Genomic DNA, 56,752 nt, shown 5'->3' on the forward strand with positions numbered 1-56,752 from the left:
TCCGGCCCTTTCGCCGGCAGCCGGCTCCCACAGGTTCGCCACCGGTCCTGAGTACTGCGGACACCCTGTGGGAGCCGGCTTGCCGGCGATGAGGCCCGACCAGACAACCTAGACCGTGGCGATCTCATCACCCGTCAATGCCCTGAACTCCCCCGGCGCCAACCGGGGGTCCAGCTGGATCGTCCCCATGCTTTCCCGATGCAACCCCACCACCTTGTTGTCGAAATGCCCGAACATGCGCTTGACCTGGTGATAACGTCCCTCGACGATCGCCAACCGCGCCTGGCGCGGGCCCAGGATGTCGAGTTGGGCGGGCAGGGTGGTGAGGTCTTCGAAGGCGAAGTAGAAGCCCTCGCGAAATTTGGCGACATAGTGAGCGCCGATTTCGTCCTCGGTTTCCACCAGGTAATGCTTGGGCAGCTTGGTGGTCGGTTGGGTCAGGCGCCGTGACCACTGGCCATCATTGGTCAGGATCAGCAGGCCGGTGGTGTTGTAGTCCAGCCGCCCGGCGATGTGCAGGTCGTCACGTAGCTCGGTGGGCAACAGGTCCAGCACCGTGCGGTGCTGCGGGTCGTGGGTGGCGCTCACGCAGCCGGCCGGTTTGTGCAACATCAGATAGCGCGCTGGACGGCCTGCCTGGAGCAGCTGATCGTCCACTTCGACACTGCTGAATTCGCGCACCTCGGCCTTTGGGTCGGTCACCACCTTGGCGTCCACGCGCACGCGGCGCTGCACCAGCAGCAGGCGCACTTGCTGGCGGTTATAGCAGGGCAGGTTGGCGAGGAAACGGTCGAGGCGCATGGTGGCAAGGCAGTTGGACGATGGGCGCGCAGTCTAGCGTTTTTTACCCTCGATCGCTGGATGTTTGCTGAAGTTGATCCAGCACCTGGGCACAGCGCGGGCACAGGCAGGCCTTGTCGCGCAGCTCGGCAGGCAGGGCCTGCAGGACGGCAGGGGCGATGGTCACGGCATAGCACCAGCACGCTTGCGTGGCGCTGCGCGGGTCGGCCAGGGCGCACTGGTTGAGGGCGCCACAGGCGGGGCAGTGCTGTTGGTCAATCATGGTCGTTTCCGGGCTGCAGTTATCAAGTGAGTGGAGCTGTTTCCAATTGTTGCAGAAATGGCACTGCACCTTGGCGCAACGGTCTTATTCAGTGTCGATGAACGCTTTTCAATCGACGCTCGCCAGCGCCGCTGTTCGGGCACCCCAGCGGTCCAGGAGGCCGCCATGTCCTATCGAATGCTGTTGGTAGCCCTCACGGGGCTGATGACTTGCGCGTGCGTACCCTACTACGAAGGCGGCAGCTATTATCGCTCGGACTACTACACCAGCGATCGCTACGTGTCGCCGGGTTACTACCGTTACGACCGGTACTATGTAACGCCACAACCGCGCTACTACTACCAGACGGCACCGCGTTACTACCAGCCCGCACCGCGTTACTACCGGCCGGCGCCCGTGCCGCATTACAGGCCCTATCCGCAGCCGGGCATGAACCAGTGGCACGGCAATCCGCGTTACGACTATGGCAATCGCCAGCGTTATGACTATGGGCGCGATCGCGATCGTCACGACTACCGCAATGGCAGCCAGCGTTATCCGAATGACCGCTGGCATTCCAACGGGCACGGAAGGGATCGCAACTGGCAGCGATGAGGGTTGAAGGGACCGTGTTGGCGGGACTGGCCTCATCGCCGGCAAGCCGGCTCCCACAGGAAAATCACCGCATTTAAAAGCTGTGCGGTCCCTGTGGGAGCCGGCTTGCCGGCGATGGGGCCCGTCACGTCAGGCCAGGTCTGCCAAGGGATGTCGCCCTTCCCACACTTTCACGAAATGCGCCTCGACCACCGCCGCCGGCACTTGCGCCACATCCGGCCAGTGCCAGTGTGGCTGGTTGTCCTTGTCGAGCAAGCGGGCGCGCACGCCTTCTCTGAACTCGGGATGACGGCAGCAATTGAGGCTCATGCTGTACTCCATCTGGAATACCTGCGCCAGTGACAGGTGCCGGGCCCGGTGTATCTGCTCCCAGACCAGGTGCGCGGTCAGCGGGCAGCCCTCGTGCAGGCGTTCGCCCGCGGCGGCAAGGAGTGGGTCACTGTGATGCTTCAAGCCTTCCAGTGCATGCCATGCAGCGGCTGGGTCGGCGACATCGAGCAGTTCGTCGATCACCCGACGCCGAGGTAGCCATTGCGCCTGCGGCAGCTCTTCACTGGCACGATGCTGCTCGGCCTTGAGCAGGCTGTTGAGCTGCAAGTCGGTCTGCTCCTGCCAGTTCAGTTGCAGCAGGTCGTCGATCAGGTCTTCCTGCTGGTGCTCGCCGAAGAATCGATCCGCCAGGTCGAGATCAAGCGCATCGCGGGCATTGATCGGCGCACCGGTCAGCCCGAAAAACAGCCCAAGCTTGCCCGGCAGGCGAGCGAGGAACCAGCTGGCGCCGACATCGGGGTAAAGGCCGATGCTGATTTCAGGCATCGCCAGCCGGCTGCTGGGCGTGACGATGCGCACGCTGGCCCCTTGCAACAGCCCCATGCCGCCTCCCAGCACATGTCCGTGCCCCCAGCACAGCAGCGGCTTGGGGTAGGTATGCAACAGATAGTCGAGGCGATACTCGGCGGCGAAAAAGGTGGCCGCCAGCGGCGGTACGCTGCCTGGGTGGTTACGGCAGGCTTGGGCCAGGGCCCGGACGTCGCCCCCGGCGCAGAACGCCTTCGCGCCGTTGCCACGCAGCAGCACGCAGACCACGCCGGGGTCGCGGGCCCATTCGTGCAGCTGTTCGCCGAGCACTTCGATCATCGGCAGGTTGAGGGCATTGAGTGCCTTGGGAGCATCCAGGGTAGCAACGCCGATGCGGGCGCCATCGACGCCGGTGAGTACCTCGCAATGAATGGACATGGACTACCTCGCACAAGTCATCACCCTAGTATGGCCTGCGTAGCCAATCATGCCGGTCGTCGGTCGGATCGATTGACAAGGGTGGATGGCTTACCTAGTGTCGCGCCATTGTTAACGGATGGCCCCATGACTGACGACGATCGCATCAAACTCGAACCCGGTTGGAAGGCTGCACTGCGCGCCGAGTTCGACCAGCCCTACATGCACAAGCTGCGCGAATTCCTGCGCGAGGAATACGCAGCCGGCAAAGAGATCTACCCGCCGGGGCCGATGATTTTCAACGCGCTCAACTCCACGCCGCTGCAGCAGGTGAAGGTGGTGATCCTCGGCCAGGACCCGTATCACGGCCCCGGCCAGGCCCATGGCCTGTGCTTCTCGGTGCAGCCGGGCGTAGCGACGCCGCCTTCGCTGGTGAACATCTACAAGGAGCTGCAGCGCGACCTGAACATTCCCATCGCCAGTCATGGCTACCTGCAGAGCTGGGCCGAGCAGGGCGTGTTGTTGCTGAACACGACCATGACCGTCGAGCGCGCCAATGCCGCTTCGCATGCCAAGAAGGGATGGGAGTTCTTTACCGACCGGGTTATCCAGGTGGTCAGCGAGCAGTGCCCGAACGTGGTGTTCCTGCTGTGGGGCGCGCATGCCCAGAGCAAGCAGAAGTTGATCGATGGCACCAAGCACCTGGTGCTGAAGTCGGTGCATCCTTCGCCGTTGTCGGCTTACCGCGGGTTCCTTGGCTGTGGGCACTTCAGCCGGGCCAATGGTTTCCTGGAGCAGCGTGGGCTGGCGCCGATCAACTGGGCGTTGCCGCCGCTTTAGTGGTGGCCCAATCGCCGGCAAGCCGGCTCCCACAGGAACCCCACTGCCCTTGAGAGCGGTGGGGTTGCTGTGGGAGCCGGCTTGCCGGCGATGAGGGCGCCACGATCACTGCTGATCAGCATTCCACAATCTGAACAGCGGCTCCGCCAGAAACAGCACGAACAACAGCCGCATCACCTGCAACGCCGTCACCAGCGGCACCGACAACTGCAAGGTCTCCGCCGTCAGGCTCATCTCGGCAATGCCGCCTGGCATCATGCCCAAGGTCAGCGAACGCAGATCCAGCCCTGTCATCACGCTCAATCCCCAGGCCGCAGCGCCAGCAATCAGCATGCACAACGCCGTGGCCACCAGCGTGCGCCCGAGGAACGACGGTGCCCGCCGAAAGAACGCGCGGTTGAAGTGGCAGGCCAGCCCGCTGCCGATCAACCATTGGCCGATCTGGCTGGCGCCATTGGGCAGGGCGATCTGCAGGTTGGCCGCCAGACTCACCGCAGCCGCCACCAGCAAGGGCCCGAACAGCCAGGGGTTGGGTTGACGCAAGCGTTGCCAGATGAAACCGACCGCCACACCCACGGGCACGATCAACGCCAGCCAACCCCAGCTGACACTGCCAGCGTGATTCAGGGCGACACCGTCACCGATCAGAAACTTGAACAGCGCCGGCACGCACAGCACCACTGCCAGCACGCGCAAGCTCTGCGCCGCCGCCACCTGGCTGAGCTCCGCGCCATTGCGCGCACCGAGGTTGACCATCTCCCCCGAACCGCCAGGCATGCTGGCGAAAAACGCCGTGGCCCGGTCTTCACCGGTGCGCCGCAGCAGCCACACGCCGATCACGCTGGAAAGGGTGGTGAACAGGGCCGCGCAGAAGATCAGCACGAGGTGGCTGGCCACCTGTTCGATCACTGCCGGGGTGAAGTGCAGGCCGATACCCAGGCCGATGATGCATTGCCCGCATTTGCGGCCATGGGGGATTTCCGACAGCTGCCAGGGCGTCAGGCAGCGTACCAGGATGATCGCCAGCAGCGAGCCGACCATCCACGGCAAAGGCCAGCCGACCTTGCTGGCGAGAAACCCGCCCGCAAGGCCGACCAGCCCGGTTGCCCAGAACAGCTGCAACGACCGATCAGGCATCGGCCAGCGCCCGGCGTTGCAGGCTGCGTTTACGCCAGATACGCAGCAGAGGCAGACCAAGCATGCACACCACCAGTGCCCACATGCCCATGCTGATCGGGCTCGACCAGAGAATGCCCAGCTCGCCGTTGGAGATCGACAGCGCGCGGCGCAGGTTCTGCTCCATCAGCCCGCCAAGAATGAAGCCCAGCAGGATCGGCGACAGCGGGAAGTCCAGCTTGCGCAGGATGTAGCCCATGATGCCGATGCCGACCATCAGGAACAGGTCGAAGGTGGTGGCATGCACGGCGTACACGCCGATTCCGGTGATGATCGCGATCACCGGCACCAGCGCCCAGTTCGGCACGGCAAGGATGCGGGTGAAGATACGGATCATCGGGATGTTCAGGATCACCAGCATGATGTTGGCGATGAACAGCGAGGCGATCAGGCCCCAGACGATGTCCGGTTGCTGCTCGAACAACATCGGCCCCGGGGTGATGTTGTACAAGGTGAGTGCGCCAATCATCACCGCGGTGGTGCCTGAACCCGGCACACCCAGGGTCAGCATCGGTACCAGGGCGCCGCAGCAGGAGGCGCCGATGGCGGTTTCCGGGGCGGCCAGGCCACGGGCATCGCCCTTGCCGAACTTGCCGCTCTCACCCGCGATGCGTTTCTCGGTCATGTAGGCCACGGCACTGGCCAAGGTAGCGCCGGCGCCCGGCAGCACGCCCATGATGAAACCGAGCAGGCCGCAGCGCAGGTTGACCACGAACACCGAGGCCGCTTCCTTGAAGTTGAACAGCATGCGCCCGGTGGCCTTGACCGCCTGGTGGCCATGGTGGGTCTTTTCCAGCAGCAGGAGGATTTCACTGATCGAGAACAGGCCCAGCACCAGCACCACGAACTGGATGCCGTCGGCCAGGTGCACGCTGTCACCGGTGAAGCGGTATACGCCGCTGTTGGCATCGATGCCGACCGCCGACAGGAACAGGCCAATCAGCGCCGCGATGAAGGTCTTCAGCGGTTTGTCGCCCGCCATGCCGCCCAGGGCGACGATGGCGAACACCATCAGCACGAAATACTCCGCCGGGCCAAAGGCGATCGCCCATTTCGCCAGCAGCGGGGCGAACAGCACCATGCCGCAGGTGGCGATGAAGGCGCCGATGAACGAACTCCAGGCCGACAGCGACAGGGCCACACCGGCCAGGCCATTGCGTGCCATCGGGTAGCCGTCGAGGGTGGTCATCACCGTCGAGGCCTCGCCCGGGATGTTCAGCAGGATCGAACTGATCCGCCCACCGTACTCACAGCCCAGGTATACCGCGGCCAGCAGGATCAGTGCCGATTCCGGCGGCAGGCCGAGGGCGAAGGCGATCGGGATCAGCAAGGCCACGCCGTTGATCGGGCCCAGGCCCGGCAGCAGGCCGACCACGGTGCCGATCAGGGTGCCCGAGAGGGCGGTAACCAGGTTGTACGGGCTCAGGGCGACGCCGAAGCCCTGGCCCAGGTAGCTCAAGGTATCCATGTGTCAGTTCTCCAGTACGCTCAGCAGGCCAAGGGGCAGGGGCACATCCATCACGCGGTCGAACAGCCAGTAGAGGAACAGGCTCATGCCCACCACCACGATGGCGCTGTGCAGCCAGCGGCCGCCGTACAGGCGGGCCATGGGGATGCCGACCAGGATGGCGCTGAGGATGAAGCCCAGGGCCTCGAACGTTGCAGCGAAGACGATCAGCAGGCCGATGCAGAAGCCGATCTTGGTCAGGGTTTCGCGGTCCAGCTCGGGCTCGTCGTCCTTGCGCACGATCGGCGTCGGGCGGATAGCGAGGTAGAGCAGCCCCAGGCTCATCAGGCCGAGCATCAGCAGCGGGTAGGCACGTGGGCCCACCGGTTCATAGGAAAACGCGGCCTGGTAGGGCCAGGCCATCACGGCCAGGGCGGCGCACACCGCCAGCAGGGCCAGGGCGAAGATACGTTGCAGGATCATTGGGGAATCCTCGTGGGGGCAGGTAGTGGCCATGCGGGCTTCATCGCCGGCAAAGCGGCTCCCACAGTGGGAGCACCGCTGTACCTGTGGGAGCCGGCTTGCCGGCGATGAGGCCAGTACAGGCAACCCGGGCTTACTGAATCAGGCCAAATTCCTTGGCCAGCGCCTTGTAGTCGGCCACTTGCTTCTTCACATAGCCGTCCAGCTCTGCACCGGTCATGGCGAACGGGAACAGCTCGCGCTGGTCACGCAGCGTGGCGAAGTCTTCGGAGGCGAGCATCTTGTCGAACGATTCCTTCCACCAGGCGTATTCTTCGTCGCTCACCTTCGGCCCGAGGTAGAAGCCACGCACCACCGGCCAGACGATGTCGTAGCCCTGCTCCTTGGCGGTCGGGATGTCCTTCATCTCCGGCTCGTCCAGGCGGTTTTCCGAGAACACCGCGAGGATGCGCATGTTGCCGCTCTGGATATGCGGCATGGAGTCGGAAATGTCGGTGGAGCCCACCTGGATATGGCCGCCGAGCAGCGCAGTGGCGATTTCGCCGCCGCCTTCCAGGGCCACGTAGCGCAGGTCGCGCGGGTTGATGCCGGCGGCCTTGGCGATCAGTGCGGTCTGCATCCAGTCCTGGCTGCCGACGGTGCCGCCGGAGCCGATCACCACTTTGCCCGGGTCTTTCTTCAGGGCCGCGACCAGGTCATCGAGGGTCTTGTAGGGCGAATCGCTCTTCACCGCGATGGCGCCGTAGCTGGTGCCGACCGCCGCCAGCCATTTCACTGCGTTTTCGTCGAAGCGGCCGAACTTGCCCTGGGCCAGGTTCAGCAGCGAGCCGCTGGACCAGGCCACCAGGGTGCCGGCATCGGCCGGGCGCTGGGCCACCACGGCGTTGTAGGCCACCGCGCCGACACCGCCAGGCATGTAGGTCACACGCATCGGCTTGCTGAGGATCTTCTCCTGCACCAGCGCGCTCTGCACCAGCTTGCAGGTCAGGTCGAAACCGCCGCCGGGCGAAGCCGGGGCGATGCATTCGGGGCGTTTCGGTTCGGCAGCGAGGGCATTGCCGGCCAACAGCAGGCAACCGGTAGCCAGAACGAGGCGGCGCAGTGAAAAGGTCATCGTCTATCTCCGTGAGCGTTGTTGTTATGGGTGACTGCTATTGGCTACCACAGCGCCACGCTGTAACTCACCAGCAGCCGCACTTCGTCGGCGTCGCGAGTGAAGTTGGAACGGAAGGTGGCGTTGCGAAGGCGCACGGCGACGTCTTTCAACGGGCCGCTTTGTACCACGTACTTGAACTCGGTGTTGCGTTCCCATTCCTTGCCCTCGCTGCCATCGGCACGGCTGACGTTGTCGCCGTTGATGTAGCGGGTCATGAAGGTCAGGCCGGGGATACCGAGCGCTGCGAAGTTGTAGTCGTAGCGTGCTTGCCAGGAGCGCTCGTCGGCACCGGCGAAGTCGTTGATCTGGACGAAGTTGACCAGGTACGGGTCGGCGCCATCGACGTAGGGGAAGGCGCTGTCGCCGGACAGATGCTGGTAGGCGGCGCTGACCTTGTGCCCGCCCAGGGCGTAGCTGAGCATGCCGTTGACGGTGGTGTTGTCGATGTTGCCGGCCTTGGCCGCGCCCTGGTCGTCGCTGACCGCCAGGCGCAGGTCGGCGCCAAAGGTGCCAGGGCCCCAGGGCTGGGTGGCGAGCAGGCCGATGAAGTGCTGGCGGTAGATGTCGTCGAGCTGGGCGAAGTGGTAGCTGCCGGTGATGCGGTCGGTGAACGTGTAGTCCAGGCCGGCCAGGTCGAGGTTGTCGGCGCTGAAGGTGCCGCCGAAGCGTCCGTTCTTGTTGTTGAGGGCCAGGTCTTCCCAGTTGGTGTCGTCGCGGTCCTTGGCCTTGTCCAGGCGCCCGCCGGTGAAGGTCAGGCCCTTGATCTCCTGGGAGGTGAGCAGGCCGCCCTCGAAGGTTTGCGGCAGGATGCGGCCGTCGTTGGGCTGCAGGGTCGGCAGTTCAGGGATGAGGGTGCCGATCTTCAGTTCGGTCTTCGACACTTTCACCTTGCCGGTCAGGCCTAGCTTGGCGTATTCGTCGGCGGCCTTGCCGTCGTCATGGGTCGGCAACAGGCCGGTGCCGGTGCGGTCGGGGCTGGAGTCGAGCTTGATGCCCAGCATGCCCAGCGCATCCAGGCCGAAGCCGACGTTGCCGTCGGTGTAGCCGGACTCGAAATTGAGCAGAAAGCCCTGGGCCCATTCGTCACGCTTGGATTGCTGCGCGCTGGTGCCATCGCGGAAGTCGCGGTTGAAGTACATGTTGCGGGTTTCGAAGGTCGCCGAGCTGTCTTCGAAGAAGGCGGCCTGGCTCATCGGGGCGACACCGGCAAGTGCCAGGGCACTGGCGATGGCCGAGGGGCGTGCGGACAGGGAACGGGCAGGTGCGAATGCCTGCAGCTGCGATGACAGCATCGGGGTGGCTCCGTTTATTGTTCTTATTCGTTGCACCTTGCTGGTGCTTTTTTTCGGCGCGCGGGGCGACCGTGGTGCGATGCTAGGCAACCAACCTTTCGCTAACCTTTCAGCGAGAAAGGTTTGTCACAAAGGGCTTCAAAGGCCGGGCGACAGCGGTACACTCCGCGCCACCGCCCCCACCTGAGCAGGGAGAATCCGATGCGTGTGCTGTTGGTCGAAGACCACCTGCAACTGGCCGAAAGCGTGGCCCAGGCCCTGAAAAGCCATGGCCTGACCGTGGATGTATTGCACGATGGCGTGGCCGCCGACCTGGCCCTGGCCAGCGAGGAGTACGCCGTTGCCGTGCTCGACGTGGGGTTGCCGCGCATGGACGGCTTCGAAGTGCTGGCGCGCTTGCGTGGCCGCGGCAAGACCCTGCCGGTGCTGATGCTGACCGCGCGCAGCGATGTGAAGGACCGTGTGCACGGCCTGAACCTTGGCGCCGACGATTATCTGGCCAAGCCCTTCGAGTTGACCGAGCTGGAGGCGCGGGTCAAGGCCCTGCTGCGGCGCAGCGTGCTCGGTGGCGAGCGCCAGCAGCGCTGCGGGCCGTTGGTGTACGACCTCGATACCCGCCGTTTCAGCCTGGGCGAAGACAACCTGACACTGACCTTGCGCGAGCAGAGCGTGCTCGAAGCGCTGATCGCTCGGCCGGGGCGGGTGATGAGCAAGGAGCAATTGGCCGCCCAAGTCTTTGGCCTGGACGAAGAGGCCAGCCCCGACGCCATCGAGATCTACATCCACCGGCTGCGCAAGAAGCTCGACGGCCACCCGGTGGCCATCGTGACCTTCCGTGGCCTGGGCTATCTGCTCGAGCACCGCGATGCGTGACAACGGCAGCCTGCGCGGACGACTGCTGGGCAACCTGGCGCTGTTGCTGGTGGTGCTGATGCTGGCCAGCGGCCTGAGCGCCTACTGGAACGGCCGTGAGGCTGCCGACACCGCGTACGATCGGACCTTGCTGGCTTCGGCCAGGACCATCGCCGCCGGCCTGTCCCAGCGCGACGGCACCCTGAGCGCGGACGTGCCCTACGTGGCGCTGGACACCTTCGCCTACGACAGTGCCGGGCGGATCTACTACCAGGTGCTGGACATCAACCAGAAGCTCATTTCGGGTTACGAGAAACTGCCACCGCCGCCGCCCGGCACGCCGCGTACCGATGACTACCCGGCGCTGGCGCGTTTCTACAACGCCACTTATCTGGGCCAGGACGTGCGTGTGGTGAGCCTGCTCAAACCCGTGAGCGAACCGAACATGAATGGCATGGCGGAAATCCGCGTGGCCGAGACCGAGGAGGCGCGGGTGCGCATGGCCCGTGGGCTGATGGCCGACACCTTGCTGCGCCTGGGCATGCTGGCGCTCGGTGCGTTGGTGCTGGTGTCGTTTGCGGTGAGCGCGGCGCTGCGTCCCCTGGAGCGCCTGCGCACGGCGGTGGAAGAGCGCCAGCCGGACGACCTGCGGGCGCTGCCGGTGGTGCAGGTGCAGCGGGAACTGGGGCCACTGGTGCGCGCCCTGAACCACTTCACCGAGCGTTTGCGCGAGCAGTTCGAGCGCCAGGCGCAGTTCATCGCCGAGGCCGCCCACGAGTTGCGCACACCGTTGGCGGCGCTCAAGGCACGGGTGGAGCTGGGCTTGCGTTCGCAGCAGCCCGAGGAGTGGCGCCAGACCCTGGAGTCCGCGGCCCAAGGGACTGACCGCCTGACTCACCTGGCCAATCAGCTGTTGTCGTTGGCGCGGGTGGAAAACGGTGCCCGCGCGATCGCCGAAGGTGGGGCACAGCGTCTGGACCTGAGCCAGCTGGCGCGCGAGCTGGGCATGGCCATGGCGCCATTGGCGCACCATCGCGGCGTGGCATTGGCGCTGGAGGCCGAGGCGCCGGTCTGGCTCAAGGGCGAGCCGACCTTGCTCAACGAGCTGTTGAGCAATCTGGTGGACAACGCCCTGGCGCATACGCCGGCAGGGGGCAATGTGATCCTGCGGGCGCTGGCGCCGGCGGTGCTGGAGGTCGAGGATGATGGGCCGGGCATTCCCGAGGCGGAGCGTGAGCGGGTGTTCGAGCGCTTCTATCGGCGCGGCGCCCAGGGTACTGGCCTGGGGTTGGCCATTGTGGGCGAGATCTGTCGCGCGCATCTGGCGCAGATCAGCCTGCATGATGGGGAGAAGGGCGGGTTGAAGGTGCGGGTGAGTTTCATCGCCGATTGAGGTGTTGGCTGTGCTGGCCCTATCGCCGGCAAGCCGGCTCCCACATGAAGCGCGGTGAGTTCCTTGTGGGAGCCGGCTTGCCGGCGATAGGGCCGGTGCAGATATTCAGCGCAGCATGCTGCGCGCTTCCAGCAGCTCTCCAATGTCCAGCTCGGTGCCAGGCGGCAACCCCAGGTGCCGATAGGCCGGCAGCGTCCCCAGCGGCCGGTTGCGCCCGCGTTGGCTGAGGCAGCGGGCAATCTGTACCACGTCGATGTAGTCGACCTTGGCCGTGCAGCGATCCAGGTCCTGTATCTGGCTCGGCAGGTTCACCAGCTGCTCGGGAAACTCCCAGGAAGACAGGATCTTGTCGCCCAGTACCGGCTGGATCTGCTCGATCACGTAGTGCAGGCAGACCGGGTCGGAAAGCAGCTCGTTATGCTCCTCGGCATAGATCAGTACCGGCAGCGCGCCGATCTGATTGACCAGCCCGCCCAGGGTGGCCTGGTCGGGTTTGAGCTGGGTATGACGCCGACACAGTTCATAGCTGATACCCGCCACTTCGAGACTGTTGGCCCAGATATCACGGAGCTTCTGCTCCACTGCTGGCGATCGGGCGTGGAAGATCTGCTCGATCACCAAGCCGATGGCCAGGTTGCAGCTGTAGTTGATACCCAGGCGGGTGATGGCGGTGTGCAGGTCGGTGACCTCGACCGCCGCACGCAGCAGCGGACTGTTGACCACTTTGATCAGGCGTGCCGAGAGGGCAGCGTCGCGGCCTATCACTTTGCTCAGGGCGGCAACGCTGATTTCCGTGTCTTCCGCTGCCTCGCGGATACTCAAGGCAACTTCCGGAAGGGTCGGCAGGACCAGGTCGTCGTTGTCGATGGCAGCGAGCAACTGTGCTTGAACCGTCTCGGCCAGCTTGTTCATGAACGTCTCTACCGCAGGGGTGGCGTGCTGGTCAGCGCTGGATTTCCCGGTCGCGATCCAGTTCGTAAGGCAGGCTCAACAGCTGCAGGCGTGGGCCTTGCAGGCTGCCCAGGTGCAGGTTGTCGTCTTCCACTGCATCGGCGCTCAGTACCGCAAGCAGCTCGCAGCCCTGGCCCGTGCTGGCGGCGATGACAACCTCGCCGACCGAAGAGCCATGGGTGGGCGAGAAGATTTCAGCGCCCGGTGACGGAATGTCTTGCTGGTCGAGCGCCAGACGGTACTGACGGCGCTTGAGCTTGCCCAGGTACTGCATGCGGGCGACGATTTCCTGGCCGGTGTAGCAGCCTTTCTTGAAACTCACGCCGTCGACCGCCTGCAGGTTGATCATCTGCGGGATGAACAACTCGCGGGTCGGGCCCATGACCTGGCCGATACCGGCACGGATCTGCCCCAGCAACCAGTCGTTGAGGGTGCCCTCAGGCAAGACAGCGGCAAGTCTTTCGCGCACGTTCGCGGCGTTGTCCGCCGGCACCCACAGTTCGATGCGACCCTGCGAGACGGCAACCGCGATCAGGCCTTCATGACGCACGGTGGCGCCCGCGCCAGTCGGCACGTCCAGTCCCAGGGCCTGCAGCGCCGCATCGCCATGCTGCACGCCGAAGCGTACCCAGGCAGCGCTTTCGTCGCTGAGCGTGGCTTTGGAGAACACGGCGTATTTCTTCAGGTCGGCCAGTTGCGCCTCGAGCAGTTCGCTGGCCATGGCCAGCAAGTAGCCGTTGCCTTCGGGGAGAATGCGGAAGCTCGACTGCATGCGGCCCTTGACCATGCAACGGGCGCCAAGGCTGGAATGCTCGGGGCTGAGGTAGTTGATGTTGCAGGTCAGCTGGCCCTGCAGGAACTTGCCGGCGTCGGAGCCGCGGACGGCGAGGATGCCCTCGTGGGACAGGGGGCTGAAGAAAGCGGAATCGGCCATGGGTCATCGCGGTGGCTAAAGTCTGGCGGCCATCATAGAACGCCGGTAACAAAATAGGTAGGTGACTAGACCAACGCCCGGTGTCGCTCGCGGCTTCGCGCGGTATACTGCCCGACCATTCGAGGAGGGCCCCATGGTCGAACAAACTGAACTCAACCGGCTTTTCTGGCACAGCCGCCGTGGCATGCTGGAACTGGACGTGCTGCTGGTGCCATTCACCCAGGAAGTCTATCCGACCCTGAGCGAAGCCGACCGCGAACTCTACGTTCGCCTGTTGAGCTGCGAGGATCAGGACATGTTCGGCTGGTTCATGGAGCGTACCGAGTCCGAAGACCCGGAGCTGCAGCGCATGGTTCGCATCATCCTGGACCGTGTCCAGCCCAAGTGAGCGTTTCGAGTGCCGTTGGCAGGGTTCGCGCCTGCTGCTGACGGCCTATCTGATCTGCCAGGCGCCGGCGCAGCTGGCCTTGTGGTCGAGTGCGCTGCCCTGGTGGTTCTGTCTTGCCGTTCTGGCAGCTTGTATTGCCCACGCTTGCTGGGCCATTCCCCGACGCATTCTGTTGACTGATCCGCGTGCCGTGACCGGTTTGCGCCGCGATGCGCTTGGCTGGCGGGTGTTCAGCCGTGCGCGCGGTTGGCAGCCGGTGCGGTTGTGTCGGGACAGTGTGGCGTTGCCGGGGTTGGTGGTGTTGCGGTTTGTGCGGCCGGGGTGCTGGTTTGGCGAAAGCCAATGTATTGCCCGGGATGCCCTGGGGGCTGATCAGCATCGGCGGCTGCGGGTAAGGCTGAAATTCAGTCGTCGCAGGTGGGCTGAAGCACCGGTGCGATGATCGGGCACCGAGTTGGCCTCATCGCCGGCAAGCCGGCTCCCACAATGCCTGCAGCGCCGCAGAACCCTGTGGGAGCCGGCTTGCCGGCGATGGGGGCGCCACTGATTTCAGACCGGGCTAAGGATGGTGTCCTTGGCCTCGGGCAACATCCCTGGGTAATCCAGGGTGTAGTGCAGCCCCCGGCTTTCCTTGCGCTGCATCGCCGAGCGAATCATCAGCTCCGCCACCTGGGCCAGGTTGCGCAGCTCGATCAGGTCGCGGCTGACCTTGTAGTTGCTGTAGAACTCATCGATCTCATCGAGCAGCAGGCGAACGCGGTGCTCGGCGCGCTGCAGGCGCTTGCTGGTGCGCACGATGCCCACGTAGTCCCACATGAAGCGCCGCAGTTCATCCCAGTTGTGGGCAATGATCACGTCCTCGTCGGAGTCGGTGACCTGGCTGGCATCCCAGCAGGGCAGGGCGCTGGGCATGTTGATCTGCTCCAGGTGCGCGCGGATGTCCGCCGCAGCGGCGCGGCCATAGACGAAGCATTCGAGCAACGAATTGCTGGCCATGCGGTTGGCCCCGTGCAGGCCGGTGAAACTGGTCTCGCCGATGGCGTACAGGCCAGGCACATCGGTGTGACCGCGGTCGTCGACAACAACCCCGCCACAGGTGTAGTGAGCCGCCGGTACCACCGGGATCGGTTGGCGGGTGATGTCGATGCCGAACGTCAGGCAACGCTCGTAAACGGTAGGGAAGTGGCTCTTGATGAAGTCGGCCGGCTTGTGGGTGATGTCCAGGTACACGCAATCCACGCCCAGGCGTTTCATCTCGTGGTCGATGGCACGGGCCACGATATCCCGTGGGGCCAGCTCCTCGCGCGGGTCGAAACGTGGCATGAAGCGTTCGCCGTTGGGCAGGCGCAACAGGGCGCCTTCGCCGCGCAGTGCTTCGGTGATCAGGAAGCTCTTGGCCTGCGGGTGATACAGGCAGGTCGGGTGGAACTGGTTGAACTCCAGGTTCGCCACCCGGCAGCCCGCCCGCCAGGCCATGGCGATACCGTCGCCACAAGCGCCGTCGGGATTGCTGGTGTAGAGGTAGACCTTGGCCGCGCCACCGGTGGCCAGCACGGTGAAGCGTGCCCCGAAGGTGTCCACTTCGCCGCTGTTGCGGTTCAGCACGTAGGCGCCCAGGCAGCGTTCGCCGGGCAAACCCAGACGCCGTTCGGTGATCAGGTCGACGGCCACGCGCTGTTCGAGCAGCTCGATGTTCGGCCGCTGCCGCGCCTGGGCCAGCAAGGTAGTGAAGATAGCCGCACCCGTGGCATCGGCGGCATGGATGATGCGCCGATGACTATGACCGCCCTCGCGCGTCAGGTGAAACTCGAAACCGCCATCGTCGACACCGTGGTGTTCGTCGCGCGTGAAAGGCACGCCCTGTTCGATCAGCCATTCGATGGCTTCGCGGCTGTGCTCGACGGTGAAGCGCACCGCGTCTTCATTGCACAGGCCGCCGCCCGCATTGAGGGTGTCCTCGACATGGGATTGCACGGTATCGGTATCGTCCAGCACCGCGGCGACCCCGCCTTGGGCCCAGAAGGTCGAGCCGTTGGCCAGGTCACCCTTGCTCAGCACGGCAATGCGCAGGTGGCTGGGAAGGTTCAGTGCCAAGCTGAGACCGGCGGCGCCGCTGCCGATCACCAGGACATCATGTTGGAATTGTTGGCTCATGTCAGGACACTAGTAATCTTTGAAAGGGGCGCGGCACAATAGTCACGTGCAGATGGCAATGTGAAACTATCGTGAATGCAGGCCGGGCTGTCTTTATAGCAGCCTGCGGTAGCCAATTTCCATGCCACATGTGACGTAGCGGCGATCTTCGCGGGAACTTTCCGGCACGGCAGGAAATCCTATGAAGGCTGCCCGCACGCCACAATTTGCCGCGGCGACGCAGGGCGGCAGCTCTATTCGGGCTGACACCTGCGTATTCGAAACCTGATTATCGACGCAGCAGGCCGTGACCGCGCCGCGTCTTCCGTGCGAGCCGACCAAGGGCCGCAGGAAACTTGCTTGGAGGGGAGAACTTTTGCGCAAAGCCCGAGTCTATGGTTGCAAGCCTGAACGATGGCTGTTGCAACGCTCCTTCGAGTTCACTGAGGAGTGTTCATGCTAACCCAGGAAGAGGATCAGCAGCTTGTAGAGCGCGTACAGCGTGGTGACAGGCGAGCGTTCGATCTGTTGGTGCTGAAGTATCAGCACAAGATTCTCGGGTTGATCGTGCGTTTCGTTCACGATACCCACGAGGCCCAGGATGTGGCGCAGGAAGCCTTTATCAAGGCCTACCGTGCGCTTGGCAATTTTCGCGGAGACAGTGCGTTTTATACCTGGCTGTACCGCATCGCCATCAACACGGCGAAGAACTACCTGGTGTCCCGTGGAAGACGGCCACCAGACAGCGATGTGAGCTCCGAGGATGCGGAGTTTTACGACGGCGATCATGGTCTCAAGGATCTCGAGTCCCCAGAGCGCTCGTTGTTGCGGGATGAAATCGAAGGCACTGTCCATCGCACCATCCAGCAACTGCCGGAAGATTTGCGCACGGCCCTGACCCTGCGTGAATTCGACGGATTGAGTTACGAAGACATTGCGAGCGTCATGCAATGTCCGGTGGGTACCGTGCGCTCTCGAATTTTCCGCGCTCGGGAGGCCATAGATAAAGCCCTGCAGCCGTTGTTGCAGGACACCTGAGACAGCGGCGACAGCCAAGAGAGGAACCGCCATGAGTCGTGAAGCTTTGCAGGAATCGCTGTCCGCGGTAATGGATAACGAAGCGGACGAACTGGAACTGCGTCGCGTGCTGAACGCCGTCGACGACGCCGAAACCCGTGCCACCTGGTCGCGTTACCAGGTTGCCCGCGCAGCCATGCACAAGGAACTGCTGCTGCCCAAGCTGGATATCGCCTCGGCGGTGTCTGCCGCGCTGGCCGACGAAGCCGTGCCAGCCAAGGTCAAGCAAGGCCCGTGGCGCAGCATTGGCCGCCTGGCCGTTGCAGCCTCGGTGACCGTCGCGGTGCTGGCGGGTGTGCGCATGTACAACCAGGACGAGATCACCGGTGCCGAGCTGGCTTCCCAGCAGCCTGCGCAACAAGGCCTGAGCATGCCACAAACTCAGGGTCCGGCCGTTTTGGCAGGCTATAGTGAGAGCAGTGAGCAACCAACCGGGCCAATGGCCAACGGCGTGCTGCAGAACCAGGCCGGCTGGGATCAGCGTCTGCCAGGTTACCTGCGCCAGCATGCCCAGGAATCCGCGCTCAAAGGCACTGAAACCGCATTGCCTTATGCCCGCGCCGCCAGCCTGGAAAACCGCTAAGTAAGGAGGATCATGCGCGCGCTACCTCTCCTGTCGCTGCTGATAGGCAGCTGCGTGATGGTGCCAGCGTTGGCGGCCAATTCCTCGCCCGAGGCGAGTGAGTGGTTGAACAAGCTGGCACTGGCCGAGCAAAAACAGAGTTACCAGGGTTCTTTCGTCTACGAACGCAACGGTAGCTTCTCTTCCCACGATATCTGGCATCGGGTCCAGGACGGCAAAGTCAGCGAGCGGCTGCTGCAGCTCGATGGTGCCGCCCAGGAAATCGTGCGCGTGGATGGCAAGGTACAGTGCATCAGTGGTGCTTTGGTCAGTGGCGTAGGCACGCCACCTGACGGTGCCGCACGCGTGCTCGATCCTCTCAAGCTGATGAGCTGGTATGACCTTCGCCTGGCAGGCCGGGCGCGTGTCGCCGGGCGCGATGCCGTGATCGTCACCCTTACCCCACGTGATCAGCACCGCTACGCATTCGAATTGCACCTCGATCGCCAGACCGGGCTGCCGCTGCGTTCATTGATGCTCAATGACAAAGGCCAGTTGCTCGAACGCTTCCAGATGACCCGGCTGGATACCGATGACCTGCCCACCGACCAGGACTTGCGCCCCAGTGCGGCGTGCAAGCCGGTAGAGCATGTGGCGAGTACCAAGGCCGAGGCTGTCGCCGGTTGGCGTTCGGATTGGCTGCCAGATGGTTTCGAGCTGATCAACAGCTCCGTTCGCCGTGACCCTGCGCGTGACAGCACCATCAGCAGCCTGATGTACGACGATGGCCTGGCACGTTTTTCGGTGTTCCTGGAGCCCATCAAAGACGACTCCGGCGCCGATGTGCGCACTCAACTGGGCCCAACCGTGGCGGTTTCGCGTCGACTGAACACGCCCAAGGGCAAGGTGATGGTCACCGTGGTCGGGGAAATTCCATTGGGTACCGCAGAACGCATTGCGCTGTCGATGCGCCCCCAGGATGCCCAGGCGCGCCAGTGATGGCGCGCTTTTTTTCGGTCCATGCCAACGCTTGCGGACATGCTGCTGAAATGAAATTAAAGCATTGTCATTTGCAATCCATCGGTAAATTTTCTATAGGTCAGGCTTCTTGGAGTCTGGCCTTTCCTGCTTCTGCAGGGGGCCTTACGCTAACTACGCTCGTTGTGACGGGAGCCGTATGTCAATACCACGCTTGAAAACCTACCTATCGATGTTCGCCGCCGTGCTGATGCTCGGCCAGGTGCTCAGCGCCCAGGCCGAAGCCCTGCCGGACTTCACCACGTTGGTCGAGCAGGCCTCGCCGGCGGTGGTCAACATCAGTACCAAGCAGAAGCTGCCAGATCGCCGCATCGCCTCGGGGCAGATGCCGGACCTCGAAGGCCTGCCGCCGATGTTCCGCGAGTTCTTCGAGCGCAACATGCCGCAGCAGCCGCGTTCGCCGCGCGGTGATCGCCAGCGTGAGGCGCAGTCGCTGGGGTCGGGCTTCATCATTTCCAGCGATGGTTACGTGCTGACCAACAATCACGTGGTCGCCGACGCCGACGAGATCATCGTCCGCCTTTCGGACCGCAGCGAGCTGCAGGCCAAACTGGTCGGTACCGACCCGCGCACCGACGTGGCCTTGCTCAAGGTGGAGGGCAAGAATCTGCCGACGGTCAAGCTGGGTGATTCCGAGAAGCTCAAGGTGGGTGAGTGGGTGCTGGCCATTGGCTCGCCGTTCGGCTTCGACCACTCGGTGACCAAAGGCATCGTCAGTGCCAAGGGCCGCACGCTGCCCAATGACACCTATGTGCCGTTCATCCAGACCGACGTGGCCATCAACCCTGGCAACTCCGGCGGCCCGCTGTTCAACATGAACGGCGAAGTGGTGGGGATCAACTCACAGATCTTCACGCGTTCGGGCGGTTTCATGGGCCTGTCCTTCGCCATTCCGATCGACGTGGCGATCGATGTGTCCAACCAGTTGAAGAAAGACGGCAAGGTCAGCCGCGGCTGGTTGGGCGTGGTGATTCAGGAGGTCAACAAGGACCTGGCTGAATCCTTCGGCCTGGACAAGCCGGCCGGTGCCCTGGTGGCCCAGGTCCTGGAAGACGGTCCGGCGGCCAAGAGCGGCCTGCAGGTGGGCGATGTCATCCTGAGCATGAACGGCCAGCCGATCGTCATGTCGGCTGACCTGCCTCATCTGGTCGGCACCCTGAAGGATGGCGACAAGGCCAAGCTCGAGATCATCCGCAATGGCAAGCGCCAGAATCTGGATGTCACCGTTGGCGCGATGCCTGATGACGATGCCGATATTGGTGTCGGCAGCACCGAAGGCGGCGCTGAACGCAGCAGCAACCGCCTGGGTGTCGCCGTGTCGGACCTGACAGCCGAGCAGAAGAAAACGCTGGAGCTCAAGGGCGGCGTGGTCATCAAGGAAGTTCAGGATGGCCCGGCAGCGATGATCGGCCTGCGTCCGGGTGACGTCATCAGCCACCTGAACAACCAGGCGATCACTTCGGCCAAGCAGTTCACCGAAATTGCCAAGGACTTGCCGAAGAACCGTTCGGTGTCCATGCGCGTGCTGCGTCAGGGACGGGCGAGCTTCATCACCTTCAAGCTGGCGGAATAAGCTGGCTTTGAAGAAGGAAAGGGCAGCTTCGGCTGCCCTTTTTCATGAGATTTCACAATTCCCTGCGGGAAAGCGGGTGCACTGTGCGACAGAGGAATCTCCCATATCCCTGCGGCTTGAGGTACAATTCCCGGCTATTTTTCGGCGGGCGTTCCGGCTCGCAGCCTTTTCGAGTGTTGACCCGTGAGTGATTTGAGTCATATCCGCAATTTCTCCATCATCGCCCACATCGACCATGGCAAGTCGACGCTGGCCGACCGTTTCATCCAGATGTGCGGTGGCCTGTCGGCACGCGAAATGGAAGCCCAGGTCCTTGATTCCATGGACCTGGAGCGCGAACGCGGGATCACCATCAAGGCCCACAGCGTCACGCTGAACTACAAGGCGCAGGACGGCAAGGTCTACCAGCTCAACTTCATCGACACCCCCGGCCACGTCGACTTCACCTACGAAGTCTCGCGTTCGCTGGCGGCCTGTGAAGGTGCTCTGCTGGTCGTGGACGCCGGCCAGGGCGTAGAAGCCCAGTCCGTGGCCAACTGCTACACCGCCATCGAGCAGGGCCTTGAGGTCATGCCGGTACTGAACAAGATGGACCTGCCGCAGGCCGACCCGGATCGCGTCAAGGACGAGATCGAGAAGATCATCGGCATCGACGCCACCGACGCCGTGGCCTGCAGCGCCAAGAGCGGCATGGGCGTCGACGAAGTGCTCGAGCGCCTGGTGCAGACCATCCCCGCGCCGGAAGGCGACATCGACGCGCCGTTGCAGGCGCTGATCATCGACTCCTGGTTCGACAACTACCTGGGCGTGGTTTCGTTGGTGCGTGTGCGCCAAGGCCGCGTCAAGAAGGGCGACAAGATCCTGGTCAAGTCCACCGGCAAGACGCACCTGGTCGACAGCGTCGGTGTATTCACGCCCAAGCACACCCAGACGGCTGACCTGAAAGCCGGTGAAGTAGGCTTCATCATCGGCAGCATCAAGGACATCCACGGTGCACCTGTGGGTGACACCCTGACCCTGTCCACCACCCCTGAGGTGGAAGTGCTGCCGGGCTTCAAGAAGATCCAGCCGCAGGTCTACGCCGGCCTGTTCCCGGTCAGCTCCGACGACTTCGAGGACTTCCGCGATGCCCTGCAGAAGCTGACCCTGAACGACTCGTCGCTGCAGTACATGCCGGAAAGCTCCGATGCCCTGGGCTTCGGCTTCCGTTGCGGCTTCCTCGGCATGCTGCACATGGAAATCATCCAGGAGCGCCTGGAGCGCGAGTACGACCTGGACCTGATCACCACTGCACCAAGCGTGATCTACGAGCTCGAGCTCAAGACCGGCGAAACCATCATCGTCGACAACCCGTCGAAGCTGCCGGACGTATCGTCGGTGACAGACTTCCGCGAGCCGATCGTCACCGCGACCATCCTGGTGCCACAAGAGCACCTGGGCAACGTCATCACCCTGTGCATCGAGAAGCGTGGCGTGCAGCGCGACATGCAGTTCCTCGGCAGCCAGGTGCAGGTGCGTTACGACATGCCGATGAACGAAGTGGTGCTGGACTTCTTCGACCGTTTGAAGTCGACCAGCCGCGGCTATGCTTCGCTGGACTATCATTTCGATCGCTACCAGTCGGCCAACCTGGTCAAGCTGGATGTACTGATCAACGGCGACAAGGTCGATGCCCTGGCATTGATCGTTCACCGCGACAACGCGGCCTACAAAGGCCGTGCATTGACCGAAAAGATGAAGGAACTGATCCCTCGGCAGATGTTCGATGTGGCGATCCAGGCAGCCATTGGCGGCCAGATCATCGCGCGGACCACGGTCAAGGCGCTCAGAAAGAACGTACTGGCCAAGTGCTACGGTGGTGACGTCAGCCGTAAGAAAAAGCTGCTGGAGAAGCAGAAGGCCGGTAAGAAACGCATGAAACAGGTCGGCAACGTGGAAATTCCACAAGAAGCCTTCCTCGCCGTGCTCAGGTTGGATAGCTAGGTCCTATGTCGCTAAATTTCCCGCTGTTGCTAGTCATCGCCGTAGCCGTCTGCGGCCTGTTGGGCTTGATCGACCTGCTGTTCCTGGCCCCGCGCCGGCGGGCGGCGGTCGCCAACTACCAGGGGCGCGTCAACCCGCCAGAAATGGCCGTGGTCGAGCGCCTGAGCAAGGAACCGCTGCTGGTGGAGTACGGCAAGTCGTTCTTCCCGGTGCTGTTCATCGTGCTGGTGTTGCGCTCGTTCCTGGTCGAACCGTTCCAGATTCCGTCGGGGTCGATGAAGCCGACCCTGGAAGTGGGCGACTTCATCCTGGTGAACAAGTTCTCCTATGGCATTCGCCTGCCGGTGATCGACAAGAAGGTCATCGAGGTTGGTGACCCGCAGCGCGGCGATGTGATGGTGTTCCGCTACCCGAGCGACCCGAACGTCAACTACATCAAGCGTGTAGTCGGTCTGCCGGGCGACAAGGTGCGTTACACCAGCGACAAGCGACTGTTCGTCAATGACCAGCCGATTGCCGAACAACTGGTCGGCACCGAGCCAGGCACCCTGGGCAGTGCCCAGCTGTACAAGGAAAAGCTTGGCGCCGCCGAGCACTTGATCCGCAAGGAAATGACCCGTTATCGCATGCCGCCGGACCAGCAATGGACCGTGCCGGCCGGCCACTACTTCATGATGGGCGACAACCGCGACAACTCCAACGACAGCCGTTACTGGGATGACCCGAACATTCCCAAGGAACTGCACGGCATGGTTCCCGACCGGAACATCGTCGGCAAGGCTTTCGCGGTGTGGATGAGCTGGCCAGAGCCAAAGCTCAGCCACCTGCCCAACCTGTCGCGGGTTGGTCTGATCCATTGATACCCATCGGCGCTGTCCTGTAGACAGCGCCGAATGCATTTCTGACATAGGCTGTGTTCTCAAGGACCGAGAGATTCGCCGCTCACCGCGACGGACCACAGCCCAACAGTCTTTCAGGATGTTGATTTGAACAACGCGTTGAATAACCCACGGGTGGCTGCATGAGTGCTTCCCTTGCCCGTCTCGAGCGCAAGCTCGGCTACACCTTCAAGAATCAGGACCAGATGCTGCTGGCCCTGACCCACCGCAGTTATGCCGGGCGCAACAACGAGCGCCTGGAGTTTCTCGGTGACTCCATCCTCAACTTCGTTGCCGCCGAGGCGCTGTTCGAGCGCTTTCCGCAGGCCCGCGAAGGCCAGCTGTCGCGCCTGCGTGCTCGCCTGGTCAAAGGTGAGACCCTGGCTCGTCTGGCCCGCGGCTTCGACCTGGGCGAATACCTGCGCCTGGGTTCGGGTGAGCTCAAGAGTGGCGGTTTCCGCCGCGAATCGATCCTGGCCGACGCCCTGGAAGCATTGATCGGTGCCATCTATCTGGACGCCGACATGCAGACCGTGCGCGAGCGCATCCTGGCCTGGCTGACCGACGAGTTCGACAGCCTGACGCTGGTCGACACCAACAAGGACCCGAAAACCCGCCTGCAGGAGTTTCTGCAGTCGCGTAGCTGCGATCTGCCACGTTACGAGGTGGTGGACATCCAGGGCGAACCGCACTGCCGTACCTTCTTCGTCGAATGCGAAGTGGTGCTGCTGAACAACAAGAGCCGTGGCCAGGGCGTTAGCCGGCGTATCGCCGAGCAAGTCGCTGCCGCCGCCGCATTGATCGCCCTGGGCGTGGAGAATGGCAATGACTGAGAACAACCCGACTCGCTGTGGCTATGTGGCCATTGTCGGCCGCCCCAACGTGGGCAAATCGACCCTGCTCAACCACATCCTCGGCCAGAAGCTGGCGATCACCTCGCGCAAGCCACAGACCACCCGCCACAACATGCTCGGCATCAAGACCGAGGGTGACGTGCAGGCGATCTACGTCGACACCCCCGGCATGCACAAGGCCAACGACAAGGCCTTGAACCGCTACATGAACCGTAATGCCTCGGCGGCCCTGAAGGACGTCGATGTGGTGATCTTCGTGGTCGACCGCACCCGTTGGACCGACGAGGACCAGCTGGTGCTCGAGCGCATCCAGTACGTGACCGGCCCGGTGATCCTGGCGGTGAACAAGACCGACCGCATGGACGAGAAGGCCGAGCTGATCCCGCACCTGCAGTGGCTGCAGGAGCAACTGCCAAATGCCGAGATCGTGCCGATCTCGGCCCAGCAGGGGCACAACCTCGAATCGCTGGAAGCGCTGATCGCCAAGCACCTGCCGGAAAACGACCATTTCTTCCCGGAAGACCAGATCACCGACCGCAGCAGCCGCTTCCTGGCCGCCGAACTGGTACGCGAAAAGATCATGCGCCAGCTCGGTGCGGAGCTTCCCTACCAGATCACCGTAGAAATCGAAGAGTTCAAGCAGCAAGGCCACGTGCTGCACATCCATGCCCTGATCCTGGTCGAGCGTGACGGCCAGAAGAAGATCATCATTGGCGACAAGGGCGAGCGTATCAAGCGTATCGGCTCCGACGCGCGCAAGGACATGGAAGTACTGTTCGACGCCAAGGTCATGCTCAACCTGTGGGTCAAGGTCAAGGGCGGCTGGTCCGATGACGAGCGCGCGCTGCGGTCGCTGGGCTACGGCGACCTGTAACCTCCCCAATGGCCCGGATTGTTCCGGGCCTTTGCTTTCAGGCCATTTTCATGGAACAACCTGTCGGCCAGCCGGCCTACGTGCTGCATAGCCGTGCCTACAAGGAAACCAGCGCGCTGGTGGACTTCTTCACGCCGCAGGGGCGCATGCGCGCGGTGTTGCGGCGGGCGCGGGGCAAGGGCGGCAGCCTGGTAAGGCCGTTCGTGCCGCTGGAAGTGGAACTGCGCGGGCGCGGTGAGCTGAAGAATGTCGGTCGGCTGGACAGCGTCGGCATCGCCGCCTGGCTGCACGGCGATGCCCTGTTCAGTGGTTTGTACCTCAATGAGCTGCTGATGCGCCTGCTGCCTGCCGAGGCGCCCCAGCCCGAGCTGTTCGAGCACTACGCCCTGACCTTGCAGGCGCTGGCGGCGGGGCGGCCGCTGGAGCCGCTGCTGCGCGCCTTCGAATGGCGCCTGCTGGACGACCTCGGTTATGCCTTCTCGCTCAGCCACGACATCAATGACGACCCTATCGCGGCCGATGGCCTCTATCGTTTGCGGGTCGATGCCGGCCTTGAGCGGGTGTACCTGGTGCAACCTGGCCTGTTCAAAGGCGCCGAGCTGATAGCCCTGGCCCAAGTCGACTGGCAGGCACCCGGCGCTTTGCTCGCAGCCAAGCGCCTGATGCGCCAGGCATTGGCGGTGCACCTGGGGTCAAAGCCACTGGTCAGCCGGGAACTGTTTCGCAAGCGCTGAGCACGTCGTATGCTGTGGGGCTAAATCCTCAGGAGAGCCTTTCGTGACTCACAGCAACCGCATGCTTCTCGGCGTCAACATCGACCACGTGGCGACCCTGCGCCAAGCCCGCGGCACTCGCTATCCCGACCCGGTCAAAGCCGCGCTGGACGCCGAAGAAGCCGGTGCCGACGGCATCACCGTGCACCTGCGTGAAGACCGCCGGCACATCCAGGAGCGCGACGTGCTGGTGCTCAAGGACGTGCTGCAGACGCGCATGAACTTCGAAATGGGCGTGACCGAAGAGATGATGGTCTTCGCCGAGAAGATCCGCCCGGCGCATATCTGCCTGGTGCCAGAGACCCGTCAGGAGTTGACCACCGAGGGTGGCCTGGATGTGGCCGGCCAGGAGGCACGGATCAAAGCGGCGGTGGAGCGCCTCTCGCGTACAGGTGCCGAAGTGTCGTTGTTCATCGATGCGGACGAGCGGCAGATCGAAGCCTCGCGCCGTGTCGGAGCACCGGCCATCGAGCTGCATACCGGTCGCTATGCCGATGCCCAAACCCCCACTGAGGTGGCCGAAGAGCTCAAGCGTATCGTCGATGGCGTGGCGTTTGGGGTTGGCCAGGGGCTGATCGTCAATGCCGGCCACGGCCTGCATTACCACAACGTCGAAGCGGTAGCGGCGATCAAGGGCATCAATGAACTGAACATTGGCCATGCGCTGGTAGCCCATGCGCTGTTCGTCGGCTTCAAGGCGGCGGTGGCGGAAATGAAGGCGCTGATCGTCGCGGCTTCGCGCTGATCTGCTGTGGCCCCATCGCTGGCAAGCCAGCTCCCACAGGTACTGCACAACACCCGAGAACTGTGCAGATCCCTGTGGGAGCCGGCTTGCCGGCGATAGGGCCAGTCCAGGCAACTACCTATTCGGCTCTGAACACCAGGGAAAAACGAGTAGGCCCTGCGCAACTGCTGCTCACCTCAACCCGCCCTCCAAGCAGTTGCATGATTGATTTCACGATCGCCAACCCCAGCCCCGTTCCACCTTCCAGCCGCGAACGCCCCGACCCTGCCCGATAGAACCGCTCGAACAGCTGCGGCAGATGCTCATCAAGGATCCCCGGCCCCTCATTCGCCACCCAAAGCCAGACTTCGTCGCCACGGCGCTCGATGCCCAGGTTCACCTCGTGACCCTCCGGGCTGTGGCGAATCGCATTGCTCAACAGGTTCGACAGCGCCCGCTGGAACATCAGCCGATCAGCCAGGGCCGTGCCCCAGCCTTTGAGCTGTAGCGTCAACGCCTTGTGTTCGGCGCTGTAGGCAAACAGCTCCAGCACCTGCTGCGTCTCGTCAGTCAGGGACAGCGGCTTGAGCGCCAGCTGCGCCTGGGGCTGGCTGACCTGGGCGAGAAACAGCATGTCGTTGATGATGCGGTTCAGGCGGGTCAGTTCATCGATGCTGTCGGCCAGCACTTCGCGGTAGTTCTCACTGTCCCGTTCGCGGGCCAGGGTCACCTGGGCCTTGCCCATCAGGTTGCTCAAGGGCGTGCGCAGTTCGTGGGCCAGGTCATCGGAAAATTGCGATAACTGGCGAACCCCGTGGTCCAGTCGGTCGAGCATCACGTTGATGCCCGTCGCCAGCTCGGCCAACTCCACAGGCAAGCCATGATCGGGCAGGCGGTGCTGCAGGTCCTGGGCGGACACCTTGCCAGCGATGCGTCGAAAATGACGCAGCGGTTTCAAGCCGCGCTGCACCAACCACCAGGCACCGGCACCGATCAGCAGCAACAGCAGCGGCAGGGCCAGCAGGGTCGAGTGCAGGTACGCTTGCAGCAGGTCGTTGTCGTCAGCGCGGTTGAGCGACATCATCACGCGCACTGGGGTGTCGTCGCGCAGGCGCATTTGCCGGGTCACCGTGAGCAGCTGTTGGCCGGTGCTGTCGCGCCATTCATGGAAGCGCAGTCGGGCGTCGGTGTACAGCGCGCCCACCTGTGACTCCAAGGCAGGGCCCAGGATGAGCATATGCGGGTGGCGGCCATCCAGGGTCAGCACGCTCAGGCTCAGGTTATCGTGTCCCATCACCAGGTCGAGCAGCGGGTGGGCACGGTTGCCCAGGTCTTCACTGCGCAGGTCGACCCGCAGGTTGTGCTCGACCTGCAGCATCTTGCGCGTCAGGTCCTTGCGCGCGCGGCTGTCGAGTTCATGCTTGAGGGCGAACACGGCCAGGCAGCCCAGCAACAGTACCAGCGCAGCGCCCATCAGGGTCACGCCCAGGCCAAGGCGCAGCGACAGGCTGGCTTGTCTCATCCTCGCGCCTCCAGGACGTAGCCCACGCCGCGCAGTGTGTGGATGAGTTTGTCCTCGAACGGGTCATCGATCTTGGCGCGCAAGCGGCGGATCGAGACCTCGACCACGTTGGTGTCGCAGTCGAAGTTCATGTCCCACACCAGCGAGATGATCTGCGTGCGCGACAGTACCTCGCCGCTCTGGCGCATCAGCAGGTGCAGCAGGGCGAACTCCTTGGCGGTCAGGTCGATGCGTTGTCCGCCCCGGTAGGCGCGGTGGCGGCCGGGGTCCAGTTCCAGGTCGGCGACACGCAGGGTACTGGGTTGCATGTGTTGGTCGTTGCGGCGCAGCAGGCTGCGAATGCGTGCCAGCAGCTCGGGAAACTCGAACGGCTTGAGCAGATAGTCATCGGCGCCCAGGTCCAGGCCCTTGACTCGGTCGGCCAAGCGGCCGTGGGCGGTCAGCATCATGATGCGTGTGGCCGACTCGGCGCGCAGGCGCTGCAGCACGCCCCAGCCATCGAGTTCGGGCAAGTTGACGTCGAGAATGATCAGGTCATAAGGCTGCTGGCGTGCCAGGTGCAGGCCGTCGGTGCCGGTGTGGGCGCAGTCGACCACGTAGCCATTCTCGCGCAGGCCCTGCTGCAGGTAGTCGGCGGTACGCAGTTCGTCCTCGATGATCAATAGGCGCATGAGAGGCTCAAAATGGGGAAAAGGGAGCGATTCTCGACCCTGTAGGGGCTTCAGGGTCAACGGGCAGGATGTTACGGCATGCGTAAGGCCAAGCGGGGTAGATAACGGATTTGTAATCCTGGTGTTATCTGGCTGTCTGCACCGGCCTTATCGCGGGCAAGCCGGCTCCCACAGGGGTGTGTGGGGTAACTGCGGGAGCCGGCTTGCCCGCGATAAGGCCGGTGCAGACAAACGCGTAATCGGGCCACATTGCAAGACTGTAATCCCCCTCTCACCTTGGCGTTAGCTGCCCCTCGCTAGGATGGCCCTGTCTGATCGGTTATCACGAGGCAAGCACGATGAACCTGACCAAATATTTGCTGCTGGCAACCCTCACCCTGGGCAGTGCCAGCGTTTATGCCGAAGGTGGCGCGGAGCGCTCCAGGCAATTTTGGGAAGCCTTCCGCCAGGACCAGCAACGCCTGCATGGCGACAAGCAGCAGGCGGTTGTGGCGCGTGAGCGCAAGGCGCAGGAAAACGCGCAGAAGGTGGCGAAGGATTGAGGCAACAGCACCTGCGCCGAAACAGCTCCTCGGCACAGGTGTGATTCGGGCGCCGTGATCGGCGCCTTTTTTATTTGCGCGCCACCAGGGTCGCGCGGCGGGGGGCCGGCAGGCCCTCGATGGTCTTGCTGTGGTCGTTCGGGTCGAGGAAGTCGCCGAGTGACTGGTAGCGCATCCATTCGGTGCTGCGCTGCTCCTCGACGCTGGTCACACTGACATCCACGCAGCGTACGTCGCTGAAACCTGCGCGCCGCAGCCAGCGCTCCAGCGCTGGCACCGAGGGGAGGTACCAGACGTTGCGCATCTGCGCGTAGCGGTCTTCAGGTACCAGCACCTGTTGCGCGTCACCCTCGATGACCAACGTCTCCAGCACCAGTTCGCCGCCTTTGACCAGGCAGTCCTTGAGTGCGAGCAAGTGTTCGATGGGCGAGCGGCGGTGGTAGAACACGCCCATGGAGAACACCGTGTCGAAGCCCTCGAGATTGGCAGGCAGGTCTTCCAGGGCGAACGGCAGGTGCCACACGGGCAGCTCGGGCAGGTACTGCTGAACGGCCTGGAACTGGCAGAAGAACAACCAGTTGGGATCGACGCCGATGACCATGTCGGCACCGGCACCGAGCATGCGCCACTGGTAATAGCCGTTGCCACAGCCCACATCGAGTACGCGCTTGCCTTTGAGGTCGAGGTGCGGACTGACCCGCGACCATTTCCAGTCCGAACGCCATTCGGTGTCCACATGCACCCCGAACAGGTCGAATGGCCCTTTGCGCCAAGGCGACAGGCCCATCAGCGCATCGCGCATGCGGGCGCGGGTGGCGTCGTCGCAGTCGCAGTCCAGGCGCAGGCCATCGACCAGGTCGATCTGGCTGGGTTGCAGGGCCGGCAAGGCGTCGAGCGCACCGCGCCAACGGTCCAGGTCGCCGTGGCCCTTTTCCAGCTTGGTGTCCAGTTGTGCTTGCAGGCCTTGCGACCAGGAAGCCAGTGGCGTGCCCGCCAGGCGGCGGACGAGGGGAGACAGATCGATCATGGCAGGGCTATCAACGAGGCAAAGTTAAGGCATTGGAACCACGTCACCACCTTGCTGAAGCCCGCCGCGCGCAACCGCTCGGTATGGGCCTGCAGGGTATCGGGCTTCATCACGTTCTCGATGGCACTGCGTTTCTGGGCGATTTCCAGTTCGCTGTAGCCGTTGGCGCGTTTGAAGTCCAGGTGCAGTTCATTGAGCAGTGTCTGTTCCTCATCGTCGGCGAAACGCAGTTTTTCCGAGAGGATCAGCGCGCCGCCAGGCAGCAAGGCCTGCCGGATGCGGCCGAGCAGTGCCAGGCGCTGTTCGGGAGCGATGAACTGCAGGGTGAAGTTCATCGCCACCACCGAAGCGGGCTCGAAGGGCAGGGTCAGGATGTCGGCGTCCAGTACTTGCACCGGTAGCAGTTCCTGGAACATCGAATCTTGCGCGGTGAGGTACTGGCGGCAACGCTCGACCATGGCCGCCGAGTTGTCCACGGCGATGACCCGGCAGCCCTCGACGCGCACATGGCGGCGCAGCGATTGGGTGACGGCGCCCAGCGACGCACCAAGGTCGTACAGCGCGGTGTTCGGCTGGGCGAAGCGCCCCGCGAGCACGCCGAGGTTCTCGACGATGGTCGGGTAACCGGGTACCGAGCGCTTGATCATGTCCGGGAACACGCGCACCACATCTTCGTTGAACACGAAGTCGGGGACTTGCTCCAGAGGCTGGGCGAAAAGGCGGTCGGGTTGTTTGCTCACGGTGAATCCAGGCGGCTGACAATAGGCAGGGCCGGCATTCTAGCCAAACCGCGACAAGGATGCATGGTTGGCTGACCAGCGCTGTGCGATCAGTTAACCCGTACGGCGCAATCGAAGGTCTGCACCGGTCGCACTTCCGGGGCCCATGGCTGCTGATAGACCAATACCAGATGACCTTCACCTGCAGCGCGGGCCTCGAAGCGCCAGCTGGAAATGCCCGCGCTGCCAACGATTCCGGCGTCTTCGGGGGCGCTGTAAACCTCGGGGCCGAGGCTGCGCAGTACATTCGAAGCCGGGTTCTGCACCAACCAGCGGTAGCCGGTAGTGGGATTGCTGGGCAGCGTCAGGGTCAGGGCCTGGCCGACTTGCAGGCGTTGGGGGCATTCGCTTTCGGCGTCCAGTTCGACGGTTTGCCTGGGCTGTTGGGCGCAGGCGGTGAGCAGGGCGAGGCTCAGGGGAACGAGCAGACGAGGGGCAGTCATGGTGGCTCCGGAGGCTGGCGATGGCCTGAGGATACCCGAAGCAGATGAGAATTTGTGCTGACTCTTGAGGCCCCATCGCCGGCAAGCCGGCTTCCACAGGGATCTCTCCAACCCCTGTGGGAGCCGGCTTGCCGGCGATGGGGCCCTGTGCAGATCAGAACAGCACTTTCGCCACGTCGGCAAAGCGTTTGGCGAAGTGTACGGTCAGCCCTTCACGCAGATAGTCGGGTAGCTCCTCGAAATCACCGCGGTTAGGCTCGGGCAGAATCAGCTCGAAAATCTTCTGCCGTCGCGCCGCAATCACCTTCTCGCGCACGCCACCAATCGGCAGCACCTGGCCGGTGAGCGTCAGTTCGCCGGTCATCGCCACGCCTTTTTTCGGCGGCTGGTCGCGGGCCAGCGACAACAGGGCACTGGCCATGGTGATACCGGCACTTGGGCCGTCCTTGGGCGTGGCACCTTCGGGTACGTGCAGGTGAATGAAGGCTTCATTGAAGAAGCTTGGGTCACCGCCAAACTGCTGGAGGTTGGAGCTGACGTAGCTGTAGGCGATCTCGGCGGACTCCTTCATCACGTCACCGAGCTTGCCGGTGAGCTTGAAGCCACGGTTCAGGGTGTGGATGCGCGTCGCTTCGATCGGCAGGGTGGCGCCGCCCATGCTGGTCCAGGCCAGGCCCGTGATGACACCCTTGCCGGCCAGCACTTGCTCACTGCGGAACACCGGCATGCCCAAGGCGGATTCGAGATCCTTGTTGCCGATCTTGAGCTTGGCATCCGGGTTTTCCAGCAGCTTGACCACAGCCTTGCGCACCAGCTTGCCCAGCTGCTTTTCCAGTTGCCGCACGCCGGCCTCGCGGGCATAGCCCTCGATCACCGTGCGCAGGGCGCTGTCGCTGATGCTCAGGCTGGTCTTGGCCACACCGGCCTTGTCCAGTTGCTTGGGCCACAGGTGGCGCTTGGCGATGGCCAACTTTTCTTCGGTGATGTAGCCCGACAGGCGGATCACTTCCATCCGGTCAAGCAGTGGACCGGGGATCGAGTCCAGGGTGTTGGCGGTGCACACGAACAGGACCTTGGACAGGTCCAGGCGCAGGTCCAGGTAGTGGTCGAGGAAGTCGACGTTCTGCTCGGGGTCGAGGGTTTCCAGCAGCGCCGACGCCGGGTCGCCCTGGTAGCTCTGGCCCATCTTGTCGATTTCATCGAGCATGATCACCGGGTTCATCACCTCGACATCTTTCAATGCCTGCACCAGCTTGCCGGGCTGAGCTCCGATATAGGTGCGGCGGTGGCCTTTGATCTCCGCCTCGTCGCGCATGCCGCCGACACTGAAGCGGTAGAACGGCCGGCCGAGGGATTCGGCGATGGACTTGCCGATGCTGGTCTTGCCCACCCCGGGCGGGCCTACCAACAGGACGATGGAGCCGCTGATCTCACCCTTCCAGGCGCCCACGGCGAGGAATTCGAGGATGCGTTCCTTGATGTCGTCGAGGCCGGCATGGTGCTGGTCGAGCACCTTGCGGGCATGCTTGAGGTCGAGCTTGTCCTTGCCGTACACGCCCCAAGGCAGGGCGGTGGCCCAATCCAGGTAGTTGCGGGTGACGGCATATTCGGGCGAGCCGGTTTCGAGGATGGCCAGTTTGCCCATCTCTTCGTCGATACGTTTCTTGGCCTGGTCCGGCAGGGTCTTGCCCTGCAGGCGCTGCTCGAACTGTTCGAGGTCGGCGCTGCGGTCGTCCTTGGTCAGGCCCAGCTCCTGCTGGATGACCTTGAGCTGCTCCTTGAGGAAGAACTCACGCTGGTGCTCGCCGATCTGCCGATTGACCTCGGCGGAGATCTCGTTCTGCAGGCGTGCGACCTCGACTTCCTTGCGCAGCATCGGCAGGACTTTCTCCATGCGCTTGAGCATGGGTACGCAATCGAGCACTTCCTGCAGCTGGTTACCGGTCGCCGAGGTGAGCGCCGCGGCGAAGTCGGTAAGCGGCGACGGGTCGTTGGGGCTGAAGCGGTTGAGGTAGTTCTTCAGCTCTTCGCTGTACAGCGGGTTGAGCGGCAGCAGCTCCTTGATCGCATTGATCAGGGCCATGCCATAGGCCTTGACCTCGTCGGTCGGCTCGGCCGGCTGGTGCGGGTACTCGACCTCGACCAGGTACGGCGGGCGATGGTGTTTGAGCCAGGTGCGGATGCGCACCCGGGTCAGGCCCTGGGCGACGAACTGCAGCTTGCCATTCTCGCGGCTGGCGTGGTGAACCTTGACCAGGGTGCCGTACTGCGGCAGGGCCGAGGTGTCGAAGTGGCGGTGGTCTTCCGGTGGGGTGTCCATGAAGAACAGCGCCAGCGAATGGTGCGGGGTCTTGGCCACCAGGTCGAGGGTTTCGGCCCACGGTTCTTCGTTGACGATCACCGGCAGCACCTGGGCCGGGAAGAACGGGCGATTGTGGATCGGAATCACGTAGACCTTGTCCGGCAGCTGCTGGCCGGGCAGGGCGAGGGCGTGGCCGGGTTCGGCCTGGGTATCGAGGTGTTCGGCTTCGCTGTGTGCGTCGGGTGGTTGCGGGAAATCCTGCTGGTCGCTCATGGGGCACCTGCGTGAATGACTATGGTGCTTAGATGGGGCGCGGGGGGATGGGTTTCAATGGTAGACGAAGGGAGCAGGGAGGGGTTTCATCTTGGGGAGCCTGTATCGGCTTCAATCGCCGGCAAGCCGTTTCCCACAGGTACCCCACTGCTTTCAAGGCCTGTGGAATACCAGTGGGAGCCGGCTTGCCGGCGATAGCGGCGGTAAGGTCACCGCCGCCGCCGAAGATTACTCAGCCAATTTGTAAGCGATGATGTAATCGCCCATCCGGGTACCCAGCGAGCCGTGGCCACCCGCGACGATCAGCACATACTGCTTGCCGTCCTTGCCGGTGTAGGTCATCGGCGTGGCCTGGCCACCCGCTGGCAGGCGCGACTTCCACAGCTCCTTGCCATTGTTCACGTCATAGGCGCGCAGGTACTGGTCGAGGGTGCCGCTGAGGAACCCGACGCCACCGGCGGTGACGATCGAGCCGCCCATGCTTGGCACGCCCACCGGCAGGCCGATCGGCACCGGGGTGCTGTCACGGGTGGTACCGTTCTTGCGCTTCCACACGACCTTGTTGGTGAACAGGTCGATAGCCGCCACGTAGCCCCATGCTGGCGCCTGGCACGGTACGCCCAGGGGCGACATGAACGGGTGCATGGTCACCGCGTAAGGTGCACCGGTGTTCGGCTGTACGCCACTGGTCTCGCTTTCGCGCTTGCTGCCGGCGGCAACCTGCTCGCGTGGCACCATTTTCGACACGAAGGCCATGTAGTTGGGCGAGGTGAACAGCAACTGACGCACCGGGTCGACCGAGACGCTGCCCCAGTTGAACACGCCGACGTTGCCTGGGTAGACCAGCGAACCTTGTTCGGACGGCGGCGTGTACTGGCCTTCATAGCGCAGCTCGCGGAACTGGATACGGCACAGCATCTGGTCGAACGGGGTGGCGCCCCACATGGCCTGTTCGGTCAGTTCCGGGCCGAGCAGGTTGAGGTCGGAACGGGCCTGGGTCGGCGCGGTGTGGTCACCTTTGACGGCGCCCTGTGGTACCGGGATCTCGCGAATCGGTACGATCGGCGTGCCGTCGCGGCGGTCGAGCACGTACAGGCTGCCCTGCTTGGTCGGTACGATGATCGCCGGCTTGATGTCGTCCTTGGTCTTCAGGTGCACCAGGGTTGGCTGGCTGCCGACGTCCATGTCCCACAGGTCGTGGTGGGTGAACTGGTAGTTCCAGCGCGCCTTGCCGGTGGCCAGGTCGAGTGCGACCACGCCAGCGCTGTACTTCTCGGCACCTGGGGTACGGTCAGCGCCATACTGGTCGGGGGTCTGGTTGCCCAGTGGCAGGTAGACCATGCCGAGGTCTTCATCGACGCTGGCCAGCGACCACATGTTGGCCGAGTTGCGGCTGTAGGTCTTGCCTGGGGCCAGTGGCTTGGTGTCGTCCGGGTTGTTGCTGTCCCAGTTCCACACCAGGCGGCCATCGTGCACGTCGTAGGCGCGGATCACGCCGGACGGTTCGTTGGTCGACTCGTTGTCGGTGACGTGGCCACCGATGATCACCAGGCTGCGGGTGACCGCCACCGGCGAGGTGGCGTAGTAGCCGCCGGCGGTGAACGGGCCGATGCCCGTGGTCAGGTCGATTGCGCCCTGGTTGGCGAAGCCTTCGCAGACCTTGCCGTTGTCGGCATTGATGGCGATCAGGCGGGCGTCGGCGGTTGGCAGGTAAAGGCGGCGCGGGCATGCCTGGGCCACCACTTGACCGGCGTCGGAGACTTTCGGTGCCGGGCTGCCATCACGGCTGACGTAGGCATTCTCGTCATAGTACGAGACCCCGCGGCAGGTCATGTGGGCAAAGCCTTTGAAGGTGCCTACGGGGGTCTTGATCTGCGGGTCGAAGCGCCAGATCTCGGCACCGGTATCCGGGTCCAGCGCCAGCACCTTGCTGTGGGCGGTGCAAGCATAGAGCATGCCGTTGGCTTTCAGCGGCGTGTTCTCGTTGGTCAGTTCGACCGGGTCGTTGTCGTTCGGCAGGTCGCCGGTGCGAATACGCCAGGCCTCTTCGAGGCGGTAGGCATTTTGCGGGGTGATCTGGCGCAGGGGCGAATAACGGTCGCCATGCTCGGTGCGGCCATAGGCCTGCCAGTCGCCGTCAGGCATGGCCGGCGCGGCGCTGCCCATTTCACTGTTGTCGCGGCCGAGCTCACCGAAGACTTCGCCTGGGTGGGTGAACTGACTGCCCAGCGCGCAAGCGCCGGAGGCCAGTACCGCCACGCTGAGCAGCGCCGTGTTGGCCGTGTTGGCCGGGCCGGTCAACGGGCGACGTGCCCACGGCAGCAGCAGCACCACGCCGATGGCGAACCAGATAGCCAGGCGCGGCACCAGTTGCCACCAGTCCAGGCCCACTTCCAGAAATGCCCATACGGTACTGCCCAGCAGTACCAGGCCATACAGACCGAGGGCGATGCGGCGCTGGGCCAGCAGCAGGATGCCCGACAGGGCAAAGCCGATGCCTGCGATCAGGTAGTAAAGCGACCCGCCGACCTGGCTCAGCTTGATTCCGCCCGCCAGCAGGGCCAGGCCCATCAGCAACAGCAGCACGCCCATCAGGCGCGGTAGCCAGCGGCTTCCATTCTTGGCACCGTCAGTGCTCATCGTATGTTCTCCGTTAGGTTGAAAATTGTTAGAACGTGCTCTGGATCTTCAGGCCGCCGACCACGGCGTCGTCGACCTGCGACACCCCGCCCGGATGGCGGATGTACTGCAGGTTCGGGCGCACGGTGAGCCAGTCGGCCAGGTGAATGCCGTAATAGAGTTCGGCGCTGTATTCGGTGTCCTGCACCGGCAGGTAACCCGGATCGTCGTAGTCGTCGAGCCCGGCGGCCTGGTTGGCCAGGCGGGCGTTCTTGCGGTAGGCGGGATTGACGTGCACGCGGGCGAGGGCGAAGCCGATGTCGTCCTTGGCGCGGGCGTCGAAGGGGCCCTTGAATAGCAGTCCTGCCTGAACATAGTTGTCGATGGCATTGGTCTTCTTGTCGTGCACCGTGGCGTTGGCGAACAGGCTCAGGCCACGCGATCGGTCGGATGCCAGCGAAGTGACCTGCTGCTGGGCCCCGATCCATAGGCCGTGCTTGCTCGAACTGCTGCGGTAGGCGTCGCCACTGATGGCGGCCGGCTGACCGTTGCTGTCGTTCAGCACATCCTGAGCCTTGGCATTACTGTAGTAGTAGCCGGCGCGATATTCCCCTTTCAGGCCATTGACCGTCGGGCTCCAGACCAGTTCGATCGGCATCACGGCGCCCTGGGTGCCGCTGCCGCTGAGCTTGAAACCGTTGCCAGACTCAAGGTTGGAGGGGTTCTGCTCGTATACGCCGACCTGGGCGTACAGCGTGTCATCGAGGTTGTAGCGTACCCGCAGGGCCCACTGGCTGACCGGCCAGTTGTACCAGACGCTGCCGGCCCAGTTGCCCACCTGCGAGCCGCAGAAGGCCAGGTTCTGGAAGTCGCAGGGGAAGCTGTTGAAGTCCTCGCCTTCGCCGAAACGGCCGAATTTCACGTCCAGGGCGCCGTCGAAGTACTTCTGCTTGATCCACATCTGCGTCAGCCGCCAGGTTTCGCCCCGGCCCCAGACTTCCTGGGCTGAGGTGAAACCGCCGACGCGCGGGTCGTTGATGCGGTCGTTGCTGATGTTGTCGCCGTGCCGTTCGGTGACCGTCAGTTGCACTTCGGTGTCTTGCCAGCCGAGGATCTTTTCCAGGTCCAGGTGGCTGCCAAAGGTGAACTGGTCGCTGTAGCGCGCGGTGCGGTCATGGTCGTAGCCGCCGTGCAGGTTGCTGCCCATTTCGCCGGTGTAGCCGAGGGTGAAGTCGTAGCCTTGTTCCAGCAGTTCGCTGCGGGTGCCGGCCCAGTCGCCCAGCATCCAGGGGGAATCGCTGGCGAACGGTTCACTGGCGCTGGCGGGAGTCGCCAGGGCACCAAGGGCAAGGCCGATGTAACAGGGTTTGGGCAGTTGGAGCATGAGGTAGCGCTATCTTCTGATTATTGAAAAAACGGCAAGCGCATCGAAGGCTGGGCCTTCAATGAATATGGCGACAAGATTGTCTGAGTGAAGCGTTTCAGCTTGCGTCGGGAGGATATAGGGGAAATTGTAAGAAAAAAAGACAAATTGTCGCAGTTTATTGTTGCTGATTCGGTAATAGTCGTGGGGGCTGCTTTGCAGCCCATTCGCCGGCAAGCCGGCTCCCACATTCAGGGCGGCGCGGTACCTGTGGGAGCCGGCTTGCCGGCGATGGGGCGCAACGCGCCCCTGGCAATCAGAAGGCAGTACGCAGCCCGACTTCGACACTACGTCCAGGCGCCGGCGCAATATCCCGCAGGATCGAACTGGCATAACGCACGGTCTGGTCCGTCAGGTTCTCGCCACGCACGAAGGCCAGCCACTGGCTCTGACCGATGTCGAAGCGATAACCGACGCTCGCCCCCAGCGTGGTATAGCCATCGGTGCTGGTCTCATTGGCCGGCGTACGGTGCTGCGAGGCAGCATGCTGCACATCGACCCGTGCCTGCCAGCGTTCCAGCTCCCAGACCAGGCCACTGTTCAACCGCAGTGGCGCGATGCGCGGCAACGGCTCGCCGCTGTCGAGGTTCTTCGCCCGGGTGTAATCACCAGACAGCTCAAGCGCAAAGCTGCCATAACGATTCTCCAGCAGTTGCCAGCGGTCCTGGGCTTCGATGCCATAAAACCGCGCCCGCACGCCTTGATACTGGTATTCGGGCAGGTCACCGTGGTCGTGATCCTCGTCGCCATGGTCATGATCGTGCCCTTCGCGCAGATTGCCGGTACCGATCAGCCCGATGTAGTTGCGAAAGTGGCTATAGAAGACCCCGACGCTGCCTTTGTGCGTACCGTTGTCGAAGCGCAGGGCCAGGTCGGCGGAGATGGCTTTTTCCTTGTCCAGGTTGGCATCGCCGACCTCGAACGCCCCGGTCGCGACGTGAGCGCCGTTGGCGTACAGCTCGTAGAAGGTCGGCGCCCGTTCGGTGTAGGCGAGGTTGGCAGCCAGCGACCAGACCGGGTCGAGCTGGTACACGGCCCCCGAAGACAGGCTGTAGGCGTTGAAACTGCTGGCGCTATCGGCATCGACGAAATTTTCGTTGCCTTTGGCATCCGGGTCCACGCGGGTATGTTCCAGCCGGGCGCCAAGGCTCAGGTTCAGGCGTTCGCTGGCCTGCCATTGCTCCAGCATGAACAGCGCCAGGCTGTCGGTGTCGGTGTGCGGAACGAAGGCTTCCTCACCGAGGGCCGAGAATTCGTTGCGGCTGACCTGGGCGCCGAGCACACCTTCGAGCGGGCCGATCGGTTGGTGGCGAGCTTCGAGGCGTGCCTCGTAGCCTTTGTTCTTGAAGGTGGTGTGAACCTCGCCGCTCTCGATCTCGCGGTGCTGGTAGTCGGTGTAGCCGGCATCGACCTTGACCGAGCTGAACGGGCCGTCCAGGTCACGCAGCTCGGAGGCAAAACCGTAGTGGTCCTGCTGCATGTCCAGGCGCACGCCGGGTTCGGCGACCGAGCCGTAGTTGCTGTCGTAGCGGCTGTAGGACAGGCCGGTGTAGCCATGATCCCAGTGGTAGGCGCCGCCGATCGCGCCGCCATCCTGCCGACCGTCGCTGTTTTCCAGGCGATGCTTGCTGCCCGGTTCGTCGGCGCTGCGCGCGCTCGAACTGCGCGCATAACCGGGTATCCGAAGGTCGTTGAACTGGCGGCTGTTGGCGTCCAGGTGCAGGGCGAAGGTGCCGTCGCCGGCCTCCAGTTTGCCGGCACTGCTGCGGGTGGTATCGGCGCCGCCGTAGCGCAATTCGCCCGCACCGTGAATGCCCTCCACCGGCGCGTCGGGAATGCGGTTGTCGAAGGTGTTGACCACGCCGCCAATGGCATTGCCGCCGTACAACAGGGCGGCAGGGCCGCGGACGATTTCCACGCGCTCGACGGTAACCGGGTCCAGGGGGACGGCGTGATCGTAGGACAGCGACGAGGCATCCAGCGCGCCAACGCCGTTACGCAGGATGCGGATGCGATCGCCGTCCAGGCCACGGATGACCGGGCGACTGGCGCCTGGACCGAACCAGGTGGAAGCGACCCCGGGCTGCTTGTTCAACGTTTCACCGAGGCTGCCGTGTTGCTGCTGCAGCAGGTCGTCACCGGCGAGCACGCTGCTGGGGGCGGCCAGCTGTTGGGTGCCCAAGGGATTGGCGGTGATGACCTGGGGTTCGAGTTCAACGGCCTGGCTGGGCGAGGCGGCAAGCAACAGCGCGACCGAGAGAGGGGAGAGGCGTAGCGGGATGTGCAGCATGGGGCTGTGACGTTCCTTGGCAGAGGCTTTTGTGATGTTACAATATAACATCACTATTTCAGCACAGAGCTTTTGCCCCTGGCCAGCGTTTTTCGTGGACCACTCCACATCCCACCCACCACTACACTCGTGTAAGGTGCGCATCTTTTTTCAACGCTGGAGCACTGGCATGAGCACGGCCCAACACAACGCGCTGCACGGCAAGACCCTCGAACAGATCCTCACCGAGCTGGTGGCGCACTACCAATGGCAGGGTTTGGCCGAGCGTGTGGATGTGCGCTGCTTCAAGAGCAACCCGACCATCAAGTCGAGCCTGACCTTCCTGCGCAAGACGCCCTGGGCGCGGGAGAAGGTCGAGCAGCTCTACGTGAAACTGCAGCGCCAGGCCTGATATGCCGCGACACCCCTGCTTGACCTTGGTGGCCGTGCTGGGCTGGCTGGGCCTCACGGTGCAGGTCTACCTGGTGCTGCTGGCGCGCTGGCAGGAACAGGCCAGCCTCATCGGCGGGCTGATCAATGTGTTCGGCTATTTCACGGTGCTGACCAATACCTTGGTGGCAACTGTCCTGAGCTACGCGGCTTTTGGGCGGGAGTGCGGTGCCAAGCGGTTCTTCCTGTCGCCAGCAGTGAGTTCCGCGGTGGCCGCCAGCATCATCCTGGTGGCGCTGGCCTACAGCGTGTTGCTGCGGCACCTGTGGCAACCCGAAGGGTGGCAATGGCTGGCGGACGAACTGCTGCATGATGTGATGCCGGCGCTGTATGTCTTGTACTGGTGGTTCGTGGTGCCCAAGGGCAGCCTGCGGCTTTGGCACCTGGCTGCGTGGGCGTTGTACCCGGCGGTGTATTTCGGCTATGCGCTGTGGCGGGGCAACGAGATCGGGGTCTATCCGTATCCGTTCCTTGATGTGGCGAGCCTGGGGTATGGGCAGGTGATGCTCAATGCGCTGGGGGTGTTGGCGGGGTTCTGGGGGATCGGCTTGGTGTTGTTGGGGCTGGATCGGTGGCGCGGGCGGCGGGTGCATGGATTTGCTTAGGCTGTACCGGCCCTATCGCCGGCAAGCCGGCTCCCACAGGTACTCCACAGGGCTCCAGGGCAGCGCTGTACCTGTGGGAGCCGGCTTGCCGGCGATAGGGCCAGTACAGACGAAAAGAATCACTCGTCGTCCGCAGTGCCCTCAGCCCGCCAATAGGCCGCAGCCTTGAGCGCATCTTCCGAAACTCCCTTCTCCAACAACAACGCCTTGGCCTGCCGAGTCAGCGATTTCTCCAGGGCTACCCAGCTGTACAGCCTCCCTTCAGGCAGCCCCAAGCCTCCCAGCAACGCCAACAAATCCTCATCGCGCTTCACCCAGATCACCTCGACCTGCGCCTGGCTCGGCAGCGGCTGGCGCTCCTGCTCATCCTCGATCTGGATCACTGCCAACACCTGGCGACCTGCCGGCAGCTCCTCAAGGCGCCGGCCGATGGCCGGGATGGCCGTCTCGTCACCCACCAGCAGATAACTGTCGAAGATATCCGGCACCACCATCGAGGCACGCGGCCCGGCAATGTTCAGGATCTGACCGGGTGCGGCCTGGGCCGCCCAGGTCGAGGCAGGGCCATCGCCGTGCAGCACGAAGTCGATGTCCAGCTCGTTGGCGATCAGGTCGATTCGCCGAGGCGTGTATTCACGCATGGTCGGCCGCATAGCGCCGTCGCGCCCCAGGTTGCCGGCGTCGATGGCCTGTTGCTGCTCGGCCGTCTCGGCGAACAGCAGCTTGATGTGGTCGTCGCTGCCGAGGCTGGTGAAGCCTTGCAGTTGCTCGCCACCCAAGGTGATGCGGCGCATGCGTGGGGTCAGGTCGATTACCCGCAGCACCTGCAGACGGCGCTGGCGGATCTCGTGGTTGATGCGGTGGATGCTGTCACTCATGGGTATTCTCCGTGGCGGGGGCGGCCGGTCCCGAGGCAATGGCCTTGGCCGTATCGTTGAGCAGGTTGCGTACCCGCTGGATTTCTTCGGGGGACCAATGGCCGCTGTGCATGTGCAGGGCATGGCGCAGGTTGCCGACCGCTTCATGAATCTCGGGCGGACGGTCGTGGCCACGCAAGGCGCGCTTGCTGACTTCGATGCGCATGCGCACACCGTCCAGGGCTACGGCCTGTTCGACGAGGGCGTTGCGGCCGGCGTCAGTGATGGCGTACAGGCGTTTGCTGCCCTGCACCTGGCCGCTGATCAGCTCGGCTTCCTCGAGGAAGTTGAGGGTGGGGTAGATCACCCCGGGGCTTGGCGTGTAGCTGCCGTCGAACAGGTTTTCGATCTGGCGGATCAGGTCGTAACCATGGCCAGGCTGTTCGGCCAGCAGCGACAGCATCAGCAGTTTCAGGTCGCCGGGGGCGAATACCCGAGGGCCGCGCTCACCGCGGCCAGGCCGGCGTTCGAAGGGATCATGGGCATGAGGGTCGCGCATGAGCGTGAGGCTCCGTCGTTTAGATATATCGAAAGATATTACTCAAGATATATCTAAAGACAAGCCTCTAAATGCGGATGATTATCATCTAAATATTCGATGGGTTTCCAGGCTGCATCGCCACCTGTGGCGGATTGCACGCATTGGGGTTGCCCGGCTCCAGGTATGGCATGAGGATCGGTGCCATACCTTTGAGCACTTGCACGGGCAGCGCCGAGGTGAACTTGAACGCTTCGGCGGAGCGCCCCGGCACGAATGCCGTGAGGGTGCCGAAGTGGTTGTCGCCGAGGAAGAACACGAAGGTCGCGGTTCGGTTCAGCGAGCGCGAACCGATCAGCCGGCCACCTGCGCCGAAACTCTCTATGCGGTTGTCGCCGGTACCGGTCTTGCCACCCATCACCAGCGGCGTACCGTCATGCAACTTGAAGCTGCCGGAGATCCGCCGCGCCGTACCGGCATCGACCACTTGCGACATGGCGCCCTTGAGCGCGCGGGCCACTTCCACCGGCAGAATCCGCTGGCCGCGGTCGGGGTCGCTGACCAGCTTGGTTTCATAAGGGGTGTCGGCGGCGAAGTGCAGGGTGTCGATGCGCAGGGTCGGCAGGCGCACCCCGTCGTTCTGGATGATCCCGACCAGCTCGGACAGCGCCGCCGGGCGGTCGCCCGAGCTGCCGATGGCGGTCGCCAGCGACGGCACCAGGTGATCGAACGGGTAGCCCACGCGTTTCCAGCGCTGGTGGATGTCGGTGAAGGCCTCGATTTCGACCATGGTGCGGATGCGGCTGTCACGGGCGCCCTGGTGGCGGCTCTTGAACAGCCAGCCATAGACTTCCTGGCGCTCGAAACGGCTGGCATTGACCATCTCGGTCAGCGTGGCGCTCGGGTTCTTCAGCAGGTAGCCGAGCAACCACAGGTCCAGCGGGTGCACCTTGGCGATATAGCCCTGATCCGGCAGGTCGTACTTGCCGGGGCCGTAGGCTTCGTACATTTCCGCCAGGCGGCCGTCGGTGAGTTTGCCCAGGGCGATCTTGTCGTCCTTGGTGTGCGCACGGACAAAGGCGTTGAAGGTTTCCTGCCCCGCTTCGGGGAACAGGTAACGGTGCACCGCCGCCAGGCGCTGCGGGGTCACGCGCATGCTGTCGAGGAAGGTGTCCAGGCGCTGCTGGGAGGTCTTGCGCTGGTACTTCTTCCAGAACCGCATCAGGTAGTTGGTGCCTTCCTTGTCGGCAAAGCGCGCCAGGTATTCCTGGCGGCGCGGGTCCGAATCGTCCTTGAGCAGCGGTACCCGATTGAACGGTTGCTGGTAGGTCACGTAACGCACCAGGTCACGCATCAGGCGAATGAACGGCAGGTTGATCGACTCGCGCAGGGCGATCTTGAGGGTCGGATTGCGGCTGTTGTCTTCCTTGCGGAAGTTATTGAACACATGCATACCGCCACCGGTGAAGAATGCTTCGCCGGTATTGGCCGAATACTTGCGCTCCAGCGCGGCGTCGAGCATGGCGTCCAGGCTCTGGTTCTTGCTGTTCTGCGCCAGCCATTCCAGCGACCACTGGGTGATGCGGTCGAGCTCGGCGACTTCGACCGTCTTCAGCTCGGCAGGGGTCTTGCCGGCGTACTTGTCATGCAGCTCGGCGATGATCTCCAGGTAGGTGGTGAGCACCCGCAGTTTGGCGGTCGAGCCCAGTTCCAGCTTGCTGCCTTCGTTGATGTCGAAGGGTTGGTCGGTGCTGTCGGTCTGCACCCGCACCCGCGAGCCGTCGGCGGTGCGCTCGAACAGGGTGAAGCTGTAGCGCACCTGGTCGGTGGTCTTGGTGGTCAGCAGGCGCTCGCCGATCAGCCCCATTTGCGCGGCGAACTCGGGGTCGGAAAGGTTCTTCAGGTACTGGCTGACCTGCATCTGCAGGTCAGCCTGCAGGGTGCTGGTAGCCGACACGTCGAGTCGATCGAGGTCGTACAGCGGGCGGTTGAGCATGGCGGCCAGGCGGTTGCGCGCCAGGCTGATGCCCTTGTTGGTGATGATCGGCACGATGGTCGGTTGCGCCACCCAGTCGCGGTACACCGCCTTGCTGGCCAGTGCCGCGTCGGCCAGCGGGCGGTCGATGATGTTGTTGGCGGCGAGCACGCGAATGTGTGAATCGGTGAGCTCGGCCAGTTCGACCCGGCCTTTGGACAAATAGTGTGAAGGGCGCCGCTGGGCAATCATCAAGGACAGCACCTGGCGCAGGGCCAGGCCGCGTGCGGCCAGGCTGTCCGGGTCGCTGGCGGTCGAAGTGAGGGCCTGGTTGACCTGGTCGAAATCGGCGCCGTACCACACCCGCAAGCCTTCGGCCATGCCGTGCACCTCGCCATGACCGGGCACCGCCGACAGCGGCACGCTGTTGAGGTAGTCACGCACGATGCGCTGGCGGGCTTCGGTGGTGTCCGGGCCGCCCTGGTAGGCGCGCACACTGGCGGAAATCATCTGGCGGATTTTCTCCGCACCCGACACGGTCAGGCCGTCGGGCGAGTGCCGGTACTTTTCCAGCTGGGTGGCCAGGGTGCTGCCGCCGGCGGACTGGCCGGGCAGGGCCAGGTACTTGGCCACCTGGCTGTAGGCGGCCTTGGCAAAGCGCGGCCAGTCCACTGCCGGGTTGTTCTTCGGGTCCTTGGGGTCCAGCAGGTCGCGGTTCTCGATGAACAGCAGGCTGTTGACCATCACCGGCGGGATCGCTGCGAAATTCGGGTACAGGTGCTGGGGGTAGTTGTACTGGTACAGCGTGTCGCCGCGGCAATCGGTGATCGCAAGGCCTGCCTGGATCTTCTCGATGTAAGGGGCGAACAGGCCGTGATCGACGTAGTTCATCAGGGCCGGTGAGAATTTCACCTGTTCGCTGATCAGGTAATCACGCTTGAGCAGACGGGGCAGGAATTCACCGAGCGCGCTGTAGCCCAGGCGCTTGTCGAACGGGCCTTCGCCCGGGTAGACGATGGCATCGCTGGGGCCTGGCTGCAACGAGTAGGTGAGGGTGGTGGCCAGCTTGCTGAATTCTCGCGACTGCAGCTCGGAGGTGCGGAATTCATCGTACGCGGCAAAGCCGATGGCGATGATCGCCACCAGCAGGATCAGCAGGAGCAGCCGCCACCAAAGCCGACGCTGACGGGGGGACTTTGGCTGTGGCGTCTCGGCCAGAGGTGTTTCGGGTGCTTCCGTTCTGGATGGTTCCGATTGCCACAGTGCGCCCATAGTCTTCTATCCGGCCAGGTTATTTCGTATTGCTTTGCCTGAAGCTTAGACGTTGACGGCAGGAGCTGAAAAATTTGTAGGAAGTGCAGAAAACAGATGTGGGATATGCGGCTTTGGTGTGGGTTTTTTCCTGCCGGGATGTTGCTAGGGTGACCGTACAGCGTGATCGGGCACATAGCTGCTCCCGATTTCTCGCCAAATTTATGAAGATTTACAGTGAAAAGCCCTACGTCGGGCTTCCTATACTGCTCGGCCCCTTCGCCCTGCCGGGCGCTCTACACCGGCATACGGGCCGGCCCACGAGGCCAGCCTGGCGAGCGAACGCCACGCCTATCGGCGGGCCGCCGCTGCACGAAGGTCATATCCAATAACAAAATGAGGTTGTATTGCTATGCCAGTCGGCAACCACCCTGCCCATGCAGAGACCGCCCAGGGCGGCCCTCTCAAGCGTGAACTGGGCGAACGGCACATCCGTCTGATGGCGCTGGGCGCCTGTATCGGTGTCGGTCTTTTCCTCGGTTCGGCCAAAGCCATTGAAATGGCCGGCCCGGCCATCATGTTTTCCTACATCATTGGCGGCCTGGCGATCCTGGTCATCATGCGCGCGCTCGGTGAAATGGCCGTGCACAACCCGGTCGCCGGCTCGTTCAGCAGCTACGCCCAAGACTACCTCGGCCCACTCGCGGGCTTTCTCACCGGCTGGAACTACTGGTTCCTGTGGCTGGTGACCTGCGTCGCGGAAATCACTGCCGTGGCCATCTACATGGGCATCTGGTTCCCTGACGTGCCACGCTGGATCTGGGCCCTGATGGCGCTGGGCAGCATGGGGGCGGTCAACCTGATCGCGGTCAAGGCGTTCGGCGAGTTCGAGTTCTGGTTCGCCCTGATCAAGATCGTCACCATCATCGCCATGGTCCTTGGCGGCATCGGCATCATTGCCTTTGGCTTCGGTAATGACGGCGTGGCGGTGGGCATTTCCAACCTGTGGAGCAACGGTGGCTTCATGCCCAACGGCGTGACCGGCGTGCTGATGTCGCTGCAGATGGTGATGTTCGCCTACCTGGGCGTGGAAATGATCGGCCTTACCGCCGGTGAAGCGCGCAACCCGCAGAAAACCATCCCGCAGGCCATCGGTTCGGTGTTCTGGCGCATCCTGCTGTTCTACGTGGGTGCACTGTTCGTGATCTTGTCGATCTACCCGTGGAACGAGATCGGCAGCCAGGGTAGCCCGTTCGTCATGACCTTCGAGCGCCTCGGCATCAAGACTGCCGCCGGCATCATCAACTTCGTGGTCATCACCGCGGCGCTGTCGTCGTGCAATGGCGGTATCTTCAGCACCGGGCGCATGCTCTACAGCCTGGCGCAGAACGGCCAGGCCCCGGCGGCCTTTGCCCGTACCTCGAAAAACGGCGTGCCACGCAATGCGCTGCTGCTGTCGATGGCTGCCTTGCTGCTGGGTGTACTGGCCAACTACCTGGTGCCGGAGAAAGTGTTCGTCTGGGTGACCTCGATCGCCACCTTCGGTGCGATCTGGACCTGGGTGATGATCCTGCTGGCCCAGCTGAAGTTCCGCGCCGGGCTGTCGAGCACCGAGCGCAAGGCCTTGAAGTACCGCATGTGGCTGTGGCCGCTGAGCTCATACCTGGCGCTGGCGTTCCTGGTGCTGGTGGTGGGCCTGATGGCGTACTTCGAGGATACCCGTGTGGCGCTGTACATCGGCCCGGCGTTCCTGGTGCTGCTGACGGCGTTGTACTACACGTTCCGCTTGGCACCGAAAGAGGTGCAAGGTGCGGTGAGCCGCGCTTGCTGATGTAAACATGTCGGGGCCGCTTTGCGGCCCCGACTCATTCAGGCCGCCACCTCACTGGATGGCTCGAAACTGTCCGCTCGCGCCATCTGCCACATACGCGAATAAAACGCCCCATCCACCTCGCCGGTCAGCAATTGGCCTGGCTTGAGAAACACGTGCATCTGCGAGAACAACTTGATCTCAGTGGCCGATACACGCCGCACCAGGTGCTTGGCTTCCAGCTGCGCCGGATGTTCAAGGCCCGCCGCGGCAAGCATCTCGGCCAGGGCGCGCAAAGTGTTGTGATGGAAATTCAGCACCCGCTGGGCCTTGTCCGGCACCACCAGCGCACGCTGGCGCAAGGGGTCCTGGGTGGCCACGCCGGTCGGGCACTTGTTGGTGTGGCAGCTTTGCGACTGGATGCAGCCGATGGCGAACATGAAGCCGCGTGCCGAGTTGGCCCAGTCCGCACCGATGGCCAGCACGCTGGCGATATCGAAGGCGCTGACGATCTTGCCGCTGGCGCCGAGCTTGATCTTGTCGCGCAGGTTCAGGCCAACCAGAGTGTTGTGCACGAACAGCAGGCCTTCGCGCAGCGGCACGCCGATGTGGTCGGTGAACTCCACCGGCGCTGCACCGGTACCCCCTTCCTTGCCATCGACGACAATGAAGTCGGGCAGGATGCCGGTTTCCAGCATGGCCTTGGCGATGCCCATGAATTCCCACGGATGGCCGAGGCAGAACTTGAAGCCCACCGGCTTGCCGCCCGACAGTTCGCGCAGCTGGGCGATGAACTGCATCATCTCGATGGGCGTGGAGAAGGCGCTGTGGCGTGACGGCGAGATGCAATCCTCGCCCATCAGCACGCCGCGGGTGTCGGCGATCTCCTGGGTCACCTTGTGCTTGGGCAGTATGCCGCCGTGGCCGGGTTTGGCGCCCTGGCTCATCTTGACCTCGATCATCCGCACCTGCGGGGTGCTCGCCTGGGCAGCGAAGCGCTCGGGGTCGAAGCGGCCGTCTGCCGTGCGACAGCCGAAGTAGCCGCTGCCCAGCTCCCAGACCAGATCGCCGCCATGTTCACGGTGATAGGGGCTGATGCTGCCTTCGCCGGTGTCATGGTGGAAATTGCCCAGCTTGGCACCCTGGTTCAGCGCGCGGATGGCATTGGCACTGAGCGAGCCGAAGCTCATGGCCGAGATGTTGAAGATCGATGCCGAGTACGGCTGGCGGCACTGCGGGCCACCGATGAGGGTGCGGAAGCTCGCAGGGTCGGCCAGCGGTGCAGGGCGCATGGAGTGGCCGATGAATTCGAAGCCGGACTGATACACGTCGATCAGGGTGCCGAAGGGCTTGTCCGAAGCCTCGTTCTTGGCGCGCGCATAGACCAGCGAACGCTGGGCACGGGAAAAGGGCAGGGCATCGCTGTCGGCTTCCAGCAGGTACTGGCGGATTTCCGGGCGGATGCCTTCGACCAGATAGCGAATGTTGCCAAGGATCGGGTAGTTGCGGCGTACCGCGTGGCGTTGCTGCAGCAGGTCGAACACGCCGATCAGGCTGAGCAGCGCGGTGGTCAGGGTGAATGGCCACAGCCATTCGTGATGAAGAAACGGCAGGCTCGCCAGGGTGAACAGTACACAAGCGGCGAAAAAGGCGTAGCGGCTGAGAAGTGACAGGCTCATACGGGGTCCTTGCGATGGCTCGGTCAGGCTCAGGGGCCTGGAACAAACCCCGACCATAGCCCGGTTGCGCGGTGCTGAAAATGAAAATTGGGGTAACAAAAATCATTCGCGCAAGAGTTTTTGCCGCCAACTTTCCTGCTCGGCGGCCGGCGCCTCGACCAGGTAGCTGTAGCGCCCGGCGATGCGCATGGCCACTGGCACCCCATCGCGGTAGAGCAAGCGGTTGCCGCTGACGGCGGGTACTTTCGCCCCAGGCAGTAGTGACCCCACCAGGTTCAGCGGGTCGCTGGCGCTGACCACCACCAGCGCACCTTCCAACGCTCGCCGCCGTACCTGCCTGAGCAGGCCGACCGCCTCGGGCAAGGCGAACTGCTCCCCCGCCAGTCCGGCGATGAAGCGCCCGCCGCGAATCTCGCCGCGCGCCTCCAGGCGGTGATAGCAACGCAGCAACTCGCGCCAGGGCGGCAGCACATCGCTTTCGCGCTCCAGCAGCCGCCAGCACATCACCCCGTAGCGCCTCAGCAGGGCGCGGGCGATGTGCTCCAGGCGCTCGCTGTCATCTGCGTTGCCGCTGCCCTTGCGCAGTAATGCCCAGCGCCCGGCATGGGCCATGTTGCTCGACAGCGGCGGGTGGCCACGCCGGCTGTTGCGCGAGGTGCGCTTCGCCGCCGGGGTGATCAGGCTGCGCAAGCCGATGAAGCTGTCGGCCCCCACCAGCCCTGCGCCCACCAGTGCCTGGAGTGCGGTTTCCAGTTCGCTGGGCAACAGGTGGGCATCCTGCGCCAGTTCATCGAAGAACAATGCCCCTTGTGCCTGCAGCACTTCATGCACCCGTTGCGCGCGCAGGCCGAGGGTGTCCACGGCTGTGGCCGGCGCCAGGCTGCGCCAGGTGCCGAGGTTTTCACGGGGCAGCAGCACCAACGGGGTACTGGACAAGGTATTGCTGGCCGCCGTCGCTGCCAGCCGGCTCCAGGCGAACTGCCCGCTGCGGCACGCGTCATCGAGCCAGTGCGGGCTGTAGTCGGCGATTCGTGCTGGCAGCAGCTCTGCTTCCCAGGCCGCCGCCGCGCTGGGGAAACCCTGCAACTGGCCAAGTACCTCAGTCACGGCCAGCGGGCCGCGCAGGCGCTCGCCCGGTGCCAGGTGCTGCCAGTCGAACAGAAAGCGCATGAAGTCCTGCAGGCTGACCGGCTCGATTTCCCGGCGCAGGCGCTTGACCGTGTAGCGGTGGATGCGCGCCAGCAGGTGCCGTTCGCACCACTGCGGCGCGTGCTGGCCCGGACTGAAGTGGCCGCGCAACACATACCCTTCGGCCTCCAGCCGGGCCAGGGCCTGCTCGACGGCCGCCAGAGGCTTGCCCAGGGGGCCGGCGATCTGCACCAAGTTCAGGGGACCATGGCCGCTCAGGCGGGCGCGCAGCAGCTCGCCGAGGGCGCTGTCCGGGTCGATGACCTGGTCGAACCCGGGCAGTATGTCGAGGGCAGGTGCCGTGGGCGCATGCGGGTACAGCGCGTGCAGCACGTTCATCCGTTCGCGGGCCAGCCAGAGCTGTTGCGTGGGCAACTGCAACGCCCGCCCGGCCTTGGCCAGCTGACGCAGCAGCAGGTCCCAACTGGCGTTGGCATGCACTTCGGGTTGGCTGATGGCACCCAGGCTCATCAACGCTTCGTGCATTTCGTCGGCATTGCCCGGTTGCGGCCACGCTTCGGCCTCGACGGCAGCAATGGCGTCGGCGTCCAGCGCACCGAGGTCATCGCTGCTCTGCACCGGGTTCCAGCGCCGGTTCAGCACCGCCTGGGTACGGCGCTCTTCCAGCGGGGCGTCATCGAGAAAGGCATAGGGCCTGGCATTGAGGATGGCCGAGGCCAGCGCTGAAGGGGCCGGCAGGTCGCGGCAGAGCAAGCGCACCTGGCCGTGCTCCATGCGCCTGAGCAGGGCCAGCCAGCCTTCGCAGTCCATGGCTTCGTGCAGGCAGTCGTCGAGGGTCTGCTCGACCAGCGGGTGATCGGGGATCTGCCGTTCACCGGCGATGTTTTCCAGGCAGGCGATCTGGTCGGGGAACACGGCGGCAATCAAGTCCTCGCTCTTCATCCGCTGGATCTGTGGGGCCACCTTGCGCCCGCCTACGAAGCGCGGCAGGGCCATGGCCACGGCGGCGTTCCAGCGCCAGCGCACACCGAACAGCGGGGCGTCGAGCAGGGCCTGGATGAGGATCTGCTCGGCGCTGCGGCTGGACAGGTAACGCCAGACTTCGTCCAGTTCGAAGCTGTGGCTGGTGGACAGCGACAGCACGATGGCGTCCTCGCTGGCCGCCGCCTGCAATTCGAAGTTGAAGGTGCGGCAGAAGCGCTTGCGCAAGGCCAGGCCCCAGGCGCGGTTGATGCGGCTGCCGTAGGGCGAATGAATGATCAGCTGGGTGCCGCCGGACTCATCGAAAAAGCGCTCCATCACCAGGGTTTGCTGCGAGGGCAGGGCGCCCAGCACTTCACGGGTACGGCCCAGGTAGTCGAGCAACTGGCTGGCAATGGCTTCGTCCAGTTCGAAGGTGCTCTGCAACCACTGCAAAACCTGGGTGAAATCGCCATCGCTCAGCCCAAGCTGCTCGTCAATGCGGGCCTGCAGGCGGGCTACCGCGGCAGACAGTTCATCGCTGCGCCCCGGCGCTTCACCGAGCCAGAACGGTAGGGTCGGCGGCAGGCCATGGGCGTCTTCGACCCGCACCCGGCCCGGTTCGACCCGCAGGATGCGGTAGGACGCATTGCCCAGCTGGAAGATGTCGCCGGCAATGCTCTCCACGGCGAAGTCTTCGTTGACGCTGCCGATGTTCAGCGCCTGGGGTTCGAGGAGCACCGTGTAGTCGGCGGTCTCGGGGATGGTGCCGCCACTGGTCAGTGCCGTCAGCTGGCTACCCCGGCGCCCGCGCAAGGCGCCGCTGACAGCATCGCGGTGCAGGTAGGCGCTGCGGATCCCCAGGCGGCCGTTGTAGCCTTCGGCGAGCATGCGCAGCAGCGCCTGGTAGTGGTCCGGGTCGAGTTCGGCGTAGGGGGTTGCCTGGCGCAGGCAGTCGAACAGGGCCTGTTCCTGCCAGGTTTGATTGCTGGCCTCGGCAACGATCTGCTGGGCCAGCACATCCAAGGGAGCCTTGGGGATGTGCAGCTCGTCGAGTTCGCCCTGGCGGATGCAGTCGAGCAAGGCCACACATTCGATCAAATCATCCCGCGAGGTGGCGAACAGTCGCCCTTTGGGCACGCCTTCAACCTGGTGACCGGAGCGTCCGACACGTTGCAGGAAGGCGGCGATCGAGCCTGGCGAGGCGATCTGGCAGACCAGGTCGACATCACCGATGTCGATGCCCAGCTCCAGCGAGGCGGTGGCGACAAGCACCTGCAAGTCCCCGTTCTTCAGGCGTTGCTCGGCATCCAGGCGCAGCTCCTTGGCCAGGCTGCCGTGGTGCGCGGCTACCGCTTCCTTGCCCAGGCGGTCACTGAGGTGGCGGGTCAGGCGTTCGGCCAGGCGCCGGGTGTTGACGAACACCAGCGTGGTGCGATGCTGCCGGGCCAGGGCGGCCAGGCGGTCGTAGACCAGGCCCCAGACGTCGGTGGCCATCACCGCGCCGAGCGCCACGGGTGGCACCTCGATGGCCAGGTCACGCTGGCGCGCATGGCCGATATCGATGATCGCGCAGGGGCGCTGGTGGCCGACTAGAAACTGCGCTACTCGCTCCACCGGGCGTTGGGTGGCAGACAGGCCGATACGCCGCAGCGGACGCCCGCACAGCGCCTGCAGGCGCTCCAGGGTCAGTGCCAGATGGGCACCGCGCTTGTTGCCGGCCAGGGCGTGAATCTCGTCGACGATCACTGTGTGTACGCTGGCCAGGCCTTCGCGGCCCGAGGCCGAGCCCATCAACACGTACAGCGATTCGGGTGTGGTCACCAGAATGTGCGGGGCCAGCTTGCGCATGGCCGCCCGTTCCTTCTGCGGGGTATCGCCGGTGCGCACGGCGGTGGTGATGCGCGGTGCCTTCAGGCCCTGCGCTTCGAGGACTTGGCTGATGCCCTCGAGTGGGGCCTGAAGGTTCAGGCGGATGTCGTTGGACAGCGCCTTGAGTGGAGAAACGTAGATCACCTGGGTTTGTGCCGGCAGCTCGCCGTGGTGCTCCAGGCCTTGGCGGAACAGCTCGTCGAGCACGGCAAGGAAGGCGCTGAGGGTCTTGCCCGAACCGGTCGGCGCGGCGAGCAGCATCGACTGGCCGGCATGGATCAGCGGCCAGGCACGGGCCTGGGCGTCGGTGACGGTGGCGAACTGGCGACGGAACCAGGTGCCGACGGCAGGGTGGAACAGCTCGAGCACCGGGTGCTGGTGGGCTGGCAGGTTCATGCCTTGGTTATGGCGGGTAGTGGGCGGCTTGGCAAGGGGCCGTTCGTCTGCTCCGGCCTTATCGCCGGCAAGCCGGCTCCCACAGGGATCTCCACAGATATTCAGCCTTGTGCAGTACCTGTGGGAGCCGGCTAGCCGGCGATTGGGCCGGTGCAGACAGCAGTATCCTTGTCAGGCCAGGGAGCCTATGGGATTCTCCCTCCCTTTGCCCGCGAGCCCCACCCCATGCCCAACATCATCCGCATCGCCGCCGCCCTGCTCATCGACCCCCAAGGCCGCACCTTGCTGGTACGCAAACGCGGCACCCAAGCCTTCATGCAGCCGGGTGGCAAGATCGATGCGGGGGAAACGCCGGTGGCTGCCCTGGTGCGCGAACTGCACGAAGAACTGGGCCTGCACATCGACCCGGCGCAAGCCATCCCCCTGGGCCAGTTCAGTGCCCCGGCAGCCAACGAACCGGGCTTCGAAGTGCAGGCTCAGCTCTTCAGGGTCGACTGTGCCGAGGCCGTGACCCCGGCAGCGGAAATCGAAGAGGTGGTGTGGCTGGCCGCCGATCAGGCGCCTGCGCTGGAGCTGGCGCCGCTGACCCGCGACCTGATCCTGCCGCTGTATCGCCAGGCCGTCAGCGTACCGCGCTAACCCCATCGAGGGTGGCGAACGAGGTGTCCTTGGCGGTCAGCAGGAAGTCGCGCATGTACGGCGCATCGAGCATGTCGGTGCGCACTGCAGCATACAGCGTGGCGAACAAGCCCTTCTCGCCCAGGCGCTTGCCCTTCACGTAACCGCGCGAGCTGTATTCGTGCAACGCCCAGTGGGGCATACCGCAGACGCCACGGCCGCTGGCCACCAGCTGCATCATCATCACCGTCAGCTCCGAGGTGCGCACGACCGCCGGTTCGATGTCGGCAGGTTCCAGGAAGCGGGTGAAGATATCCAGTCGATCACGCTCCACCGGGTAGGTGATCAGGGTCTGGTCGATCAGGTCCTGCGGCACGATGTAGGGCTTGCTGGCCAGCGGGTGCTGGTTGGCCACGGCGAGCATGGCTTCGTAGGTGAACAGCGGCACGTAGGTGATGCCCGACAGGTCCACGGGGTCGGAGGTCACTACCAGGTCGAGGTCGCCACGGGCCAAGGCGGGTAATGGCGCGAAGGCGAAACCCGAAGCCAGGTCCAGCTCCACTTCCGGCCAGGCATCGCGGAACTGGTCGATGGTCGGCATCAGCCACTGGAAGCAGCTGTGGCACTCGATGGCCATGTGCAGGCGCCCGGCCGTACCACCGGCCAGGCGGGCGACGTCACGCTCGGCACCACGTAGCAGCGGCAAGGTGGCGTCGGCCAGCTGCAGCAGACGCAGCCCGGCGCTGGTGAAGCGAATCGGCTTGGTCTTGCGCACGAACAGGGGCAGGCCCAGGCGCTCTTCCAGCTCCTTGAACTGGTGCGACAGCGCCGATTGCGTCAGGTGCAAGCGTTCGGCGGCCTCCACCAGGCTATCGGCCTCGCGCAGGGCATGAAGGGTTTTCAGGTGGCGGATCTCCAGCACAGCAGACTCCGAGAGAAAATTTGAGGAGACAGGGATTAAGTTGAGTTTCTCTCATGTTGCCCCTCACTGTCGACTGAACCTTGGATCAACCGCTGGGCAGGGTTCATCAAACTGTCACCGAACTGTGGCAGCGCGCTTGAATGAAAGTCATCAGACTCGCGCTCTACTGGGGATCTGCATTCTGGTTTTCTTACATGCGCGTTTTTTGGGTCATTTTCTTTTTCGTGTTCAGCGTGTCGGCCAGCTTCGCCGACAATCGCTGCAATGCCCAAGTGCCGGTGCAAAGGGCCGACATCGGCGAACTGAGCCTGGTCTACCAGAGCGTCGGGGCGCCGCGTGATCCGCCCTTGTTGCTGGTCATGGGCCTGGGCGGCCAACTCATTCACTGGCCGGACGACGTGGTCGAGGCGTTGTGCCGTCAGGGCTTTCGGGTTATCCGTTACGACAACCGCGATGTCGGCCTGTCACGCTGGAACCAGCTGCCGCCCACGGCCAACCTGACGGTTCAGGTGCTGCGCTACAAGCTGGGCTTGCCGGTTACCGCGCCCTACACGCTGACCGACATGGCAGGTGATGGTTTGCGTCTGATGGACGCCATGGGCATTCGTCAATTCCATGTGCTGGGCGTCAGCATGGGCGGAATGATCGCCCAGCACTTGGCGGCGATGGCGCCGGAACGGGTGCGCAGCCTGACGCTGGTGATGTCCAGCTCTGGCGCGGCAGGCCTGCCGGCGCCGGACCCTGCCCTGGTGCAGCTGTTGGCTCGGCGTAGTGCGCCCAATCGCGAGGTGGCGATCGAGCAGCAGGCTGACTTGCTGGCGGCATTGGGCAGCCCGCAGGTGCATGATGATCGGGCCGCTTTGTTGCAGCAGGCTGCAGCGGCCTATGACCGTGCGTTCAACCCCGAGGGTGCCAAGCGCCAGATCATGGCGATCCTTGCCGAGCCCAGCCGGGTTGAGTTGCTCAACCAACTGCGCGTGCCGACACTGGTGGTGCACGGCACGGCCGATCCGTTGTTGCCGGTGATGCATGGGGTGCACCTGGCAGCGCATATCCAGGGTAGCCAGCTACGGCTGATTCCGGGGTTGGCGCATCGCTTCCAGGAGCCGTTCAAGGCGCCGTTGCTGGGGGCGGTGTTGCCTTACCTGCAAGCGCACCGGCAGGACGTGACGCATATCGCCGGCCTGTAGGGGCTCAGATCGAGAAGCTTGCGCCAACTCCTGTGGGAGCCGGCTTGCCGGCGATAGGGCCCGCACAGGTGACAGCGTCGTGCCTGTCCCGGCCTCATCGCCGGCAAGCCGGCTCCCACAGCAATCGCGTCAGTTTCTGGAAATTGAGCAAGACAGTTGCGGGCCTTTGCCGATCTCAGCCCAGGCCGTATTTCTTCACCTTGTCGAACAACGTGGTCTTGGCCATCCCCAGTTCCTGGCTGGCCTGGCTGAGATTGCCGCCGGTACGCTGCAAGGCGTCGCTGAGCAGATTGCGCTCGAAGGCTTCCACCGCTTCGGCAAAGCCCAACCCTTGGCTGGCGCCACCACTCGGGCCCT

Annotated in this window: 49 protein-coding genes (1 of these 49 cut by a window edge); 22 read left to right on the forward strand and 27 right to left on the reverse strand. The window is 63.9% G+C overall.

Annotation, left to right across the window (positions count from 1 at the left end):
- Positions 1–108 precede the first annotated feature (108 nt).
- Positions 109–801 carry a pseudouridine synthase gene (locus ACIPZB_RS13865; protein WP_400640753.1) on the reverse strand — a complete coding sequence of 231 codons (693 nt, stop codon included), beginning with the start codon at positions 799–801 and terminating at the stop codon, positions 109–111.
- Positions 802–844: 43 nt separating this feature from the next.
- Entirely contained in the window at positions 845–1,063 is a 219-nt protein-coding gene (locus ACIPZB_RS13870; RefSeq protein WP_400640755.1) for a cysteine-rich CWC family protein, read from the reverse strand.
- Positions 1,064–1,228: 165 nt separating this feature from the next.
- On the opposite strand from ACIPZB_RS13870, the gene ACIPZB_RS13875 reads away from it, so the two are divergent.
- Entirely contained in the window at positions 1,229–1,657 is a 429-nt protein-coding gene (locus ACIPZB_RS13875; RefSeq protein ID WP_400640757.1) for a hypothetical protein, read from the forward strand.
- 129 nt (positions 1,658–1,786) lie between these two features.
- Here the strand turns inward: ACIPZB_RS13875 and ACIPZB_RS13880 are convergent, their stop codons facing one another.
- Positions 1,787–2,893, reverse strand: a complete 1,107-nt coding sequence (locus ACIPZB_RS13880) for an enoyl-CoA hydratase/isomerase family protein (protein WP_400640758.1) — start codon at positions 2,891–2,893, stop codon at positions 1,787–1,789.
- A 126-nt stretch (positions 2,894–3,019) separates the two neighbouring features.
- On the opposite strand from ACIPZB_RS13880, the gene ung reads away from it, so the two are divergent.
- A complete protein-coding gene (ung, locus tag ACIPZB_RS13885; RefSeq protein WP_400640760.1) occupies positions 3,020–3,712 on the forward strand; it encodes a uracil-DNA glycosylase in 693 nt (230 codons plus the stop codon).
- A gap of 105 nt (positions 3,713–3,817) precedes the next feature.
- Here ung and ACIPZB_RS13890 read toward each other — a convergent pair whose 3' ends face one another.
- The 5 genes from ACIPZB_RS13890 to ACIPZB_RS13910 form a co-directional block, all read right to left on the reverse strand.
- Positions 3,818–4,849 (reverse strand): AbrB family transcriptional regulator, encoded by a 1,032-nt coding sequence (locus ACIPZB_RS13890; RefSeq protein WP_400640762.1) that lies wholly within the window; start codon positions 4,847–4,849, stop codon positions 3,818–3,820.
- Positions 4,842–6,356 (reverse strand): tripartite tricarboxylate transporter permease, encoded by a 1,515-nt coding sequence (locus tag ACIPZB_RS13895; protein ID WP_400640764.1) that lies wholly within the window; start codon positions 6,354–6,356, stop codon positions 4,842–4,844. The genes ACIPZB_RS13890 and ACIPZB_RS13895 overlap by 8 nt, the downstream gene beginning before the upstream one ends.
- Positions 6,357–6,359: 3 nt before the next feature.
- Positions 6,360–6,818, reverse strand: coding sequence for a tripartite tricarboxylate transporter TctB family protein (locus ACIPZB_RS13900; RefSeq protein WP_400640765.1), 459 nt, complete (start codon positions 6,816–6,818; stop codon positions 6,360–6,362).
- 133 nt (positions 6,819–6,951) lie between these two features.
- The gene (locus ACIPZB_RS13905; RefSeq protein WP_400640767.1) at positions 6,952–7,932 is read right to left on the reverse strand and encodes a Bug family tripartite tricarboxylate transporter substrate binding protein; all 981 of its coding nucleotides are present in this window, start codon (positions 7,930–7,932) and stop codon (positions 6,952–6,954) included.
- Positions 7,933–7,976: 44 nt separating this feature from the next.
- Positions 7,977–9,266 carry an OprD family porin gene (locus ACIPZB_RS13910; protein WP_400640768.1) on the reverse strand — a complete coding sequence of 430 codons (1,290 nt, stop codon included), beginning with the start codon at positions 9,264–9,266 and terminating at the stop codon, positions 7,977–7,979.
- 201 nt (positions 9,267–9,467) lie between these two features.
- On the opposite strand from ACIPZB_RS13910, the gene ACIPZB_RS13915 reads away from it, so the two are divergent.
- Entirely contained in the window at positions 9,468–10,139 is a 672-nt protein-coding gene (locus ACIPZB_RS13915; RefSeq protein ID WP_008095000.1) for a response regulator, read from the forward strand.
- Positions 10,132–11,511, forward strand: coding sequence for a sensor histidine kinase (locus tag ACIPZB_RS13920; protein ID WP_400640771.1), 1,380 nt, complete (start codon positions 10,132–10,134; stop codon positions 11,509–11,511). The genes ACIPZB_RS13915 and ACIPZB_RS13920 overlap by 8 nt, the downstream gene beginning before the upstream one ends.
- Before the next feature lie 105 nt (positions 11,512–11,616).
- Here the strand turns inward: ACIPZB_RS13920 and ACIPZB_RS13925 are convergent, their stop codons facing one another.
- Entirely contained in the window at positions 11,617–12,423 is an 807-nt protein-coding gene (locus ACIPZB_RS13925; RefSeq protein ID WP_400640773.1) for an HDOD domain-containing protein, read from the reverse strand.
- A gap of 31 nt (positions 12,424–12,454) precedes the next feature.
- Complete coding sequence (locus ACIPZB_RS13930) at positions 12,455–13,396, reverse strand: YgfZ/GcvT domain-containing protein (protein WP_400640775.1); 942 nt, start codon at positions 13,394–13,396, stop codon at positions 12,455–12,457.
- A gap of 133 nt (positions 13,397–13,529) precedes the next feature.
- Between ACIPZB_RS13930 and ACIPZB_RS13935 the strand changes: the two genes are divergently transcribed.
- Together ACIPZB_RS13935 and ACIPZB_RS13940 are read left to right on the forward strand one after the other, a co-directional pair.
- Positions 13,530–13,784: a succinate dehydrogenase assembly factor 2 gene (locus ACIPZB_RS13935; RefSeq protein ID WP_008094993.1), complete on the forward strand. Its 255-nt coding sequence runs from the start codon at positions 13,530–13,532 to the stop codon at positions 13,782–13,784.
- Entirely contained in the window at positions 13,768–14,226 is a 459-nt protein-coding gene (locus tag ACIPZB_RS13940; protein WP_081502540.1) for a protein YgfX, read from the forward strand. Before ACIPZB_RS13935 ends, ACIPZB_RS13940 begins: the two co-directional genes overlap by 17 nt.
- A gap of 107 nt (positions 14,227–14,333) precedes the next feature.
- On the opposite strand, the gene nadB is transcribed toward ACIPZB_RS13940, so the two are convergent.
- Entirely contained in the window at positions 14,334–15,938 is a 1,605-nt protein-coding gene (gene nadB, locus ACIPZB_RS13945; protein ID WP_400640777.1) for an L-aspartate oxidase, read from the reverse strand.
- Between the two features lie 435 nt (positions 15,939–16,373).
- On the opposite strand from nadB, the gene rpoE reads away from it, so the two are divergent.
- The 10 genes from rpoE (at position 16,374) to pdxJ (ending at position 26,274) form a co-directional block, all read left to right on the forward strand.
- Positions 16,374–16,955: an RNA polymerase sigma factor RpoE gene (gene rpoE, locus ACIPZB_RS13950; RefSeq protein ID WP_008094990.1), complete on the forward strand. Its 582-nt coding sequence runs from the start codon at positions 16,374–16,376 to the stop codon at positions 16,953–16,955.
- A 31-nt stretch (positions 16,956–16,986) separates the two neighbouring features.
- Positions 16,987–17,577 (forward strand): sigma-E factor negative regulatory protein, encoded by a 591-nt coding sequence (locus tag ACIPZB_RS13955; RefSeq protein WP_008094989.1) that lies wholly within the window; start codon positions 16,987–16,989, stop codon positions 17,575–17,577.
- A 12-nt stretch (positions 17,578–17,589) separates the two neighbouring features.
- A complete protein-coding gene (locus ACIPZB_RS13960; RefSeq protein ID WP_400640780.1) occupies positions 17,590–18,555 on the forward strand; it encodes a MucB/RseB C-terminal domain-containing protein in 966 nt (321 codons plus the stop codon).
- Between the two features lie 211 nt (positions 18,556–18,766).
- Complete coding sequence (locus ACIPZB_RS13965; RefSeq protein WP_400640946.1) at positions 18,767–20,167, forward strand: DegQ family serine endoprotease; 1,401 nt, start codon at positions 18,767–18,769, stop codon at positions 20,165–20,167.
- A 183-nt stretch (positions 20,168–20,350) separates the two neighbouring features.
- Positions 20,351–22,150, forward strand: a complete 1,800-nt coding sequence (lepA, locus tag ACIPZB_RS13970; protein ID WP_400640782.1) for a translation elongation factor 4 — start codon at positions 20,351–20,353, stop codon at positions 22,148–22,150.
- 5 nt (positions 22,151–22,155) lie between these two features.
- On the forward strand, positions 22,156–23,010 hold the full coding sequence (gene lepB / locus ACIPZB_RS13975; protein ID WP_400640785.1) for a signal peptidase I: 855 nt from the start codon (positions 22,156–22,158) through the stop codon (positions 23,008–23,010).
- 161 nt (positions 23,011–23,171) lie between these two features.
- A complete protein-coding gene (gene rnc / locus ACIPZB_RS13980) occupies positions 23,172–23,861 on the forward strand; it encodes a ribonuclease III (protein WP_008094984.1) in 690 nt (229 codons plus the stop codon).
- On the forward strand, positions 23,854–24,756 hold the full coding sequence (gene era / locus ACIPZB_RS13985; RefSeq protein ID WP_008094982.1) for a GTPase Era: 903 nt from the start codon (positions 23,854–23,856) through the stop codon (positions 24,754–24,756). Before rnc ends, era begins: the two co-directional genes overlap by 8 nt.
- Positions 24,757–24,806: 50 nt before the next feature.
- Positions 24,807–25,490: a DNA repair protein RecO gene (gene recO / locus ACIPZB_RS13990; RefSeq protein WP_400640787.1), complete on the forward strand. Its 684-nt coding sequence runs from the start codon at positions 24,807–24,809 to the stop codon at positions 25,488–25,490.
- A 61-nt stretch (positions 25,491–25,551) separates the two neighbouring features.
- On the forward strand, positions 25,552–26,274 hold the full coding sequence (gene pdxJ / locus ACIPZB_RS13995; RefSeq protein WP_400640948.1) for a pyridoxine 5'-phosphate synthase: 723 nt from the start codon (positions 25,552–25,554) through the stop codon (positions 26,272–26,274).
- Between the two features lie 118 nt (positions 26,275–26,392).
- Here pdxJ and ACIPZB_RS14000 read toward each other — a convergent pair whose 3' ends face one another.
- Together ACIPZB_RS14000 and ACIPZB_RS14005 are read right to left on the reverse strand one after the other, a co-directional pair.
- Positions 26,393–27,775, reverse strand: a complete 1,383-nt coding sequence (locus tag ACIPZB_RS14000) for a heavy metal sensor histidine kinase (protein ID WP_400640789.1) — start codon at positions 27,773–27,775, stop codon at positions 26,393–26,395.
- Positions 27,772–28,446, reverse strand: a complete 675-nt coding sequence (locus ACIPZB_RS14005; RefSeq protein ID WP_400640791.1) for a heavy metal response regulator transcription factor — start codon at positions 28,444–28,446, stop codon at positions 27,772–27,774. Before ACIPZB_RS14005 ends, ACIPZB_RS14000 begins: the two co-directional genes overlap by 4 nt.
- 338 nt (positions 28,447–28,784) lie before the next feature.
- Between ACIPZB_RS14005 and ACIPZB_RS14010 the strand changes: the two genes are divergently transcribed.
- Entirely contained in the window at positions 28,785–28,988 is a 204-nt protein-coding gene (locus tag ACIPZB_RS14010; RefSeq protein ID WP_400640793.1) for a hypothetical protein, read from the forward strand.
- A gap of 70 nt (positions 28,989–29,058) precedes the next feature.
- Here the strand turns inward: ACIPZB_RS14010 and cmoB are convergent, their stop codons facing one another.
- From cmoB to ACIPZB_RS14045, 7 genes are all read right to left on the reverse strand, one after another.
- On the reverse strand, positions 29,059–30,015 hold the full coding sequence (gene cmoB, locus ACIPZB_RS14015; protein ID WP_400640795.1) for a tRNA 5-methoxyuridine(34)/uridine 5-oxyacetic acid(34) synthase CmoB: 957 nt from the start codon (positions 30,013–30,015) through the stop codon (positions 29,059–29,061).
- Positions 30,012–30,755 carry a carboxy-S-adenosyl-L-methionine synthase CmoA gene (gene cmoA / locus ACIPZB_RS14020; RefSeq protein ID WP_400640796.1) on the reverse strand — a complete coding sequence of 248 codons (744 nt, stop codon included), beginning with the start codon at positions 30,753–30,755 and terminating at the stop codon, positions 30,012–30,014. The genes cmoB and cmoA overlap by 4 nt, the downstream gene beginning before the upstream one ends.
- Positions 30,756–30,844: 89 nt before the next feature.
- Positions 30,845–31,237 carry a protease inhibitor I42 family protein gene (locus tag ACIPZB_RS14025; protein ID WP_008094967.1) on the reverse strand — a complete coding sequence of 131 codons (393 nt, stop codon included), beginning with the start codon at positions 31,235–31,237 and terminating at the stop codon, positions 30,845–30,847.
- Between the two features lie 154 nt (positions 31,238–31,391).
- A complete protein-coding gene (gene lon / locus ACIPZB_RS14030; RefSeq protein WP_400640797.1) occupies positions 31,392–33,812 on the reverse strand; it encodes an endopeptidase La in 2,421 nt (806 codons plus the stop codon).
- Between the two features lie 228 nt (positions 33,813–34,040).
- Positions 34,041–36,452, reverse strand: coding sequence for a glucose/quinate/shikimate family membrane-bound PQQ-dependent dehydrogenase (locus ACIPZB_RS14035; RefSeq protein WP_400640799.1), 2,412 nt, complete (start codon positions 36,450–36,452; stop codon positions 34,041–34,043).
- 28 nt (positions 36,453–36,480) lie between these two features.
- Entirely contained in the window at positions 36,481–37,815 is a 1,335-nt protein-coding gene (locus ACIPZB_RS14040; protein WP_400640800.1) for a carbohydrate porin, read from the reverse strand.
- A gap of 295 nt (positions 37,816–38,110) precedes the next feature.
- Entirely contained in the window at positions 38,111–40,144 is a 2,034-nt protein-coding gene (locus ACIPZB_RS14045) for a TonB-dependent receptor (protein WP_400640802.1), read from the reverse strand.
- Between the two features lie 169 nt (positions 40,145–40,313).
- On the opposite strand from ACIPZB_RS14045, the gene ACIPZB_RS14050 reads away from it, so the two are divergent.
- Positions 40,314–40,535, forward strand: coding sequence for a VF530 family DNA-binding protein (locus ACIPZB_RS14050; RefSeq protein ID WP_008093990.1), 222 nt, complete (start codon positions 40,314–40,316; stop codon positions 40,533–40,535).
- A gap of 1 nt (position 40,536) precedes the next feature.
- Positions 40,537–41,178 (forward strand): Pr6Pr family membrane protein, encoded by a 642-nt coding sequence (locus ACIPZB_RS14055; protein WP_400640804.1) that lies wholly within the window; start codon positions 40,537–40,539, stop codon positions 41,176–41,178.
- Positions 41,179–41,297: 119 nt separating this feature from the next.
- Here ACIPZB_RS14055 and ACIPZB_RS14060 read toward each other — a convergent pair whose 3' ends face one another.
- The 3 genes from ACIPZB_RS14060 to ACIPZB_RS14070 form a co-directional block, all read right to left on the reverse strand.
- A complete protein-coding gene (locus ACIPZB_RS14060; RefSeq protein WP_400640805.1) occupies positions 41,298–42,056 on the reverse strand; it encodes a siderophore-interacting protein in 759 nt (252 codons plus the stop codon).
- The gene (locus ACIPZB_RS14065) at positions 42,049–42,594 is read right to left on the reverse strand and encodes a PadR family transcriptional regulator (protein WP_400640806.1); all 546 of its coding nucleotides are present in this window, start codon (positions 42,592–42,594) and stop codon (positions 42,049–42,051) included. The genes ACIPZB_RS14060 and ACIPZB_RS14065 overlap by 8 nt, the downstream gene beginning before the upstream one ends.
- 88 nt (positions 42,595–42,682) lie before the next feature.
- A complete protein-coding gene (locus ACIPZB_RS14070; protein WP_400640808.1) occupies positions 42,683–45,820 on the reverse strand; it encodes a transglycosylase domain-containing protein in 3,138 nt (1,045 codons plus the stop codon).
- 391 nt (positions 45,821–46,211) lie between these two features.
- Between ACIPZB_RS14070 and ACIPZB_RS14075 the strand changes: the two genes are divergently transcribed.
- Complete coding sequence (locus ACIPZB_RS14075; RefSeq protein WP_400640810.1) at positions 46,212–47,630, forward strand: amino acid permease; 1,419 nt, start codon at positions 46,212–46,214, stop codon at positions 47,628–47,630.
- A gap of 38 nt (positions 47,631–47,668) precedes the next feature.
- Here the strand turns inward: ACIPZB_RS14075 and ACIPZB_RS14080 are convergent, their stop codons facing one another.
- Both ACIPZB_RS14080 and ACIPZB_RS14085 read right to left on the reverse strand, forming a co-directional pair.
- Positions 47,669–49,288 (reverse strand): FMN-binding glutamate synthase family protein, encoded by a 1,620-nt coding sequence (locus ACIPZB_RS14080; RefSeq protein ID WP_400640812.1) that lies wholly within the window; start codon positions 49,286–49,288, stop codon positions 47,669–47,671.
- Between the two features lie 102 nt (positions 49,289–49,390).
- Entirely contained in the window at positions 49,391–53,665 is a 4,275-nt protein-coding gene (locus ACIPZB_RS14085; RefSeq protein ID WP_400640814.1) for a DEAD/DEAH box helicase, read from the reverse strand.
- A 225-nt stretch (positions 53,666–53,890) separates the two neighbouring features.
- Here ACIPZB_RS14085 and ACIPZB_RS14090 point away from each other — a divergent pair, with 225 nt between their 5' ends.
- Positions 53,891–54,304, forward strand: a complete 414-nt coding sequence (locus ACIPZB_RS14090) for an NUDIX domain-containing protein (protein ID WP_008094586.1) — start codon at positions 53,891–53,893, stop codon at positions 54,302–54,304.
- Here ACIPZB_RS14090 and metR read toward each other — a convergent pair.
- On the reverse strand, positions 54,288–55,205 hold the full coding sequence (gene metR, locus ACIPZB_RS14095; RefSeq protein WP_400640816.1) for a transcriptional regulator MetR: 918 nt from the start codon (positions 55,203–55,205) through the stop codon (positions 54,288–54,290). The genes ACIPZB_RS14090 and metR overlap by 17 nt on opposite strands.
- Before the next feature lie 194 nt (positions 55,206–55,399).
- On the opposite strand from metR, the gene ACIPZB_RS14100 reads away from it, so the two are divergent.
- Positions 55,400–56,395 (forward strand): alpha/beta fold hydrolase, encoded by a 996-nt coding sequence (locus ACIPZB_RS14100; protein WP_400640818.1) that lies wholly within the window; start codon positions 55,400–55,402, stop codon positions 56,393–56,395.
- A gap of 175 nt (positions 56,396–56,570) precedes the next feature.
- Here ACIPZB_RS14100 and ACIPZB_RS14105 read toward each other — a convergent pair whose 3' ends face one another.
- Positions 56,571–56,752: the 3' portion of a sigma-54-dependent transcriptional regulator gene (locus ACIPZB_RS14105; protein WP_400640820.1), read on the reverse strand. It continues 1,147 nt past the right edge of the window; only the last 182 of its 1,329 coding nucleotides appear in the window; its start codon lies off the right edge, out of view — the gene reads right to left on this strand; it ends in the stop codon at positions 56,571–56,573.

Source organism: Pseudomonas sp. NPDC089396 (genome assembly GCF_044749545.1).
Taxonomy (GTDB): Bacteria; Pseudomonadota; Gammaproteobacteria; order Pseudomonadales; family Pseudomonadaceae; genus Aquipseudomonas.

Bases quoted from the DNA above. Each gene is read 5' to 3' on its own strand.
- ACIPZB_RS13875 (WP_400640757.1), top strand. From the start codon at position 1,229: ATGTCCTATCGAATGCTGTTGGTAGCCCTCACGGGGCTGATGACTTGC.
- ACIPZB_RS14065 (WP_400640806.1), bottom strand. From the start codon at position 42,594: ATGCGCGACCCTCATGCCCATGATCCCTTCGAACGCCGGCCTGGCCGC.
- ACIPZB_RS13895 (WP_400640764.1), bottom strand. From the start codon at position 6,356: ATGGATACCTTGAGCTACCTGGGCCAGGGCTTCGGCGTCGCCCTGAGC.
- ACIPZB_RS14010 (WP_400640793.1), top strand. From the start codon at position 28,785: ATGAACCTGACCAAATATTTGCTGCTGGCAACCCTCACCCTGGGCAGT.
- ACIPZB_RS14040 (WP_400640800.1), bottom strand. From the start codon at position 37,815: ATGCTCCAACTGCCCAAACCCTGTTACATCGGCCTTGCCCTTGGTGCC.
- ACIPZB_RS14055 (WP_400640804.1), top strand. From the start codon at position 40,537: ATGCCGCGACACCCCTGCTTGACCTTGGTGGCCGTGCTGGGCTGGCTG.
- ACIPZB_RS14085 (WP_400640814.1), bottom strand. From the start codon at position 53,665: ATGAACCTGCCAGCCCACCAGCACCCGGTGCTCGAGCTGTTCCACCCT.
- ACIPZB_RS13880 (WP_400640758.1), bottom strand. From the start codon at position 2,893: ATGTCCATTCATTGCGAGGTACTCACCGGCGTCGATGGCGCCCGCATC.
- ACIPZB_RS13955 (WP_008094989.1), top strand. From the start codon at position 16,987: ATGAGTCGTGAAGCTTTGCAGGAATCGCTGTCCGCGGTAATGGATAAC.
- ACIPZB_RS13870 (WP_400640755.1), bottom strand. From the start codon at position 1,063: ATGATTGACCAACAGCACTGCCCCGCCTGTGGCGCCCTCAACCAGTGC.
- lon (WP_400640797.1), bottom strand. From the start codon at position 33,812: ATGAGCGACCAGCAGGATTTCCCGCAACCACCCGACGCACACAGCGAA.
- ACIPZB_RS13890 (WP_400640762.1), bottom strand. From the start codon at position 4,849: ATGCCTGATCGGTCGTTGCAGCTGTTCTGGGCAACCGGGCTGGTCGGC.
- rnc (WP_008094984.1), top strand. From the start codon at position 23,172: ATGAGTGCTTCCCTTGCCCGTCTCGAGCGCAAGCTCGGCTACACCTTC.
- ACIPZB_RS14075 (WP_400640810.1), top strand. From the start codon at position 46,212: ATGCCAGTCGGCAACCACCCTGCCCATGCAGAGACCGCCCAGGGCGGC.
- ACIPZB_RS14000 (WP_400640789.1), bottom strand. From the start codon at position 27,775: ATGAGACAAGCCAGCCTGTCGCTGCGCCTTGGCCTGGGCGTGACCCTG.
- ACIPZB_RS14005 (WP_400640791.1), bottom strand. From the start codon at position 28,446: ATGCGCCTATTGATCATCGAGGACGAACTGCGTACCGCCGACTACCTG.
- ACIPZB_RS14090 (WP_008094586.1), top strand. From the start codon at position 53,891: ATGCCCAACATCATCCGCATCGCCGCCGCCCTGCTCATCGACCCCCAA.
- ACIPZB_RS13865 (WP_400640753.1), bottom strand. From the start codon at position 801: ATGCGCCTCGACCGTTTCCTCGCCAACCTGCCCTGCTATAACCGCCAG.
- rpoE (WP_008094990.1), top strand. From the start codon at position 16,374: ATGCTAACCCAGGAAGAGGATCAGCAGCTTGTAGAGCGCGTACAGCGT.
- ACIPZB_RS14045 (WP_400640802.1), bottom strand. From the start codon at position 40,144: ATGCTGCACATCCCGCTACGCCTCTCCCCTCTCTCGGTCGCGCTGTTG.
- ACIPZB_RS13925 (WP_400640773.1), bottom strand. From the start codon at position 12,423: ATGAACAAGCTGGCCGAGACGGTTCAAGCACAGTTGCTCGCTGCCATC.
- cmoB (WP_400640795.1), bottom strand. From the start codon at position 30,015: ATGATCGATCTGTCTCCCCTCGTCCGCCGCCTGGCGGGCACGCCACTG.
- ACIPZB_RS13910 (WP_400640768.1), bottom strand. From the start codon at position 9,266: ATGCTGTCATCGCAGCTGCAGGCATTCGCACCTGCCCGTTCCCTGTCC.
- ACIPZB_RS13905 (WP_400640767.1), bottom strand. From the start codon at position 7,932: ATGACCTTTTCACTGCGCCGCCTCGTTCTGGCTACCGGTTGCCTGCTG.
- ACIPZB_RS13965 (WP_400640946.1), top strand. From the start codon at position 18,767: ATGTTCGCCGCCGTGCTGATGCTCGGCCAGGTGCTCAGCGCCCAGGCC.
- era (WP_008094982.1), top strand. From the start codon at position 23,854: ATGACTGAGAACAACCCGACTCGCTGTGGCTATGTGGCCATTGTCGGC.
- ACIPZB_RS13935 (WP_008094993.1), top strand. From the start codon at position 13,530: ATGGTCGAACAAACTGAACTCAACCGGCTTTTCTGGCACAGCCGCCGT.
- ACIPZB_RS13930 (WP_400640775.1), bottom strand. From the start codon at position 13,396: ATGGCCGATTCCGCTTTCTTCAGCCCCCTGTCCCACGAGGGCATCCTC.
- ACIPZB_RS14025 (WP_008094967.1), bottom strand. From the start codon at position 31,237: ATGACTGCCCCTCGTCTGCTCGTTCCCCTGAGCCTCGCCCTGCTCACC.
- ACIPZB_RS14080 (WP_400640812.1), bottom strand. From the start codon at position 49,288: ATGAGCCTGTCACTTCTCAGCCGCTACGCCTTTTTCGCCGCTTGTGTA.
- ACIPZB_RS14070 (WP_400640808.1), bottom strand. From the start codon at position 45,820: ATGGGCGCACTGTGGCAATCGGAACCATCCAGAACGGAAGCACCCGAA.
- ACIPZB_RS14050 (WP_008093990.1), top strand. From the start codon at position 40,314: ATGAGCACGGCCCAACACAACGCGCTGCACGGCAAGACCCTCGAACAG.
- pdxJ (WP_400640948.1), top strand. From the start codon at position 25,552: ATGCTTCTCGGCGTCAACATCGACCACGTGGCGACCCTGCGCCAAGCC.
- ACIPZB_RS13960 (WP_400640780.1), top strand. From the start codon at position 17,590: ATGCGCGCGCTACCTCTCCTGTCGCTGCTGATAGGCAGCTGCGTGATG.
- recO (WP_400640787.1), top strand. From the start codon at position 24,807: ATGGAACAACCTGTCGGCCAGCCGGCCTACGTGCTGCATAGCCGTGCC.
- ung (WP_400640760.1), top strand. From the start codon at position 3,020: ATGACTGACGACGATCGCATCAAACTCGAACCCGGTTGGAAGGCTGCA.
- ACIPZB_RS14060 (WP_400640805.1), bottom strand. From the start codon at position 42,056: ATGAGTGACAGCATCCACCGCATCAACCACGAGATCCGCCAGCGCCGT.
- ACIPZB_RS14035 (WP_400640799.1), bottom strand. From the start codon at position 36,452: ATGAGCACTGACGGTGCCAAGAATGGAAGCCGCTGGCTACCGCGCCTG.
- ACIPZB_RS13915 (WP_008095000.1), top strand. From the start codon at position 9,468: ATGCGTGTGCTGTTGGTCGAAGACCACCTGCAACTGGCCGAAAGCGTG.
- nadB (WP_400640777.1), bottom strand. From the start codon at position 15,938: ATGAGCCAACAATTCCAACATGATGTCCTGGTGATCGGCAGCGGCGCC.
- lepB (WP_400640785.1), top strand. From the start codon at position 22,156: ATGTCGCTAAATTTCCCGCTGTTGCTAGTCATCGCCGTAGCCGTCTGC.
- ACIPZB_RS14100 (WP_400640818.1), top strand. From the start codon at position 55,400: ATGCGCGTTTTTTGGGTCATTTTCTTTTTCGTGTTCAGCGTGTCGGCC.
- ACIPZB_RS13900 (WP_400640765.1), bottom strand. From the start codon at position 6,818: ATGATCCTGCAACGTATCTTCGCCCTGGCCCTGCTGGCGGTGTGCGCC.
- ACIPZB_RS13920 (WP_400640771.1), top strand. From the start codon at position 10,132: ATGCGTGACAACGGCAGCCTGCGCGGACGACTGCTGGGCAACCTGGCG.